Raw genomic sequence first — 53,525 nt, forward strand, 5'->3', positions numbered from 1 at the left:
CCTGCATGCCACGCATTGGGCGAGGGATAGAGGGTTCTGATGAGCACGACGTATTTCAACGAGATGTATGACGGCAGCGAACTCCGGCTGCCCTACGCCAATCTCGAATCCTGGCAGCGGGACATGCCGCAGGAACTGCGCAACCTCAAGCAGGCCGAGGCCGAGGCGCTGTTCCGAAGGATCGGGATCACCTTCGCCGTCTATGGCGAAGGGGGCGACCCGGACCGGCTGATCCCCTTCGACATGTTCCCGCGGGTCTTCACGCATCGCGAATGGGCCCGCCTTGAGCGGGGGATCAAGCAGCGCGCCCGTGCGCTCAACGCCTTCCTCTGCGATGTCTACAACCGCGGCGAGATCGTCCGCGCGGGCAAGATCCCGGCGCGTCTGGTCTACCAGAACGAGGCCTTCGAGAAGGCCGTCTGCGGCATCAAGCCGTCGAAGAACGTCTACAGCCACATCGTCGGCATCGATCTGGTGCGCACCGGTCCGGACGAGTTCTACGTGCTCGAGGACAACTGCCGCACGCCGTCGGGGGTCTCCTACATGCTGGAGAACCGCGAGATCATGATGCGGATGTTCCCGGATCTCTTCCGCGGCAACCGCATCGCCCCGGTGGAGCGCTATCCCGACCTCCTGCGCAAGACGCTGGCCTCGGTGGCGCCGCCGAAATGCGACAGCGACCCGACGGTGGTGATCCTGACGCCGGGCCATTTCAACTCCGCCTATTACGAGCACAGCTTCCTTGCCGACCTGATGGGCGTGGAGCTGGTCGAGGGCGCCGACCTCTATGTCGAGGGCGACTTCTGCTGGATGCGCACGACGCAGGGGCCGAAGAAGGTCGACGTGATCTACCGCCGCATCGACGACAGCTTCCTCGACCCGCTGTGCTTCCGGCCCGACTCGATGCTGGGCATCCCGGGGCTGATGAATGTCTACCGCTCGGGCGGGGTGCAGATCTGCTCGGCGCCGGGCGCGGGCGTGGCCGACGACAAGGCGATCTACACATTCGTGCCCGAAATGGTGCGCTTCTATCTCGGCGAAGAGCCGATCCTGCAGAACGTGCCGACCTGGCAATGCGCGATCCCCGAGGACTACGCCTATGTCATGGCCAATCTCGAGGATCTGGTGGTCAAGGAAGTCCACGGCTCGGGGGGGTACGGCATGCTGATCGGCCCGCGCGCCTCCAAGGGCGAGATCGAGGCCTTCGCCCACAAGATCCGGGAACGTCCCGACAACTACATCGCCCAGCCGACCCTGTCGCTGTCGACCTGCCCGACCTTCGTCAAGGACGGGGTGGCGCCGCGCCATGTCGACCTGCGCCCCTACTGCCTGGTGGGCGACACGATCGAGCTGGTGCCGGGCGGGCTGACCCGCGTGGCGCTGACCGAGGGCTCGCTGGTGGTGAACTCGTCGCAGGGCGGCGGGGTCAAGGACACCTGGGTCCTGGCGGAGTGAGGAAAGACCAATGCTGAGCCGGACGGCAGAGAACCTTTACTGGATGGCGCGCTACCTGGAGCGCGCCGATACGATGGCGCGCCTGGTGGAGCTGGGCACGCGGATGCGGCTGATGCCGGATGCGGTGGACGGATTCCGCAACGAGTGGGACTCGATCCTGCAGGCCTCGGGCACCGCCGACGGCTTCGAGCGCAAGTACAAGGACACGGTGGAGCGCAACCTCGTCTCCTACCTGTTCTTCGACCAGGAGAACCCCTCCTCGGTCTTCTCCTGCCTGTGGCAGGCGCGGGAGAATGCGCGGATCGTGCGCACCGCGCTGACCGCGCCGGTCTGGGACGCGCTGAACATGGCCTACCAGGAGATGAAGGAATACCAGCGCCGCCCGCGCAGCGAGATGGACATCTCGGAAATGAGCGAGTGGACCACGCGGCAGACCGCGCTGGTGCAGGGGGCGATGAATGCCACCATGCTGAGGAATGACGGCTACGACTTCCTCAACCTGGGCTACTACATCGAGCGCGCCGACAACACCGCGCGGCTTCTCGACGTCAAGTACTACGTGCTGCTGCCCGATGCGGGCTATGTCGGCACCGGGCTCGACAACTACCAGTGGACGGTGATCCTGCGCGCGATGCAGATGCACCGGGCCTTCCACTGGGCCTATGGCGGCGAGGCGACCGCGGCGAAGATCCTCGACATGCTGATCCTCAACCCGCAATGCCCGCGCTCCATCCTGGCCGCGGTGCAGGGGGTCAACGACCATCTCGACCGGCTGGCCCGCGGCTACCGCAAGTCGACCGAGGCCCAGACCAAGGCGCGCAACCTTCTGGCGGAACTGCTGGAAACCCGCGTCTCGGCGATTTTCGAGGAAGGGCTGCACGAATTCCTCGAGCGCTACATGCGCGAGATGGCGGCCTTGGGCAACGCCGTGCACAGCTGCTATCTGCGCGGCTCGGTGATGTGAGCGGAGAAAGGGACATCATATGAAACTGACCGTTTCGCACCGGATCGTCACCCGGTTCGACCCGCCGCGCCGCCGTCTCCTGCAGAGCATGCGCGTCTATCCCACCGACTGCGCCAGCCAGAAGGTGCTGAACTGGGAGATCACCGTGGCCGATGCCTGCGCCGGCGCGGTCTTCACCGACGGGGTGGGGGACCAGACGGTCACCTTCTCGCTGCCGGGCGAGGTCTCCGAGGTGGTGACCGAGATCAAGGGCGAGGTGCAGACCTTCGACACGCTCGGCGTGCTGCGCGACGCGCGCGAGAAGGTCTCGCCGGTCGCCTACCTGACCAATACCCGCCTGACCCGGCCCGATGCCGCGATCACCGCCATGGCCGCCGAGGCCGTGGCGGGGCTCGACGAGGCGAAAGGGCTCGACCGGGCGCATCACCTGGCGAAGGCGGTGACCGCCGCCATGACCCGCGAGCGCGATCCCGGCAAGGAGCCGCTGACCGGCGCCGAGGCGCTCGACGCGGGCAAGGGCGGTCCGGCGGACTACGCGCATCTGCTGATCGCGGCCTGCCATTCGCTGTCGATCCCGGCGCGCTTCGTCTACGGCTACTTCATGCGCTCCAGCGCCGATTTCGAGCTGGAGGTGGAGGCCGAGGCGCAGGTCGGCGCCACCGTGTCCTCGCACTGGCCGGCCCATTCCTGGGCCGAGATCTGGGTCGAGGGCATGGGCTGGGTGGGCTTCGACCCGCTCGAGGAATGCTGCCCGGACGAGGCCTATATCCGGCTCTGCTCGGGGCGCGACGCGCTCGACGCGATGCCGGTGCGGGCCGTGGCCCTGGGCATGGGCGGAGAAGCCCATGCCGTGGCACTGGACGTGGCGGGAAGCGAACAGTAGAAGGCCCCTGATCGAAGGATCTGATCGGCGACCTCCCGGGGGTGACATGACTTATTGCGTGGGCTTGCTTCTGAAGGCTGGCATTGTCCTTCTGAGCGACACGAGAACGAATGCGGGCCTGGACAACATCGCCTGCTATCGCAAGAGCTTCACCTTCGAGGTGCCCGGCGAGCGCGTGATCGCGATCCTCACGGCGGGCAGCCTTTCGGTGACCCAGACGACCATCGCGCGGCTGCGCGAGATGGCGGACGATCCGGATGCGGACGAGAAGACCTCGATCCTCAAGGCGCACACGATGCTCGACGTGGCCGAGATGGTCGGCCAGGTCCTGTCGGACGTGCGCGCCGACATCACCGCCAAGCTAGAGCGGATGAGCCAGGCGACCGCCTCGGCCTCGATGATCGTCGCGGGGCAGCGCAAGGGCGGCGAGATGCGGCTGTTCCTGGTCTATCCCGAAGGCAACTTCATCGAGGCGACCGAGGACACGCCCTTCCTGCAGATCGGCGAGCACAAGTACGGCAAGCCGATCCTCGACCGGGTGGTGACGACGGACACGCCGCTGGCCGATGCCAAGAAGGCCGTGCTCCTGAGCATGGATTCCACCCTGCGCTCGAACCTGTCGGTGGGCATGCCGCTCGACCTGATGGTGATCGAGGCGGATGCCTGCAAGGTGACCGAGTACCGCCGCATCGAGGCGGACGATCCGACCTTCCGGGAGATGAGCAACGCCTGGTCGAACGCGCTGCGCGACGCCTTCACCGAGGTCGTGATCTGACCGGGTGCCGGGCCGCGCCCGGTGCCTCCGCTGCGGCAGAAGGGAGGACCGGGTGTCGCGGCGCAACCGCAGGAACGCGAGGAGGCTTGCCTTTCTTCCCGTCCAGCGTGCAGAACAGGGCAGTCAAACGGGAGGGGTTCCGACGTGCTAGAGATCAGGACGGCTGAGCCTGCCGACCATACCGAAATCAGCGTGCTGCTCGTCTCGACCTTCGGACAGAACAACGAGCACCGGCTGATCGAGAGCCTGCGCAAGTCCGGCCAGATCGCGCTGGAGCTGGTGGCCGTGCTCGACGGCCGCATCGTCGGCCATGTCTGCTTCTCGAAATTCGACGTGCCCGCGGACTGGTGGGCGCTGGCCCCGGTTTCGGTGACCACGTCGCAGCAGAGCCGCGGCATCGGCAGCGAGCTGGTGCGCTTCGGCCTCGACCGTGCGCGGCAGATGGGCTGCCGGGCCGTGGTGGTGGTGGGCAACCCGGTCTACTACCGGCGCTTCGGCTTCGTCTTCGACGGGCCCGCGCAGCTTTCCAGCCCCTATCCCGAGCAGTATACCGGCCTCTATCCGATCGATCCTTCGACAGCCTCGGCCTCGGTGGCGCTGCGCTATCCGCAGGCCTTCGAGGAGGTCTGACATCCGGCGGGCCGGGCCCGCCGGATCGCGACTCAGCCCTGCGGCGGCAGGATGCGGTTCACATGGCCCATCTTGCGGCCCGGACGCGCCTCGGCCTTGCCGTAGAGATGCAGCGCGCTGGCGCCGTCCGCGGCGATCTCGAGCGCCTTCTCCACGTCGTCGCCGATCAGGTTCAGCATCTCGACATCCGAATGCCGCTCCGCCCGGCCCAGCGGCCAGCCCGCGACGGCGCGGATATGCTGCTCGAACTGGCAGATGGCGCAGCCGGTCTGGGTCCAGTGGCCGGAATTGTGCACCCGGGGCGCGATCTCGTTGACGATCAGGCCGACGGGGGTGACGAAGAGCTCGACCCCCATCACGCCGACATAGTCGAGCGCCGAGAGGATGCGGCCCGCCAGCAGCACTGCGTCGGTGCGCAGCCGCGGCGGGATCTTCGCGGGCACGGTGGTGGTGTGCAGGATGCCGTCGCGATGGACGTTCTCGCCGGGATCGAAGCAGGCGACCGCGCCGTCGGTGCCGCGCGCGCCGATCACCGAGATCTCGCAGGAGAAGTCGACGAAGCCCTCGAGGATCGCGGGCGCGCCCTTGAGCGAGGCCAGCGCCCCGGCGGCCTCCGAGGCGTCCCTGATCCGCGCCTGGCCCTTGCCGTCATAGCCGAAGCGGCGGGTCTTCAGGATCGCGGGCGTGCCGAGCTCTGCCAGGGCGGCCTCGAGCGCGGGCAGGTCGGGGATGTCGGCGAAGGGCGCGGTGGCGAGGCCGAGATCCGCCAGGAAGGTCTTCTCGGTCAGCCGGTCCTGCGACACTTCGAGGGCGCGGCGGCCGGGGCGGATCGGGGCGAGCCCGCCCAGCAGGTCGAGCGCCGCGGTGGGGATGTTCTCGAACTCGTAGGTGATGACATCGACCGAGCGGCCGAAGGCCTCGAGCGCGGCGGCATCGTCATAGCCCGCGGCCGTGTGGCGGTCGGCCACCTGCGCGGCGGGGCACTCGGCTGCGGGCTCGTAGACATGGCATTTCAGCCCGAGACGGGCCGCGGCCAGCGCCAGCATGCGGCCGAGCTGGCCGCCGCCGAGGATGCCGATGGTGGCGTTCGGGGCGAGGGGGGCGTCAGTCATCGGAGGGCACCTCCGGGATCGAGGCGGAGAGCGCCTCGCGCCAGGCGGTCAGCCGTCCGGCGATGGCCGGATCGGAAGTGGCGAGGATGCCCGCGGCCATCAGGCCCGCATTGGCGCCGCCCGCCGCGCCGATCGCCATGGTCGCGACCGGGAAGCCCTTGGGCATCTGCACGATGGAATAGAGGCTGTCGACGCCCGAGAGCGCCCGGGTCTGGATCGGCACGCCGACGACCGGCACCCAGGTCTTCGAGGCCATCATGCCGGGCAGGTGCGCCGCGCCGCCTGCGCCCGCGATGATCACTTTCAGGCCGCGCCCGGCGGCCTCCTTGCCATAGGCCCAGAGCCGGTCGGGGGTGCGGTGGGCGGAGACGATGCGCGCCTCGTAGGCGATGCCGAGCTCGTCCAGGATATCCGCTGCCAGCTTCATGGTCGGCCAGTCCGACTGGCTGCCCATGATGATTCCGACCTCTACCTTCTGCGTCACCGTTCCACCTCGCATCGCCTGGTCCAGGAAGCCCGGGATATAGCGGCTTCGCGGAGGGCTGCAAACAGGGAACTGCAGCGCCCGCGCGCCAGGCGGGCAGGCGTGGCATGGCTGCCCGGGGGAGGCCCCGGGTCAGGCCCGGGGCGGGACGGCGCCCGGCCGCCCGCAGGCGCGGCGCTCAGGCGATGATGTCGGGGTAGAGCCGGTCCTCGATCCGCTGGATCTCGTCCTTGAGGGCCAGCTTCTCCTTCTTCAGCCGCCGCAGGGCAAGCTGGTCGGCGCGGCCGGTCTCCTCCATCGCGCCGATGGCGAGGTCCAGATCGCGGTGCCTGCGGCGCAGCACTTCGATCTTGACCTTCAGGACTTCCTCTTCGGTCATTTCAATGTGCGCGTTCATGGCGTGTCCGAAATCGTGTTACCGGTAAAGGCGACTATAGCCGGCCGGGCGCGCGCTGCAAAGCGCCACGTGGCGGAGGGGCTGGCGGGCGCTTGCATGCGGACCGCCGCTCCCCATATCATGGAGAGGGGCCGCCGGAAGGGACCCTGCATCCGTCGCTTTATCCAAGGACGAGACATGACCAAGACGACATTGGGAACGCATCCGTTCCTCTTGGGCTTCGAGCAGCTGGAAAGGCTCGTGGAACGCACTGCCAAGAGCGGCAACGAAGGTTACCCGCCCTATAACATCGAACAGACCTCGGACCGCTCCTACCGCATCACCCTGGCCGTGGCCGGGTTCAGCGAGGACGACCTGTCGATCACCGTCGAGGACCGCCAGCTGGTGGTCCGCGGCCGGATGTCCGACGATCTCGGCGAGCGGGTCTTCCTGCATCGCGGCATCGCCGGACGGCAGTTCCAGCGCAGCTTCGTGCTGGCCGACGGGGTGGAAGTCCGCAGCGCGTCGATGGAGCACGGGCTCCTGCATATCGACCTGTCGCGGCCGGAGCTGGAGAACGTGATCCAGCGCATCGAAATCAGCAAGGGGTGAGCATCATGGCCCAGGCAAGCGAAATCCGCGGACCGAAGACGGTCTATGTGCGGGCGGTCGACAAGGCGACCCTGCCCGATGAGCTGAAGGACGCGACGGCGGACATCCCGGCGCCCTATTCCGTCCATGCGCCGAATGGCGACCGGCTGGCGATCGTGCGCGACCGGCAGCTGGCCTTCATCCTGGCGCGGCAGAACGACCTGACACCGGTCTACGTGCACTGAGACCGTCGCGCCGGAGCGGGGCCGACCGCCCCGCCTCCGGTCCGGACATGAAAAGGCCGCCGCGCCCCTGACGGGCGCCGGCGGCCTTTTCGCATCCAGGGGGAGGGGGCGGCAGGCGCCCCCGGCCGGATCAGGCCTCCTGCTCGGCGAGGAAGCGCTCTGCCTCGAGCGCGGCCATGCAGCCCATGCCCGCCGAGGTCACCGCCTGGCGGAAGACGTCGTCGGTCAGGTCGCCCGCGGCGAAGACGCCGGGCACCGAGGTGGCGGTGCTGTCGGGCTTGGTCGTCACGTAGCCGCCGGAATGGGTCTCGAGCTGGTCGATCACCAGTTCCGAGGCCGGCGCATGGCCGATGGCGACGAAGAAGCCCGCGCAGGGGATCTCGGTGATCTCGCCGGTCTCGACATGCTTCGCGCGCACCGCCTCGACGCCCAGCGGGTTCTCGGCGCCGGTGACTTCCTCGACCGTGTGGTTCCACAGGAGTTCGACCTTGGGGTTCTTGAACAGCCGCTCCTGCAGGATCTTCTCGGCGCGCAGGCTGTCGCGGCGGTGGATCAGCGTCACCTTGGAGGCGAAATTGGTCAGGAACAGCGCCTCTTCGACGGCAGTGTTGCCGCCGCCGATCACCACGACCTCCTTGCCGCGGTAGAAGAAGCCGTCGCAGGTCGCGCAGGCGGAGACGCCGAAGCCCTTGAACTTCTCTTCAGAGGGCAGGCCGAGCCAGCGCGCCTGGGCGCCGGTCGCGAGGATCAGCGCATCGGCGCTATAGACCGTGCCGCTGTCGGACTGCGCCGTGAAGGGGCGCTTGGAGAGGTCGACCGAGGTGATGTAGTCCGAGACGATCTCGGTCCCCATCTCGCGGGCATGGGCCTCCATCTTGACCATCAGGTCGGGACCCATGATCGAGGCCTCGCCCGGCCAGTTCTCCACATCGGTGGTGATCGTCAGCTGTCCGCCCGGCTGCAGGCCCTGCACCAGAACGGGCTTGAGCATCGCGCGCGCAGAATATACGGCTGCCGTGTAGCCGGCCGGTCCCGAGCCGATGATCAGTACTTTGCTGTGTTTCGTATCGCCCATGGTCGGTCCACCCCGTTCTTCTAGCTGCGGCTGGCGATATAGGCGCGATGGCGCGCCGATGAAAGCCCCGCCATCGCAGCTCTGTCACCTTCGCGTGCCAAGAAAAGGTGAGGCAGAGATATTGGAATTTATCAATAGAATCTGCGCCTGCGGAGAAATAATATTGCGCAAGCTCCGGGTTTTCCCTAGGTTGGCAGCGCATAGGAGAGAGACCAGATGGCCGGATCCAAGCTTGACCCGATCGACCGGAAGATTCTTGCTGAACTTCAGTCCGACGGACGCATGACCAATGTGGAACTCGCGAAGCGGGTGGGCATCTCCGCGCCGCCCTGCCTGCGCCGGATGCGGACCCTGGAGGAGAGCGGCTATATCCGCGGCTACCATGCCCAGGTGGACAGCCGCGAGCTGGGCTTCGAGGTGCAGGTCTTCGCCATGGTCGGGCTCGAGTCGCAGGCCGAGGCCGATCTCTCCGCCTTCGAGAGGAAGTGCCGCGACTGGCCGCTGGTGCGCGAATGCCACATGCTCAACGGCGAGGTCGATTTCGTCCTGAAATGCGTCGCCCCGGATCTGGCGACCTTCCACAGCTTCCTGATGAGCGACCTGACCGCGGCGGAGAACGTTGCCAGCGTGAAGACCTCGCTGGTCATCCGCTCGGCCAAGGAAGAACCCGGCGTTCCGTTCGAAGTGCTCGAAGAGAGGCTCAGCAAGAGCGCCTGAGGGCGCCGCTGCGGGGCCGCGGGGCCCCCGGAACGTGAAAGGCCGGCACCTTTCGGTACCGGCCTGGAACTCGTGACCACGTACTCGTCACCAACCACATCGTTAATATGAGACGAAAATCATAGGCCATCAAGCGAAAATTTCTGCGTTGCAGAATGAATGTCCCAGACCGGCAGGAATCCGCGTGTCTACAGTCGGATAGCGGCTGCGAGACGGCCGTAGTCGGGTTCCTTGCGATGTGTGCTTCGGCGGTAGGAGAAGAATCGATCCGGATCGGAATAGGTGCAATGGCGCAACCATTCCGCCTGGCTGATTCCCGCCTCGCGCAGCCTCCAGGCCGCGAAGGCGGGCAGATCGAACTGGTATTTTTCCGGAGCCGCGCCATTGGCGAAAAACCGCTGATGTTCGGGATCCTCGTCGAGGAAGCGCTCCAGGAATTCCTGGCCGACCTCGTAGGCGGCCTGGCTGATCGTCGGGCCGATCACCGCGCAGGTCGATCCGCGGCGGGCGCCGAGCGACTCCATCGCGTCGAGCGTCGCCTCGAGCACCCCGTCGAAGGCGCCGCGCCAGCCGGCATGGGCCGCGCCGACCACCCCGGCCTCGGCATCGGCGAAGAGCACCGGGGCGCAGTCGGCGGTCAGGATCATCAGCACCACGCCCGGCGTCGCGGTGGCGATGCCGTCGGCCTCGGGCAGGGGCTTCTGCGTCGGCGCGTCGACGGTGACGGCGCGGGCGGAATGGACCTGGTTCACTCCGGCCAGCTGCTCTGCCTCGGCCCCGAGCGCGGCGGCCGCGCGGCTGCGGTTGATCTTCACCACTTCGGACTGGTCGCGCGAGCCGTAGCCGCAATTGAGCCCGGCATAGATGCCGGAGGAGGCTCCGCCCTTGCGGGTGAAGAAGCCGTGGCGGAGCGGGGAGAGAGAGTCGGAAGTGATGATTTCTAGGGCCATGGATACAGTCCGGGAACCGGCGGGCTTCCTTCGGAAGCGATGCCGAGCGTCTTGAACACCGTTCCCATTTCGTCCGGATGGGTCAAGCGCCGATGTGCGGCCACATGCGCCTCGAGCGCCGGGCCGGACAGCCGCGACGCCAGCGCGCGGGCGCGTTCGGTGATGCCCAGCCGCTCGAGGAAGACGCCCTGGGGCACCATCGGCGTCACCTGGCAGCCTTCCGCGGCGGCGGCGATCGCCTCGAAATCGACATGGGCGGTCAGGTCGGCCTGGCCGGGGCTGTCGAGCACCGGCACCATCTCGTGGCGCCGCACCGCCTGCAGCGTGTCGCCCAGCGAGTGCCAGCCGCCATAGTCGATGACCAGCGCGGCGCCGCCATGGCTGCGGATCCGCCGCGCGATCTCGCCGGTGACGGCGGGCAGGGCGGGGCAGATCTCGACGATGCCGCCCGGCGCCGTGTCCTCAAGCCGGTGGCCAAGCTGCGCGAAGGGCGCCGCCGGGCCGAGCCCGAGGGCCAACCGTCCGTCCTCCAGGCCGATCTGGCGCTCGCGCCAGCCGCCCGGGTCGCGCTGGAACTGGCGGACGGGCAGGGCGTCGAAGAATTCGTTGGCCACGAGGAAAAGCGGCAGCTCCGGCAGCTCCCCGGCACTGCCGCACCAGGCGGGGGCGGCCCCGCCGAGTGTCTCGGCCTGGCGCGCGCGCAGCTTCGGCGAGGCCTCGACCAGCGTCACCCGTGCCGCCTCGCGGAAGCCCGGCACGGCACGGGTCACGCGCCAGATATCGGCCATCAGCGTGCCGCGGCCGGGGCCGAGCTCGGCCAGGCAGAAGGGCGCGGGCCGTCCCCGGTCGATCCAGGCCTGGGCAAGGCAGAGCCCGATCATCTCGCCGAAGAGCTGGCTGATCTCGGGGGCGGTGGTGAAATCGCCCTCCGCGCCGAAGGGCGCCCGCGTGGTGTAGTAGCCGTGCTCTGGATGCAGCAGGCACTCGGCCATGTACTCGGCCACGCTCAGGGGACCGGTGGCGGCGATGCGCTGGAGGAGCAGATCCTCCAGCGGGGTCATGTCTTCGGGCGGCGCAGCGTCACCGCGAGGATCGCGAGGCCGAGGACCAGCATCGGCAGGGACAGGGTCTGGCCCTGGGTCAGCCCCCAGTCGCCGATGCGGATCACGTGGCCCCAGGGATTGCCGGGGGTGATGAACTGCGGATCGGCCTGGCGGAAATTCTCGACGAAGACCCGCGCCAGGCCGTAGCCGGTGAAGAACACGCCTGCCACGCGCCCGGGCGAGCGCAGCCAGCGCAGCCGCACCGCGACGACCCAGATGACCGCGCCGAGGACCAGCCCCTCCAGCCCGGCCTCGTAGAGCTGCGAGGGATGGCGCGCGCAGGCCTCGGTGGCGGTGGCGCAGGCCTGGGCCTCGTAGCCGGGGAAGATCACCCCCCAGGGCAGATCCGTGGGCCGGCCCCATAGCTCGGCATTGATGAAATTGGCGATCCGCCCCAGGAACAGCCCCGGCGTCACGGCCAGCGCCATGCAGTCGGCGACCGAGGCGACCGGCACCTTGTAGCGGCGGCAGAACAGCAGCCCGGCAATGGCGACGCCCAGAAGCCCGCCATGGAAGGACATGCCGCCCTGCCAGAGCTTCAGGATCTCGGCCGGGTTCGCCAGGTAGTAGGACGGCTGGTAGAACAGCACGAAGCCCAGCCGGCCGCCCAGGATCACGCCGAGGATCACCCAGGTCAGCATCGCCTCGGCCAGGTCGGGGCCCATCGGCGGGCGTCCCTCGGGCCAGAGCGGCGGGCGGCTGACCGCGCGGCGGATGAGGAAGAGGCCGGCCAGCAGGCCGACGACATAGGCGAGGGCGTACCAGCGGAGCGCAAAGGCAAAGCCGCCGATCTCGAAGGAGAAGATCTCGGGGGAGAGACCTGGGAAGGGAATCGCGAGCAGCATGGCCGTCTGATGGAAGCCCGGAGGGGCCAAGTCAACGCGGTTCCTCGCGCGATTGGGCGCGGGAGCGGCGCGACGCCTTTTCCCCGCGGGGCGACTCCCCTACATGTGATGGGGAGTGTTCGTGCAAATCACCGAGACCAGAGGTTCCCATGCAGACCCGCAATCGCATTTTCGACGACCTGTCCCAGCTGATGACCAACGCGATGGGCGTGGCCCAGGGCGCCAAGGACGAGGCCGAGACCGCCATGAAGAGCATGCTCGACCGCTGGCTGGCGGATCGCGACTTCGTCACCCGCGAGGAATTCGACGCCGTGCGCGCCATGGCGCAGAAGGCCCGCGAGGAGAACGAGGCGCTGAAGGCCCGGCTCGACGCGCTGGAAGCCAAGGGCTGAGCCGTCCGGGCCCGTCCGTCCGGCGGCCCGCAACTCCCGGGCTGCAGCGGTGCCTCCGCTGCCGCCGCCACCCGGCCTGCGCGCCGCGGCAATAGGGCGGATGCTTCCGGTCTGTAGCCGCCATCCCGCATCGGGCAGGCCGCCGGAGCTTTCCGGGGCATCCTCGCAGCGGACTCCGGCCGCAATTCGGCCACGACGACTTCGGGAAGCGGCTCCATCCAGGCCAGCCCCGGGGAATTTCCCGGCCATTGCGCCGGAGGCACCGGCCGGACAGTTTTTCGGCTGCCTGCCCGCTGTCAGGGCGCCGGCGTCTCCATCGGCTGCTACGGACGGTCTATCTGTCTGTTCGCCGAACCCTCCTCCCGACGCTGCACCTGCCACGGCGCCGCGGCTGCTGCGGCGCCAGCGGGATTGGAGCGTTCCGCCTTACTCCCCGTCCTTCCCGCCTGTCCCGTTGAAGCGCCCCGGTCCCACGCCATTGCGGTGCGGCCTGTCTCCAGCTCAAGCCGCCGCGTTCACGCAGTGAGACTGTCCCGTCGCCACTCCCGGTCCCTCCTGCCGACAATCTTGTGGCGTCGCGAATACGCGGCGGTCCGGTAGGGCCTGGACCCGGCTATTGCCGCCGTGTTCGCGCGGCGAGACCATCCCGTCGCCAGCCCCGGTCCTTCCTGCCCGCAATCTTGTGGGGTCGCGATCACGCGGCGGTCCGGTACGGCTTGGCCCCGGCTAGGGCCGCCGCGCTCGCGAAGCAGGACCATCCCGTTGCCAGTCGCGGTCCTTCCCGCCTGCAATGCTGTGACGTCATGATCGCGCGTCGGTCCGGTACGGCCTGGACCCGGCGATGGCCGCCGCCTTCGCGCAGCGAGACCGTCTCGTTGCCAGTCCCGGTCCTTCCCGTCTGCAATATTGTGGCGTCACGACCGCGGGTCGCTCTGGCACGGCCTGTCCCCGGCTCCAGGCGCCGCGCTCGCGAAGCGGGACCGTCCGGCTGCCAGTCTCGGTTCTTCCCGTCTGCAATCTTGTGGCGTCGCGATCACGCGGCGGTCCGGCTGGGCAGGTCCGCGGCTCTAGCTTCGGCCCTCGCAGAGCGGGACTGCCCCGCCGCCAGTCGCGGTCCTTCCCGTCTGCAATATTGTGGCGTCACGACCGCGGGTCGCTCTGGCACGGCCTGTCCCCGGCTCCAGGCGCCGCGCTCGCGAAGCGGGACCGTCCGGCTGCCAGTCTCGGTTCTTCCCGTCTGCAATGTCGTGGCGTCACTACTGCGCGCTGGTCCGGCGTGGCCTGTCCCCGGCACTGGCGTCGACGGTCGGGGCGGTTCCGCGATCGCGGCGGCGAGGGGCGGTCCCGTTCCCGGTCTCCGTGCTTCCCGACCCGTCCCGTCGCCGCTTTGCGGTTCCATGCCGTTCCTGCGGGGTAGGTCCGCGGGGCTAGCCGCGCGGCGCGGCGGCGCGGGCGAGGCGGTCGTTGATGGCGAGGCCGAGCCCTTCCTCCGGGACCGGCGCGACCGCGATGGCGCCGACGCCCGCCGCGTCCATCTCGTGAAGCCGGGTGAAGAGGTTCGCCGCCGCCTCCGCCAGATCGCCGCTCTCCGACAGCGTCCAGTCCGCCTTGACCGGCCCGAAGCCCAGGAGCGTCTCGCCGGGCCGCGCCTCGGTCGCGTTCAGCCGCACCCCGGCCTTCGGCGCGTAATGGCTCAGGAGCATCCCGGGGGCGACCGGCGCCTCGCTGACCTCGTGCTCGGCGCGCAGGAGCGGCTGGCCCATCGCCTCTTCCAGCGCCTCGGCCGGAACCCCGCCCGCGCGCAAGAGGCGCGGTGCGCCGGTGAGGTCGAGGATCGTCGATTCCACCCCGACCGGACAGGGCCCGCCATCGAGCACCGCGGCGATGCGCCCGTCGAGCCCCTCCATCACGTGATCGGCGGTGGTCGGGCTGATCCGCCCCGAGGGATTGGCCGAGGGCGCCGCCAGCGGCAGCCCGGCCTCCTTGAGCAGCGCGCGGGCCAGCGGATGGGCGGGCAGGCGCAGCGCGATGCTGTCATGGCCTGCGGTGACGCGCGGCGCGATCCCGGCACCGGCGCGCAGCGGCATGACCAGCGTCAGCGGTCCGGGCCAGAAGGGGGCCAGCCGCTCGGCCGCGGCGGGAACCTCGGCATAGCGCGCCGCGTCTGCGGCCTCGGCCAGATGCACGATCAGCGGGTTGAAGCTGGGCCGTCCCTTGGCCGCGTAGATGCCCGCGACCGCGCTGTCGTCGAGCGCATTCGCCCCCAGCCCGTAGACCGTTTCGGTCGGGAAGGCGACGCAGTCGCCCGCGCGCAGGAAGGCTGCGGCGGCGGCAAGGCCGGGACCATCGGGAAGGAGCCGTTGCGTCATGAGCGGGATCCGTAACGCTGCGTTCAAGTTGCGCGGCCGGGGCGCAGCCGCAAAGGTGAGCTCATGCGGCCCTAGCGCCGGACGGCCTGCATGGCAAGCCAGAGGAGGATTCCATGCCCTATCGCGCCCCCGTTTCCGAGCATCTGTTCCTGCTGGAGCATGTCCTGGGATACGACCGGGTCGCGGCGACCGAGCGGTTTGCCGAAGCCGGGGCCGCGACCGCCGCGGCGATCCTGGAAGAGGCAGGCAAGCTCTGCGAAGGGGTGATGGCGCCGCTGCAGCGGGCCGGGGACCTGTCGCCCGCGCGGCTGGAGGCGGGCCGGGTCGTCACCCCGCCGGGCTTCGCCGAGGGCTACCGCGCGATCGCCGAAGGCGGTTGGGTCGGCATCTCGGCCGCGCCGGAGCATGGCGGCATGGGCCTGCCGGTCACGCTGTCGATGGCGGTGACGGAGATGATGTCGGGCGCCTGCCTGTCGCTGCAGCTCTGCCCGCTGCTCAGCCAGGGCCAGATCGAGGCGCTGGAGCATCATGCCCCGGATGCGCTCAAGGCGCTCTACCTGCCGAAGCTGGTCTCGGGGGAGTGGACCGGCACGATGTGCCTGACCGAGCCGCAGGCCGGCTCCGATGTCGGCGCGCTTGCGACCCGGGCGGAGCCCGCGGGGGAGGGGCGCTACCACATCAGCGGCCAGAAGATCTTCATCAGCTGGGGCGATCACGACGCGGCGGAGAATATCTGCCATCTGGTGCTGGCACGGCTGCCCGGCGCCCCGGCGGGGACGAAGGGGATCAGCCTCTTCCTGGTGCCGAAATACCTGCCCGATGCCGACGGGCGGCCGGGGGCGGCGAACGGCGTGCGCACCGCCAGCCTCGAGCACAAGCTGGGGCTGCATGGCTCGCCCACCGCGATGCTGCAGTTCGAAGCGGCGGAGGGCTGGCTTGTCGGCGGCGAGAACAAGGGCATGGCGGCGATGTTCACGATGATGAACAACGCCCGGCTCGGGGTCGCGATGCAGGGGGTGGGCGTGGCCGAGGCGGCGTTCCAAGCGGCGGCGGCCTATGCGTCCGAGCGTCGCCAGGGGGCGACTGCCGAGCCGGGCCAGGCGGCGATCATCGGCCATGCGGATGTGCGGCGGATGCTGCTGGAGATGAAATCCTCGGTCTTCGCGGCGCGGGCCATCGCGCTCGACTGCGCCATCGCGATCGACATGGCGGCGGCGACCGGCGATCCGGCCTGGGCGGCGCGGGCGGCGCTCCTGACGCCGGTGGCCAAGGCCCATTGCACCGAGACCGGGCTGCGCGCGGCCGAGACCGGGGTGCAGATCCATGGCGGCATGGGCGTGATCGAGGAGACCGGCGCCGGGCAATTCGCCCGCGACGTGCGGGTGACGGCGATCTACGAGGGCACGAACGGCATCCAGGCGATGGATCTGGCCGGGCGCAAGCTGGCCGATGGCGGTGCCGCGGTCTTCGCGCTGGTCGACGAGATGCAGGACGGGGTGCAGCGGCTGCGCGGCGATCACGGCGCGCTGGCCCAGCCGGTCTGGGAGGCGGCCGAGGCGCTGCGCGAGGCGACCGAGCGGATGCTGGCCGCCTCCGCCCCGGCCGACCGCTTCGCCGTGGCCGCGCCCTATCTGGAGGGCTTCGCGCTGGTGCTGGGCGGCTGGCACCATCTGCGGGCGGCGGCCGCAACGGGCGGCAACGACCCGCGCGCCGCGCTGGCGCAGTTCTACATCCGCCGCGTCCTGCCGCGGCATGCGCCGCTGCTGGCGCAGGCGGGACTGGGCGCGGCGGATCTCTATGCAATCCCGGCGGAGGCGCTGCTGGCCTGAGCAGAGCGCCGGCGTCCCGGAGGGTTTCCGGGCGCCCGGCGTTGAAACTCGCGCCGATCCGGGGCAGGAGGCGGACCGACCCGGAGGCTTTGCGCGATGAGTGCACCCGATACGATCCCGGCGCCGATGCGCCACCCCTTTCCCGAACCGCCCGCCGAGGGCGCGGCGGTCGAAGTGGCCGAGGGCATCCTCTGGATGCGCCTGCCGCTGCCGATCGTGCTCGATCACGTCAATTGCTATGCGCTGGACGAGGGCGACAGCTGGACGCTGGTCGATACCGGCATGGACACCGCGCGAGGCCGCGCGGTCTGGCAGCGGCTGCTGGAGGGCCCGCTTGGGGGCAAGCCGGTGCGGCGGGTGGTGGTGACGCATCACCATCCCGACCATGTCGGGCTGGCGGGCTGGTTCCAGGCCGAACACGGCGCCGAGATCCTGATGACCCGGACGGCCTGGCTGCTGGCGCGGATGCTGCGCCTCGACGAGCAGGACGTGCCCCCGGCCGAGACGCTGGATTTCTGGCGGCGCGCGGGGATGGATGCGGCGCTGATCGAGGCGCGGCGGAGCGAGCGGCCGCTGAACTACTGCGATGCGGTGGCCTGGATGCCGCTGGGCTTCCGCCAGATCGGCGAGGGCGACCGGCTCCGCCTCGGCGGACGGAGCTGGCGGGTGCGGCTGGGCGGCGGCCATGCGCCGGACCAGGCGACGCTGTGGTGCGAGGACGTGCCCCTGGTGGTCGCGGGCGACCAGATCCTCGGCACGATCTCTCCCAATATCGGCGTCTACGCGACCGAGCCCGAGGCCAATCCGCTGGCCGACTGGATCGAGAGCTGCACCCGGCTGCTGTCGCACGCCGCGCCGGAGCAGCTGGTCCTGCCGGGGCACAAGCTGCCCTTCACCGGCCTGCCCGCGCGGCTGCGGGCGATGATCGCCAGCCACGAGGCGGCGCTGGCGCGGCTGCGGGCGCATCTGGCGCGGCCGCGGTCCGCCGCGGAATGCTTCCCCGCGCTCTACCGCCGCGACATCTCCGCCGGGGAATACGGGCTCGCCCTTGTGGAAGCCATCGCGCATGTGAACTATCTGAACGCAGCCGGAGAGATCTCCGGCGCAGTGCGTGACGATGGCGCCATTGCCTGGCAGATGCGGGATAGACGAAATGACTAACCAGCCCTCCCGCCGCGTGACTTCCGCGGCAAATTCGCGTAGCTCTTGGCGGAAGCCAGAGGAGGAGGAGACTGATGGCGGCGTACAAGCACGGCACCATGGATATCAGCGATCACGAGAAGACCTTCGCGGGATTCGTGAAATTCACGACGCGGACGGTGATCGGCATCTTCGTCCTCTTGATCTTCCTGGCTCTGGTCGGGGCCTGAGGCTCAGCCGCCGGGCCTTCGGCGCGGGGCTCGCCTCGTCGCTGCTGGCCGCCTGCGCGGAGCCGGTGCGCGATCCGCCCGAAGCGGTGGCCCGCGCGCATTTCCGCAGCGGCAATCCCCCGGCGCTGACCCTCTACACCAATGTCCGGATCCAGACCGGCAAGGGCGCGCATACCTCGCTGGTCATCGACGGGCCCGAGCGCGTCGTCTTCAACCCCGCGGGCACCTGGCACCATCCCAAGGCGCCGCGGATCGACGACGTGCATTTCGGCTTCACCCAGCCGATGGAGGCCTGGTTCATCGACTACCATGCGCGGGAAACCTACTACGTGCGCCAGCAGAAGGTCGAAGTGCCGATGGAGACCGCGGCACAGGCGCTGAAGCTGGCGGAGGCGACCGGGCCGGTCATGGCGTCCTTCTGCACGCTGCGGACGACGAAGATCCTGGTGCAGCTGCCGGGCTTCCAGGATTTCCCGGTGACCTTCTTCCCCGATGTCGCCAGCGAGGCTTTCGCCACCCATCCGGGCGTCGTCACCCAGACCTTCTACGATGACAGCCCCGACGACCGCAGCGATATCGGCGGGATCGGCGGCTACGGCTATATCGGCCAGGGCACGCGGGTCGTGCCGGGGGCCGGGGGCTAACCCCCCAGCGGGCTCAGCCGAAAAGCGCGAGCCCGCCATAGAGCGCCACCGCCCCGGCGAGGATCGACCACAGCACCGAGCGCGTCCAGATGCCGGTCCCGACGGCGGCGGCGGCTGCCAGCAGCCGCGCCGGATCGGGTTCGCCGCCGGTCGCCGCGGGCCAGAGCACCAGCGGCGCCACCAGCCCCGGCAGCACGGCCACCGAGGTGTAGCGCAGCATTCTCAGCGCCCATTCCGGGAAGCTCCGCTGGCCGAAGAGCCCCATGAAGGAGAAGCGGAACAGGAAGGTGCCCACCGCCAGCCCGGCGATCACCAGCCAGATGGAACTGCTCGTCGCGGTCATTTGCGTCGCTCCAGCCAGAGTTCGGTCTGCGCCCCGGCGCTCATCGCGATCAGCGCGGCGACGATCAGCCCGAGGCTGTAGGGGATCCAGGACAGCGCCAGCGCCAGCACCACCGAGGTGCCCGCGGCGACCACATGGGGCAGGCTGCGCAGCCCCGGCGCGACCAGCGCCAGGAAGGTGATCGGCACCGCGAAATCCAGCGCGAAGCTGTCGGGCACCGCCGCGCCCAGCCGCGCGCCGAAGAAGGTCGACAGGTACCATAGCGGCGCCATGAAGATCATGGTCGAGAAGAAATAGGCCAGCTTGAACCGCACCGGCGCGGCGCGCTCGCGCTCGAAGGCGGGATGGGCCAGGGCATAGCTCTGGTCGATCATCAGATAGGCGGCGCAGGCCTTCTGCCAGAGCTTCGCCTCGCCCAGATGCGGCGCCAGGGCCGCCGAATACATCGCCATGCGCAGGTTCACCGCAAGCGAGGTCAGCAGCACGATGACGATCGGCGCATTGTCCTGCAGCAGCTGCAGCGCGGTGAACTGCGCCGCGCCGGCGATCACCAGGAAGCTGAAGCCCATTGTCTGGGCGATCGGCAGGCCCGCTTCGGTCGCGGCCACGCCGAAAAGCATGCCGAATGGCACGACAACGAGCAGAAAGGGAAGACTGTCCAGCAGGCCACGCCGCATCGCAGCATTCATACTGGTAAACATCGGCTAAACATCCTATTTACGCGTGGCCAGCGGTACGCCACACTCGCGGCCATTGCAAATGCGCAAAGCCAGTTCCCAGGGGGGGAAGCGAGCCATTGCGCAGGAAACGGATCGGAGGCGCTAGCCATGACCTCGCCTCTGGGCGTAATCCTCGCGGGCGGGCTCGCGACGCGGATGGGCGGAGGCGACAAGGGGGCGCTGATGCTCGGCGGGCGCTGCCTCTTCGACCGGGCCGCCGACCGGCTCGGCCTCCAGGTTGCAGGGCTGGCGATCAATGCCAATGGCGCGCCCGGGCGCCTTGTCGAATTCGGCCTGCCGATCCTTGCCGACAGCGTGCCCGGCTATCCCGGCCCGCTGGCCGGGGTTCTCGCGGGGCTGGACTGGGCGGCGGCGCGCGGCGCCGGCAGCATCGTGACCGTGGCGGTCGACACGCCGTTCTTTCCCTTCGACCTGGCCGAGCGGCTGCAGCGCGGCGCCCAGCGGGCGGGCACGCAGATCGCCATTGCCGCCACCGAGGAGGAGGGCCGCCTGCGGCGCCAGCCGGTCTTCGCGCTCTGGCCGGTCGCGCTCCGCGGCGATCTGCGCAGCGCGCTGGAGCAGGGCGTGCGCAAAGTGTCCTACTGGGCGGATTCGCATGGCGCGGCCAGCGTGCTCTTCGCCTCCGAGGGGTTCTTCAACATCAACACGCCCGAGGATCTGGCGCAGGCCGAGGCGATGCTGCCCGAGGCCGAGCGCTAGGCGTCAGTCGAAGATCCCGACGCTGCGCCCGAGCAGCATGAAGGCGCGCGCGGTGCGGGTCTCCGCCAGGCGGATCAGCGCGGCATCGTCCAGGCTCTCGGCGCGGGCGGTCAGCATCAGGTCGAAATGGCGCAGGAAATGGTGCACCGCATCGCGGAAGACCGGATCCTCTCGCAGCGCGGCCGCGCAATTGGCCAGCGCCGCGGCATCGCGCACCCCGCCGAGCGCGACCAGCGCGCCGCCGCGCTCGCCTGCGGCGAAGCGGCGCCAGAGCTCGGGGCGCGGATGGTCGGGCACCAGGTCGTCCATGTAGAGCCCGTTCTGCGACATCAGCGTCAGCACGTCCTGCGCGGCGCGCACCAGGGGCGCGGCCTGCGGCGATTTCAGCGCCAGGCGCAGCGCGCGGAACCCGTCGGTATCGTCCGGATCCTGCGGGAAGTTCAGCGCCAGCAGGAAATCCCCGACGGTCAGCGGCGGCGGCGCGGGGGCCGGTTCGAAATCGAGGCTCGCCTGCTGGCCCTGGGCCGCGGCGGGCTGCACCGCGTCGCGGCGCGAGGCGAAGGCGGGCGATGCGGCGGCGGCGGCAGGGGCGGCCGCCGTTTCCTGCATGCGCGCGGCCGCGCTCGAGCTGCGCACGCCGAAGATGGTGGTGGCGGGCTCTTCCGCGGGCGCCGCGTCCGGCGCGGGGGCGGGGCGGGGCTTGGCCGCGGCGCGGGGCTCGGGCCGGGCGGCGGGCGGCGCGGCGGCGGCCTGCGGGCCCTGGGCCATCGCGGCCAGCGTCCTGCGCAGCTCGTCCGCCTCGTCGCGCAGCCGCCTGAGCGCGCGCGCCTGGCGCCAGATCAGCGCGAAGAGCACGACCGGGACGGCCACGCCGGGCAGCCCGACCTGGCCGGGCATGTACAAGAGCGCCGCGCCGCCGAGCACCAGCCAGAGAAGGCCGAAGGAGGCGGCCAGCTTCTCGGACGAGCCGGGCCGGGAGGGGGATGAATGCGGGTGCAGGGGATCCGTCTTCTTCACGGGGCCTTCCTGTGGCGGGCCTAGCCCGGGGGATAATAGAAACCGGGGCGGCCCGTTCCGGCCGCCCCGCATGCTCTGGATCCTAGCCCGGCGCTGCCGCCCCGTCAAACTGCCCGGCACGGATGCGGCGGAGGATCGCCGCCCGCGGCCCGGGACAGGGCGTCACTCGTAGCGGATGGCGAGGATCTCGTAGGACTTGCCGCCGCCCGGCGTGTGGACTTCGACGCTGTCGCCGACATCCTTGCCGATCAGGGCGCGGGCCAGGGGCGATTTCATGTTCAGCTTGCCGCGCTCGATATCCGCTTCGGCCTCGCCGACGATCTGGTAGGTCTTCTCCTCGTCGGTATCCTCGTCGACCAGCTCGATCGTGGCGCCGAACTTGATCGTGCCGGAGAGCTTCTTGGGGTCGATGATGTCCGACCGGCCGAGGATGGACTCGACTTCCTTGATGCGGCCCTCGATGAAGCTCTGCTTCTCGCGAGCGGAATGGTACTCGGCGTTCTCGGACAGATCCCCGTGTTCGCGCGCCTCGGCGATGGCCTTGATGATTGCGGGCCGTTCCACCGATTTCAGCTGCTTGAGCTCGTTGTCTAGCCGGGCGTAGCCGGCTGGGGTCATTGGTATCTTTTCCATAGGTCTCTACGGTCGAGTTGTGCGGCCCAGAGGCCGGAGCGCGTCTGCGCGGTGTCGAGCGACTTTGGCATTAGCAGAGGTTGAGGTGCAAGCCGCTCCTTTGCAATGATTCCCGCCCGGCGGCGGGAACCGGCGCAAACATACTTCGCCGCCGTCGCTATTGGCCCTTGCGGCCCGCGCGGGGCCGGGTCAGGGTGCCGCCGGGCGCGGGTGCGGGACTTGTTGCCACAGGGTACGAATGTTGCGCATTCCGGCAGTTCGCCGCAATGAGATTGCGCGATCTTGACGTGCTGCGCTGCAGAGCGCTATGCACGGCCCGGGACGCCCGCGCGCGGGCGGAAACGGAAACCCACCAGCGGTCAAGACAGGGGTCAGGGTAGGCAAATGAGCGATGTGACGCGCGAAAGCATGGAATACGATGTCGTCATCGTCGGCGCGGGGCCTGCGGGCCTTTCGGCGGCGATCCGGCTGAAGCAGCTCGATGCCGACCTGCAGGTCGTCGTGCTGGAGAAGGGCTCCGAAGTCGGCGCGCACATCCTGTCGGGCGCGGTTCTCGATCCCTGCGGCCTCGACAAGCTCATCCCCGACTGGAAGGAGAAGGGCGCGCCGCTCAACGTGCCGGTGAAGAAGGACAATTTCTACGTCCTGGGCGAGGCGGGCAAGATCCGCATGCCGAATTTCGCCATGCCACCGCTGATGAACAACCACGGCAACTACATCGTCTCGATGGGCAATGTCTGCCGCTGGATGGCCGAGCAGGCCGAAGAGCTGGGCGTCGAGATCTTCCCCGGCATGGCCTGCTCCGAGCTGGTCTATGGCGAGGACGGCCGCGTCGCGGGCGTGGTTGCGGGCGAGTTCGGCAAGGATGCCGACGGCAAGCCCGGCCCGGCCTACGAGCCCGGCATGGAGCTGCTGGGCAAGTACGTCTTCCTCTCCGAGGGGGTGCGCGGCTCGCTCTCGAAGGAAGTCATCGCGAAATTCGACCTCCAGAAAGGCAAGTGCCCGCAGAAATACGGCATCGGCATGAAGGAGATCTGGGAGATCGACCCCGAGAAGCATTCCGAGGGCACGGTCACCCACACGATGGGCTGGCCCCTGGGCTCGAATGCGGGCGGCGGGTCGTTCATCTACCACCTGGACAACAACCAGGTCTATGTCGGCTTCGTGGTCCATCTGAACTACGCCAACCCGCATCTCTTCCCCTACATGGAATTCCAGCGCTTCAAGCACCATCCGATGGTCGCGGAGCTGTTGAAGGGCGGCAAGCGCGTGGCCTATGGCGCGCGGGCGATCACCGAGGGCGGCTGGCAGTCGCTGCCGAAGCTGACCTTCCCGGGCGGCGCGCTGCTCGGCTGCTCGGCGGGCATGGTCAACGTGCCGCGCATCAAGGGCAACCACAACGCGATGCTCTCGGGCATGGCGGCGGCCGAGGCCGCGCATGAGGCGATCAAGGCGGGCCGCGAGGGCGACGAGCTGACCGGCTACGAGGCCGAAGTGCGCGAGGGCCCGATCGGCAAGGACCTGAAGCCGGTGCGCAACGTCAAGCCGCTCTGGTCGAAATACGGGCTGGCGACCTCGCTGACGGTCGGCGGGCTCGACATGTGGACCAACACCTTCGGCTTCTCGCTGCTCGGCACGCTGCGCCACGGCAAGACCGATGCCGAGGCGACCGGACGGGCGCGGCTCTACAAGGAGATCGAGTATCCCAAGCCCGACGGGGTGCTCAGCTTCGACCGGCTGACCAATGTGAGCTTCTCCTTCACCAATCACGAGGAGAGCCAGCCGGCGCATCTGAAGCTGGCCGACCCGAACATCCCGGTGGAGGTCAACCTGCGCGACTATGCCGGCCCCTCGGCGCGCTACTGCCCGGCCGGGGTCTACGAGTTCGTCGGCGAAGGCAAGGACGTGAAGTTCCAGATCAACTTCCAGAACTGCGTCCACTGCAAGACCTGCGACATCAAGGATCCGAGCCAGAACATCACCTGGACCACGCCCCAGGGCGGCGACGGGCCCAACTACCCCAATATGTGAACATGTGACGGATTTCCGCCGATGAGGCGGGTTTCCGTGGCGGCAACAGTTGTTGCGAAAATGAGGAGGTGGTTCCCTGCCGGGGACCGCCTCTTTCATTTTCAGGACCTTGCCCATGCTTCCCGGCACCAATGTAACGCTCGAGATCTTTTCCCCGAACCTCTCCAACCCGATCGCCAGCACCGGCGTGGCGGAGATTTCCTCGCTTGCCGTCGAATTCAACGACACCGAATACTACGACCTGAACGGCGATCCCTACTACGTCGTCCCGGCCATCCTCGACATCCGCGGCAGCTTCATCGACTACCGCGTGAAGACCTCCGGCACTTTCGCCAATGTCCCCGATGACGGGTTCAACGGCTACAAGCTGAGCTTCGACGGGCTGGGCGGCGACAGCGGCGTCACCATCCGCGGCGTCCGCCTGCTTGGCGACTTCAACTCGCTCGACGTCCCCGAAGAGAATCTCAGCTTCACCGCGACCTCGGCCATGCTCAATGTCGACGGTCTCGGCTACGCGACGGGCGAGGGCGTCTCGGCCGTGGTCGATTTCAAGATCGAAGGCACCGACGGCTGGGATGTCCGCTCGGGCGGGGAGGGCAATGACAAGCTGCTCGGCCGCCAGGGGCGGGACATCCTGACCGGCGGCGAAGGCGACGACACGCTGGTCGGCGGCATGGGGATGGACACGCTCGACGGCGGTCCGGGCAACGACCGGCTAATCGGCGGCTATGGCCCGGACACCTTCGTGATGAGCGCGGGCAGCGGCCGCAGCCAGGTGATGGACTTCACCGAAGGCGACCGCATCCTGGTGCAGACCGGCGCCGAGGAGCTGGCCGATCTGGAGATCTCGGCCCGCAACGGCAAGGTCGTGATCGAGGATGGCGACGATGTCTTCATCCTCGAGGGCACCGCCCTGTCCGACATCGACGAGAGCGACTTCGTCTTCTCCTTCTGACCGCGGGGCGGCGCGCCCGGCGCGGCGAAGTGCGGCGGAACCCCGGAGGGTGCCTTGCGTTCCGGAACCTGAGGGGCCAGCTTCGGCCCCGAAACGGAAGTCCGAACCGGCGAGAGCCGAGGAGTGCAAGGTGAAGCTCTACCAGTACGATCACTGTCCCTTTTGCGTGCGTGCCGACATGGTGGCCGGGTTCCGGCAGGTCCCGCACGAGAAGGTCTACCTGCTCAATGACGACGAGCAGGCGCATTTCGACCTGATCGGCGCCAAGATGGTGCCGATCCTGCAATTCGACGACGGACGGGCGATGGGCGAGAGCCTCGACATCGTCGCCGCGCTCGACGCGATCGAGACGCCCGCGCCGCATCTCGACCCATGGGCCGAGGCGTCGCCGCAGCTTGCCGCGCTCGACAGCGAAGGCCGGGCGGTGAACTGCCTGCTCTTCCCGCGCAACGTGCGGATCGGCCTGCCGGAATTCGCGACCGAGGGGGCCATCGCCTATTTCACCGAGCGCAAGGAGGCGATGATCGGCATCTCCTTCGGCCAGGCAATGGAGGAGACGGCACAGCACAAGGCGGCGGCCGAGGCGATGCTGGCGGCGATGCCGGAGCTGGCGCCGCCCGCCGATGGCCGCCTGCGCATGGGCGACGTGCTGGTCTATCCGCATCTGCGCAACCTGACCATGGTGCGCGACCTGGCGATGCCGGGCTGGATGCGCGGCTACCTTGAGACGGTGACCGCGCTCTGCGGCACCCATCTCTATGACGATCGCGCGATCTGAGCCCCAGCCGGCCTGCGGGCGCCGTGCGCGGATGGACACGCGCGGCGCCCGGCTCTAGGGTCGTCAAAACACTCCCAGACGGAGAAAACCGAAGGTGTTCCGAAACAGATCCCGCCTCTTCGCAGCCGCCCTCTGCCTCGGGATGGCGCCTGCCGCCGTTCTGGGCGGAAATGCCGGGACCTACCTGGCGGGGCGTGTCGCGGGGATGGAGGCCGACCATGCCCGCGCGGCCGAGTACTTCACCCGTGCGCTGGCGCTCGATGCGCGCAATCCCGGGCTGATGGAGCTCGCCCTGACCGCGCAGGTCAATCTCGGCGATTTCGACGGCGCGGCGGCGATCATGCGGCGCATGCAGGTGCTGGGGCTCGATGCCAACCTGATGGACATCGTCGAGCTCGTCGACTGGATGGACAGCGAGGATTATGCCGCGCTGCGCGAGGCGCTCGGCGGCGGCGACTTCCATCTCGGCGACCTGCTCGACGGGTTCCTCGACCAGCTGGTGACCGGCTGGGCCGAGCTTGGCGCGGGCGATGGCGAGGCGGCGATCGCCACCTTCGACGAGGCCGCGGCCGAGCCGATGCTGCGCGGCGTGGTGCTCTACCACAAGGCGCTGGCGCTGGCGGTGTCGGGCGACTACGAAGGCGCCGAGGCGCTTCTGTCCGGCGCGAGCGAGGGGCCCCTGCCGCTCTTGGGCCGCGGGCTCAGGCTGCGCGCCGAAGTGCAGAGCCAGCTCGGCCATTACGACCAGGCGCTGCAGCTTCTCGACGAGGCCTATGACGGCGCGGTGGCGCCGCAGATGTCGGATATCGTCGCCCGGCTGCAGGCCGGCGAGCCGGTGCCGCTGAGCATCGCCAATGCCCGCCAGGGGATCGCCGAGGCCTTCTACACCATGGCGCAGGTGCTCTACGGCCAGGCCGGGAACAGCCTGTCGCTTGTCTATGCCCAGGTCGCGCGCGAGCTCAATCCCGACCATGTCGACGCGCTCCTGATGGTGGCGAGCATCTTCGACGAGCAGGCGAATTACGACCTTGCCGGCGATCTCTACGACAAGGTGCCCCGCGATCATCCCGCCTATCTGCAGGCGGAGTTCGGCCGCGCCAACGCGCTGCGCTATGCCGGGCGCAAGGACGCCGCGATCGAGGTGCTGAACCAGCTCTCGAAGACCTATCCGGACCTGATGGACGTGCAGGTGTCGCTGGGCGACGCGCTGTCCTCGGACGAGCGCTGGGAGGCGGCGCGCGCCGCCTATGACCGCGCCGTCGCGCTGATCGAGGAACCGATCCAGGCCGACTGGCAGCTCTTCTATGCCCGCGGCATCACGCTGGAGCGGCTGAAGCTCTGGCCCGAGGCCGAGGCCGATCTGCGCCATGCGCTGGAGCTGTCGCCGGACGAGCCGCGGGTGCTAAACTACCTGGGCTATTCGCTGGTCGAACGGCGCGAGAGCCTCGACGAGGCGCTCGACATGATCCGCAAGGCTTCTGAGCAGCGCCCGGAGGACGGCTATATCTCCGACAGCCTCGGCTGGGTCTATTTCCGGCTGGGCCGCTACGAGGAGGCCGTCGCGCCGATGGAGAGCGCCGCCGAGATCATGGCGATCGACCCGGTCATCAACGACCATCTGGGCGATGTCTACTGGGCGGTGGGACGCAAGCTCGAGGCGCAGTTCATGTGGCGCCGGGCGCTGAGCTTCACCGATTACGGCAGCTCCAACGAAGAGGTCGATCCCGCGCGGATCCGGCGCAAGCTGGAGGTCGGGCTGGACAAAGTGCTGGCCGAGGAAGGGGCGGAGCCGCTTGGAACCAACAGCGAAGGCAACTGAGGCCGCCCCGGCCAAGGTCAACCTGACGCTGCACGTGACCGGCCGCCGGGCGGACGGGTACCACCTGCTCGACAGCCTCGTGGCCTTTGTCGGCATCAGCGACAAGGTGACGGTGGCACCGGCCGACCGGATGGCGCTTGCCGTCAGCGGGCCGCGCGCGGCGGGGGTGCCCGCCGATGCGCGCAACCTCGTCTGGAAGGCGGCGGAGCTGCTGGGCACGCCGCCCGTGGCAATCGCGCTGGAGAAGACCCTCCCGGCCGCGGCCGGGATCGGCGGCGGATCCTCGGATGCGGCCGCGGTGGTGCGCGCGCTGTCGCGGCTCTGGGACCGGCCCTTGCCCGAGGCGAGGACGCTCCTGCCGCTGGGCGCCGACGTGCCGGTCTGCCTGGCGCCGCAGAGCGTGCGGATGCAGGGCGTGGGGGAGGAGATCTCGCCGGTGGGCGGCCTGCCGCCCTTCTGGATCCTGCTGGCCAATCCCGGCGTCGAGGTGCCGACCCCCGCGGTCTTCAAGGCCCTGGTCTCGCGGGACAATCCGCCGATGGACGGGCTGCCGCCGAAAGAGGCTGCGGCCTGTCTCGCCTGGCTGCGGGCGCAGCGCAACGACCTGGAACCCGCGGCGCTGTCGGTCGAGCCCGCGATCGCGCCGGTGCTGGCCGCGCTGGCGGGGCAGCCGGGCTGCGGCCTGACGCGGATGTCGGGATCGGGGGCGACCTGCTTCGGCCTGTTCGAGAGCGAAGTGGCCGCTGCGGCCGCGCGCGCCTCGATTGCCCGGGCAGAGCCCGGCTGGTGGCTGGCCGCGGGGCCGCTTCTCTAGGCTCCAACAGTCCTCCAGAAACGCAAAACGCGCCCCAGGGGGCGCGTTCGGGGCCATGGAAGAGGCGGGCGGTCAGACCACCCGTTCGACCACGTAATCCGCCAGATCGTGCAGCACGTCGCGCAGCTCGGAGGCGGGCAGGGCGAGGATCGCGTCCTTGGCCGTCGCGGCCCAGTCGATCGCCGTCTCGCGCGTCGTCTCCAGCGTGCGGTGCTTGGCCATCAGCGCCAGCGCATGCTCCAGATCGCCCTCTTCCTGGCGGCCGCGCTCGATCGTGCGCTTCCAGAAATCGCGCTCTTCCGCATCGGCGGCGGCGATTGCGCGAATCACCGGCAGGGTCAGCTTGCGCTCGCGGAAATCGTCCCCGGTATTCTTGCCGATCGACGCCGTCGCCCCACCGTAATCCAGAAGATCGTCGACGATCTGGAAGCAGATCCCGAGCGCGTCGCCATAGTCGAAGAGCGCCCGCACCTCTGTCTCGGAGGCCCCGGCGATCACGCCCCCGACCTCGCAGGCCGCAGAGAAAAGCGCCGCGGTCTTGCCGCGGATGACGTTGAGATAGACCTCTTCGGTGGTGGCGAGGTTCGAGGCCGCGGTGAGCTGTAGCACCTCGCCCTCGGCGATCACCGCGGAGGCGTCCGAGAGGATTTCCAGCACCCGCAGGTTGCCCGGCTCGACCATCAGCCGGAAGGAGCGGGCGAAGAGGTAGTCGCCGACCAGCACCGAGGACTTGTTGTCCCACAGAAGGTTGGCCGTCGGCCGTCCGCGCCGCTGCGCGCTTTCGTCGACCACGTCGTCATGCAGGAGCGTCGCGGTGTGGATGAACTCCACCGTCGCGGCCAGCTTGACGTGGTCCGTGCCCTCGTAGCCGCAGAGCCGCGCCGCGGCGAGCGTCAGCATCGGGCGCAGGCGCTTGCCTCCGGCCTCGACCAGATGCGCCGTGACCTCGGGGATGCGCGGCGCATGCTCCGAGGCCATCCGCTGCCGGATCAGGGCGCCCACGGCGTCCATGTCCCCGGCCAGCATCTGGGCGAGTTTCTCATGTGGTTTTGCTGCCGCCGTGTCTAATCCCATCACGCTTCCGTCAATACTCTCGACATCTTTGCCGGGTAATTTTTAACTGCCTGACATGAGAGAGCTTTTGCGTACGACTGATCCGACAATCATCGCCTTCGCCTCGGCCCTGCTCGATGGAGAGGGTATAGACTGCTTCCAGATGGACGTCCACATGAGCGTGCTGGAAGGGTCGATCGGGGTCCTGCCAAGACGCCTCATGGTGCGCGACGGGGATTTCGCGCAGGCCGCTGCGGTAATGCGCGACAACGGGATTGTTCCGGACGAATGAGAGATATGGACGACAGCGAGCTGACACATGACGCGTTTCTCGGCGGGCAGGTCTATGCCTGGCAGCCGAAGGCCGGATTCCGCACCGGCGTGGATGCCGTCCTGTTGGCGGCCTCGGTGCCCGCCCGTCCGGGGCAGTTCGTGCTGGAGCTGGGCTGCGGCGCGGCGGTGGCTTCGCTCTGCCTGCACCGCCGGGTGAAGGAGCTGTGGCTCTGCGGCGTGGAGGTGCAGCCGGGCTATGCGGAGCTTGCCCGGCGCAATGCCTCCGAAGCCGCGACCGAGCTGGTGGTGGTGCAGGCCGACCTGATGAGCCTGCCCGAAGAGGTGCGCAATCTCGATTTCGACCATGTCATGATGAACCCGCCCTATTTCAGCCGCGAGGAGGGCAGCCGGTCCGACAATGCGGGCCGCGACATCGCGCGTGCGGGCGAGACCCGGCTGGCCGACTGGGTGGAGGTCGCCACGCGCCGCCTGCGCCCGGGCGGGGTGCTGACGCTGATCCAGCGGATCGAGCGGCTGCCCGAAGTGCTCGGTGCGATGGACGGCCGACTCGGCGCGATCCAGGTGCTGCCGATCAATCCGCGCGGCGGCCAGTCCGCAGGATTGTTTCTCCTGAGGGCTGTCAAGGGACGGAAAACGCCATTTCAGCTGCGTCCGGCGATCGTAATGCATAAAGGCATGCGGCATGGTGACGCGGGGGACGGCTACACGCCCGCCATCGAAGCGGTGCTCCGCCATGGCCAGGCGCTTGCGGGCTTTGCAGATTAAAGCTTTCGTAACAACTCGGCGGCAGCCTGCCCAGCTGGAGGCCCGGTGACGGCGAGGGGTGACAGGAATCGCGACCTGTGATGGGCTGTCCAAGTGTAGTCAAGAGAGGAGACGACATATGAGCCTGACGATGCATATCGAGGAACTTCAGAAGAAGCACCGAACTCTCTCGGCCAAGGTGGAGGAGGCGCAGCGCAGCCCCGGCGTCAACGATCACGAGATCGTCCGGATGAAGAAGCAGAAGCTGCACCTCAAGGAGGAAATCGAGCGTCTCAGCCGCGCGTGACCGCCTAGCCCGGCATGGATCCCCGCCCATGCCGGTGACGACAGAACGTCCGGGGTCCCGTGCCGCGCCTCCGTCCGGCAGAGCATGGGTCCCCACCGGTCCGGAGCCCCGGACCCCGCCTTTCCAGACATCCCTTTCCCGAAAATCGCATTCCTGCTCCGGAGCCGCCGCGCGGCCGCCGGAAAAGCGCCGTGCAGCCTGTCCGCCAGGACATTCGGGAGGGGCGCAAAGCAACGGGGTCCGCCTGGAAAGACGGACCCCACCCACCTGGCCGTGTTCGACCTTACTCGCTACTCGCCAAGCTCCCTTGGCTAGAGGACCTTAGCCATCCAGTCTTGCGCGAGGGTTAAGCCACCCTCCCGAAACGCCGAGATATGTAGAGGGTTTCTAAGGGGTTCCGTAACCAGAGCGCGCTGAGCCGGGCTCACTTGCGCCGCAGGTGCTCGTCGAGCCGCGGCAGGATCTCGACGAAATTGCAGGGCATGTGGCGGTAGTCCAGCTGGCGCTTCAGGATCTCGTCCCAGGCATCGCGGCAGGCGCCGGTCGAGCCGGGCAGGGCGAAGAGATAGGTGCCGTTGGCGACCCCGCCGGTGGCGCGGCTCTGCACCGCCGAGGTGCCGATCTTCTGCATCGAGACCAGGGTGAAGACCGTGCCGAAGGCGTCGATCTCCTTCTCGTAGACATCGCGATGCGCCTCGACCGTCACGTCGCGCCCGGTCAGTCCGGTGCCGCCGGTCGAGATCACCACGTCGATCTCCGGATCGCTGCACCAGGCGCGGAGCTGCGCGGCGATCTCGTGGCGCTCGTCGCGCAGGATGGTCCGCGCCGAAAGCACGTGCCCGGCCGTCGCGATCCGCTCGGCCAGCAGGTCGCCCGACCGGTCCTCGGCCAGCGAGCGGGTGTCGCTGACGGTCAGCAGCGCGATGCGCACCGGGATGAAGCTGCGCTCTGCCATCTCACACCTCGAACCAAGTCACGCCGGGGCCCAGATTGTGCACCTTCGAGCCGCCGATCTCGCCGCTTTCGCCCCAGCATCCATGGATATGGCCGCAGAAGACCAGCGCGGGACGGATCCGCTCGATCGCGGCGCGCAGCGCGGTGGAGCCGATGCGCCGCCCGTCATCCAGCCGGTCGGCGATGCCGTAGGGCGGCGAATGGCAGACCAGCACGTCGGCACTGCCGATCGGGGCCAGCATCGCCTCGGCCTCCTCCTCGGTCAGGTCGTAGGACTGCCAGGGCAGGGGCGGTAGCGGCGGGATGGCGGCGCCGATCCCGGCAAAGGTCACGCCGCCGATCTCCTTGACCTCGCCATGCAGCACCGGCGCCCGCGTCGCGGCGCGTAGCGCCTCGGGCGTCTCGTTGTTGCCCGGCACGTAGAGCGCCTTCCCCTCGAAGGCGCGGATCGATTCCATCGTCCGGTCGAGCCCGCGATGGGCCGAGGCGAAATCGCCCGCGCCGACGACCAGATCGGCTTCGGCAGAGGCCTCCACCAGGCGCGCGGCCGCGGCGCGGTCGCAATGCAGGTCGGAAAAGGCGAGCAGCTTCATCGCGGCACCTCCAGATGAGCCTTCAGCTCCAGCAGGTCGGCCCAGGCCTCGCGCTTGGCATGGGGGTTGCGCAGCAGGTAGGCGGGGTGGAACATCGGCAGGACCGGCAGGCCGAAGCCCTGGGTCCAGCTGCCGCGCAGCCGGGTGATGCCGCGGGTCTGCAGCACCGTCTGGCAGGCGGCATTGCCCATCAGCACCAGCACCTCCGGCCTGGCCAGCGCGACATGGCGCTCGAGGAAGGGCAGCAGCATGGCGATCTCGTCGGGTTTCGGATCGCGGTTCTGCGGCGGGCGCCAGGGCAGCACATTGGTGATATAGACCGCCTCTTCGGTGCCCGGCGCCTCGCGCGACAGGCCGATCGCGGCGAGCATCCGGTCGAGCAGCTGGCCCGCGCGGCCGACGAAGGGGCGGCCCATGCGGTCCTCGTCGCGGCCGGGCGCCTCGCCGATGATCATCACCCGCGCGCCGGGGCGGCCGTCGCAGAAAACCAGGTTCCGCGCGCCCCGCTTCAGCTCGCAATGCTCGTAGCCGGCCATCGCCTCCTTCAGCGCGGCCAGGTCCGGCGCGGACTGCGCGGCGGCGCGGGCGGCCTCGACCGGGCCGGGCCCCTCGTCCACTGCGGGCGCTGCGGCGGCGGCCTGCACCGGAGCCGCAGCGGCGGGCGCGGCCGGACGGGGCGCCTGGGCGGCCAGCTCGTAGCGGTCGATCGGGGTTTCCGAGATCGCCTCGTCGATGCCGAGCTCGACCTGCCATTCCAGGCAGAGGCGCAGCTCCTGATGGGTGAGAGTCTCGATCATGGGCCTAGAGCTAGGCGAGGCGGCGGCCGGGGTAAATCCCCCGCGCGGCCGCAGGCAGGGTCCGGACAGCAAAAAAGGCCAGCCCGGAGGCTGGCCCGATCGTTGCGCTGCAGGCGTGCTCAGACGAAGAACTGCGCGCCGTTCGCGGAGATGGTCGAGCCGTTGATGAAGCCCGCATCGTCGGAGGCCAGGAAGGTCACGCAGCGCGCGATTTCCTCGGGCTTGCCGAGGCGGCCGACCGGGATGCCCGCGATGATCTTCTCGCGGATCTTCTCGTCGATCGCCATGACCATGTCGGTGCCGATATAGCCCGGGCAGATCGCGTTGGCGGTGATGCCCTTCGCGGCGCCTTCCTGGGCGAGCGACTTGACGATGCCCAGGTCGCCGGCCTTGGTCGCTGCGTAGTTCACCTGACCGAACTGGCCCTTCTGGCCGTTGATCGAGGAGATCACGATGACCCGGCCGAAGCCGCGCTCGCGCATGCCCGGCCAGACCGGATGCACGGTATTGAAGACGCCGGTCAGGTTGGTGTCGACCACCTGGTTCCACTGCTCGGGGGTCATCTTGTGGAAGGGCGCGTCCTTGGTGATGCCGGCATTGGCGACGACCACGTCGATCGGGCCCAGCTCGGATTCGACCTGCTCGATCCCGGTCTTGGAATCCTCGTAGTCGCGCACGTTCCACTTGTAGACCGCGATGCCGGTCTCTTCCTTGAATTCCTTGGCCGCGGCGTCATTGCCAGCATATGTTGCGGCCACGGTGTATCCTTCGGCCGTCAGTGCCTTGCAGATTGCCGCGCCGATGCCGCGCACGCCGCCAGTGACCAGTGCTACACGTCCCATGAAAGTCCCTCTCCTTCGGATGTCTCTTGCCAGGCTCCGCCTTGTCCCAACCGGCGGGCTCGAGGCGCGGCCGGGCCGCGCCCGCCATCACAATGGCGGATGCGGCCCGGCCGCGCCAATGATGCAGATCAGGGGCGCTCGACGCAGAGCGCGACGCCCATGCCGCCGCCGATGCAGAGCGTGGCGAGGCCCTTCTTGGCGCCCTGGCGCTTCATTTCGAAGAGCAGCGTGTTCAGGACGCGGCAGCCCGAGGCGCCGATCGGGTGGCCGATGGCGATGGCGCCGCCATTGACGTTCACCTTGGCCGGATCCCAGCCCATGTCCTTGTTCACGGCGCAGGCCTGGGCGGCGAAGGCCTCGTTGGCCTCGATCAGGTCGAGGTCGTCGACCTTCCAGCCGGCCTTGTCCAGCGCCTTGCGCGACGCGTAGATCGGGCCGACGCCCATGATCGACGGGTCGAGCCCGGCGGTGGCGTAGGACTTGATATGGGCGAGGGGCTCGATGCCGCGCTTCTCGGCTTCGGCGGCGGTCATCAGCAGCACGGCGGCGGCGCCGTCATTGATGCCCGAGGCGTTGCCCGCGGTGACCGAGCCGTCCTTGGCGAAGGCCGGGCGCAGCTTCTGCATCGCTTCGAGCGTGGCGCCCTTGCGGATGTACTCGTCGGCATCGACGGTGATCTCGCCCTTGCGGGTCTTGATCAGGAACGGGATGATCTCGTCGGCGAACTTGCCGGCGGCCTGGGCGGCCTCGGCCTTGTTCTGCGAGGCGACCGCGAACTCGTCCTGCATGTCGCGGCTGATCTGCCACTTCTCGGCGACGTTCTCGGCGGTCTGGCCCATGTGGTAGTTGTTGAACGCGTCCCACAGGCCGTCATGGATCATCGTGTCGATGTACTTCATGTCGCCCATCTTCTGGCCCTGGCGCAGCGCGGCGGCATGGGGGCTCAGCGACATATTCTCCTGGCCGCCGGCGACGACGATCGAGGCATCGCCGAGCATGATGTGCTGGGCGCCGAGCGCGACGGCGCGCAGGCCCGAGCCGCAGACCTGGTTGATGCCCCAGGCGGCGGATTCGGCCGGAAGGCCCGCCTTGATATGGGCCTGGCGGGCGGGGTTCTGGCCCTGCGCGGCGGTGAGGACCTGGCCGAGGATGGTCTCGGACACGTCGGCCTTGTCGATGCCGGCGCGGGCGACGACGGCCTCGATGACGGCGGCGCCAAGGTCACTGGCCGGGGTGTTGGCGAACGCCCCCAGAAAGCTGCCGACCGCGGTACGGCCAGCCGATGCGATTACGATACCGGTCATGAGTAGGTCTCCCCCTTCTCCGTTGGAGCCCGGGCCATGCCCGGACCGATACGATCTGATTAGGAAGAGCAGCGGGTGCGGGCAACGGACAGATGGTCTCAGATCCCGTCACAATGGCTTGCGCATGGCGGATATTCCCGCTCGGCAACGTGGTTAACGCTACCAGCGGGGAGAAATGGCGCAGATGGCGGATGGCGGGCTCAGCCCGCGGCGCTGCGGCCGGGACCGGACCGCCAGGCCGGGCGCAGGGTGGGGGCGCCGAAATGGTAGCCCTGCAGGCAGTCGATTCCGGCGGCGATCAGGAAGGCGGCATCCTCGGCGCTTTCCACCGACTCGCAGACGGTGAACATGTCGAAATGCTGCGCGACCGAGGCCAGCGCCTGCACCACCACCTGGTTTCCGGGATTGCGGGCGATGCCGCGGACGAAGCGGCCGCTGATCTTGGCCATGTCGAAATAGCAGTCGCGCAGGCAGGCGAAGCTGGTGGCGCCCGCGCCGAAATCGTCCAGCGCGAAGGCGATGCCGCGGGCCTGGATCTCGGACATGAAGATGGCGACCAGATCCGGCATCAGCATGGCCGAGCTCTCGGAGATCTCCAGGATCAGCCGTTCGGCGCAGGCGGGATTGGCGGCAAGCCCCTGTTCCAGCGTGTCCATCCAGGGGCGGTAGCCGATCGAGCGGGCCGACATGTTGACCGAGAGCCGCAGCCCGGGCTCGGCGGCGAGCTCCTGCAGGCCCAGATCCAGCGTCATCGCGTCGATCCGGCGGCCCAGCTCCTGGTTGTCGACCACCTCCATGAAATCGCGTGCCGGGATCACCCGCCCGGTCTCGTCGAGGAGGCGGATCAGCCCTTCGTGGAAGGCCGGCATGTCGGGGCGGCGCGCCTGCATCACCGGCTGGAAGGCCAGTAGCGCATGGCGCGCGTCGAGCGCGTGGCGGACCATGTCGAGCGTGCTGCGGTCGCGCCGCTCCGCGGCCATCGCCAGCGGGTCCTGTGCGCCTTCGGGGCCGTTCCGGGGCCCGCGCCTGCCTTTCTGCGCCATGGCGGTCTCCTTCCCGGGCGAGCCTGCGCCCGCCGGTTTTAATTTTGACTTAAGTTCCGGAAATGTTCTATCTGGGCGCGGATGCGGCGGCACAGCGGAGGCCCGGGATGGACGGAAGATGCGGCTGGTGCGGAGAGGATCCGCTCTATGTGGCCTATCACGACACCGAATGGGGCGTGCCCGAGCATGACGGCCGCGCCTTGTGGGAGAAGCTGGTGCTCGACGGCTTCCAGGCCGGGCTGAGCTGGATCACCATCCTGAGGAAGCGCGAGGCCTTCCGCGCCGCCTTCGAAGGGTTCGAGCCGGAGGTGATCGCCCGCTGGGGCGAGCCCGAGGTGGCGCGCCTGCTCGGCGATGCCGGGATCGTGCGGCACCGCGGCAAGATCGAGGCGACGATCGGCAATGCTCGCGCCTATCTGGAGCTCGGCGGCGCGGAGGCCTTCGCCGCCCATTGCTGGAGCTTCACCGGCGGCGGCGTGCTGCAGCCGAACCGTGCCAGCATGGCCGAGGTGCCCGCCGAAACCGCCGAATCGAAGGCGCTGTCGAAGGATCTGAAGCGGCGCGGCTTCCGCTTCTGCGGCCCGACCATCACCTACGCCTGGATGCAGGCCTGCGGGCTGGTGAACGACCATGTGGCCAGCTGCCCGCGCCACCGCGACCTTGGTGGCAGCTGACGCGCTGCGGCGCAGAGTGCGCTTTACTCGGCGGCGCCTTTGCCGCAGATTGTCCCGCGATGGTTCCCGTGCGCCTCAGGCAAGCGGGATGAGAAAGGGAACACGGTCAGGCGTACCCATCAGGGACCGACCCCGTGACTGCCCCCGCAACTGTAGGCGGCGGCCGACCCCATGATGCCACTGGACCCGCACGGGTCCGGGAAGGCGGGGAAGGCAATGGCCGCGAGTCAGGAAACCTGCCATCGACGGGCCTTCGGGCTGCAACTCCAGACAGCCGCACGGCGGGTGCGGAAAAGGACAGCGACATGCATATCGAACCTGGCGTCGTGACCGGCGCGAAACTTGCACTTTCAGTGGCAACTGCGGCAGGCGGCTTCGCCCTGACCGCCAAGATGGCCTGGGCCACGGCGAGAGAGAGCGGCTTCGGCGTGCTCGGGGCGCGCGCCGTCGCGACCACCGCCCTGGTCTTCGCCTTCTTCCAGATCCTGCCGCATTTCCCGGTGGGCGTCTCCGAGGTGCATTTCATCCTCGGCTCCACGCTCTTCCTGCTCTTCGGCGGCGGCGCGGCCTCGATCGGCCTGGCGATGGGCCTGCTGATCCAGGGGCTGTTCTTCGCGCCCTTCGACCTGCCGCAATACGGCATGAACGTCACCACGCTGATCGTGCCGCTCTGGGCCGTGTCGGAACTGGCCAAGCGGATCATCGCGCCGGGCACCGCCTATGTCGACCTGACCTATGTCCAGGCGCTCAAGCTCTCCACCGCCTACCAGGGCGGCGTGGTCGCCTGGGTCGCCTTCTGGGCCTTCTACGGCCAGGGCTTCGGCGCGGCGAACCTGGCCGCCGTGGCCTCCTTCGGCGCCGCCTACATGTCGGTCATCCTGCTCGAGCCGCTGGCCGACCTGGCCGTTCTGGGCATCGCCAAATCGGCGAAGGGCCTGGCCTCGCGCCCGATCTTCGAAAAGCGCCTGCTGGCCTGAGCCGCAGCGCCTGACCGGAACCGGACCGCGCGGGGAGGCCTCCGCGCGGTCTTTTCATGTCCGGGCGAGCTCCTGGCCGGCCATCAGCTCGTCCATGAAATGGCAGAAGAGATCGGCGCGCCCCTCGACCCCGGCCTTGGCGTAGATCGCCGCGGTCTGGGCGCGCACCGTGCCGGGCGCCGTGCCGCGCAGCTCGGCGATGGCGCGGTTGTCGAGCCCCTTGAGCAGGAGCAGCGCGACGTCCCGCTCCGACCGGGTCAGCGACCAGCGGTCGAAATGCGCGGCGATGATCTCGGCCACCTGGCCGCGGGCCATGCGGATGCCGCGGTCGAGCGCGTCGATCTCGGCCAGCAGCCGCCGCAGCTGCCGCCAGAGCATCGCCACCCCGGCCACCATGGCCAGCGAGGCGACGGTCTCCAGCGCCATGTGCAGATGCTCGCGGGTCTCGGGCGTGCCGAAACTGAGATCGAAGATCACGTCGCCGAGGAAATAGGCGGCGCTGAGCGTCTGCAGCGCGATGATCGCCGCCAGCGTGGCCGCGCGCCGGTCGCGGCCGAGCCCGGTGACCAGTCCGGCGATCATTCCGCGCGCACGCCCTTGGGCAGGTACTTGCGGCCGGTCACCATCGCCCGCACCAGCGGAACCTTCGTGCGCCAGCTGTCGAAGGCCACCCCGGCGAGATGCAGGACGACCGAGACCATCAGCCAGTCGAAGAGCAGGTCGTGCATGTCTTCCACCCAGGCCACACCGAAAAACCGGATCGTTCCCATCATGTAGCCCGAGACGCAGAGCAGGAGCAAGGTGAGCCAGATATTGTAGACCATGAGCGCGCCCAGCGGGTTGTGCGACAGATGGGTGTCGCGGCTGCCCGCCATCACGTCGCGCAGGTGCCGGACGGCCCGGCGCGGGCTGGGCGGGAAGGCGGTGAAAAGCGCGGGCCGGGTGCCGATCACGCCCCAGGCCAGCCGCAGCAGGACCAGCGCGCCCGCCGTGTAGCCCAGCCAGGTATGCACGGCGTCGCCGGGCTTGTCGGCGAAGCCGTTCACCAGCACGATCAGCGCCACGCCCCAGTGCACGGTCCTGACCAGCCGGTCCCAGACCCGCACGTCGCGGGCGCCGTTGCGCCCGCTGTGGAGTTCCGATGTGTCCATCGCCCCGGATCACTTCATGCTCAGCCGGGCGACCTGGCCGCTGGCGGGATCGACATAGACCTCGCCCATCGACTTGTCCTTGACGACATAGGCCTCGATCTTGCCGTCCTCGTCCTCGATCTTGCGGACCTCGTAGCCCATCGAGACCAGGCTGGCGCGGACCTCGTCCTCGGTATGGCCAAGCGCGGTGCCCTGGGCCAGGTCGGCGGCGAAGGCGCCGGTGGAGACCAGCGCGGCGGCGAGAAGGGCGGGTGCGAAAAGCTTCATGTTCTGCTCCGGTGTTCGGGATGCGGGCCGCGGCGGGGATCGCTGCGGCTGCATCGCCATCTGCCGGGGCAGGGCGGGGTTTCCCATTGGCGCGGGGCTTAAGCGGGGGCTTATAAGCGCGCGCTTACGGCCTTTCTGCAGGGCTTAGGGCCGCGGTCTCAGCTTTCGCCGTCCGCGATCAGCGCGGCGATGATGGCGCGCGCGCTCTCGCTGTCCCATTCCGCATCGCCCTGCAGCCGGGCGATCTCGTTGCCGTCGCGGTCGATCAGTACGCTGACCGGCAGGCCGAGCACCGCCATCTCGCGCGCCAGCGCCTGCTTCGGATCGCGGTGGAGCGGCAGGGCGGTGACGCCCTCCTCCTCGAAGAAGCGGCGCATCGCGGCGGCGGGCTGGCGGCCGGTGGCGACGGTGACCACCTGGAAGTCCTCGCCGCCCAGATCGGTCTCCAGCGCGTCGAGCGCGGGCATCTCCTTGCGGCAGGGCGCGCACCAGGTTGCCCAGAAGTTCAGCAGCACGACCTTGCCGCGGTAGTCCGCCAGGCTCAGCGGCGCGCCCTCGAAGCTCTCGAATCCGGCCTCCGCGACCGGCTTCGGCTCGGAATGCACGACCAGCTTCTTCAGGCTGCCGTCGCGCAGCTCCTCGATCGCGGGACCGGCAACGCCCGGATTTGCGCAAAGCCCAAGCGCGGTGTAGAGGGCGACGGACCAGACGAGCTTCATGCAGCATTTCTCCCAGGGGACGGACCCGATGACTGACAAGACCCAGAACGCCATGTGGGGCGGACGCTTCGCCGCCGGACCGGATGCGATCATGGAGGCGATCAACGCCTCGATCGGTTTCGACCAGCGGCTGGCGTCCCAGGACATCGAAGGGTCGCGCGCCCATGCCGCCATGCTGGCAGCCACGGGCATCGTGGACCCTAAAGAAGCCGAGGCGATGCGGGAAGGGCTGCTCACCGTCTTGTCAGAGATCGAAGCCGGGAAACTGGTCTTCTCGACCGCGCTGGAAGACATCCACATGAACGTGGAGAGCCGCCTGACCGAGATCGTCGGCCCCGCGGCCGGCCGGCTGCACACGGCGCGCAGCCGCAACGACCAGGTGGCGACGGATTTCCGGCTCTGGGTGCGCGACCAGTGCGACGCGGCCGAAATCGGGCTCCTGGCGCTGATGAAGGCGCTGGTCGCCCAGGCCGGGGCCGGGGCCGACTGGGTGATGCCTGGCTTCACCCATCTGCAGACCGCCCAGCCGGTGACCTGGGGCCATCACATGATGGCCTATGTCGAGATGTTCGCCCGCGACCTGTCGCGCTTCCGCGACGCCCGCAAGCGGATGAACGAATGCCCGCTGGGCGCCGCCGCGCTGGCCGGGACCTCCTTCCCGATCGACCGCCACATGACCGCCGAGGCGCTGCGCTTCGACGCGCCGATGGCCAATTCGCTCGACGCCGTGTCGGACCGCGATTTCGCGCTGGAATTCCTGGCGGCCTCCTCGATCTGCGCCACCCATCTGTCGCGCTTCGCCGAAGAGCTGGTGATCTGGTCCTCGGCGCAGTTCCGCTTCGTCAAGCTCTCGGACCGGTTCTCCACCGGCTCCTCGATCATGCCGCAGAAGCGCAACCCGGACGCGGCCGAGCTGATCCGCGCCAAGGTCGCGCGCATCACCGGCGCGCTGGTCGCGCTGCTGACCGTGATGAAGGGCCTGCCGCTCGCGTATTCGAAGGACATGCAGGAGGACAAGGAGCAGGTCTTCGACGCGGCCGACACGCTGATGCTGGCGCTGGCCGCGATGGAGGGCATGGTCCGCGACATGACCGCGAACACCCCCGCGCTGGAGAAGGCCGCCTCGGCCGGCTTCTCGACCGCGACCGACCTGGCCGACTGGCTGGTGCGCGAGCTGGGCCTGCCCTTCCGCGAGGCGCATCACGTCACCGGCTCGCTGGTCGCGCTGGCGGAGACCGCGGGCATCGACCTGCCGGAGCTGAGCCTGGAGCAGATGCAGTCGGTCCATGCCGGGATCACCGACGCGGTCTTCGGCGTGCTGGGCGTGCACAACTCGGTCGCCAGCCGCCAGAGCTATGGCGGCACCGCGCCCGACCAGGTGCGCAAGCAGATCGCCCGCTGGACGGAGGTCCTGGGATGAGCGGCGCAGGGCGGATCCCGGCCTGGGGGCTTCTGGCGCTGGCGCTGCTGGCGGGCTGCGGTGCCGACGGGCCGCCGCAGCGGCCGCAGCCCGAGGAGGAGGAGACCGCGCAGCGCAGCCCCGGCGTGACCATCAGCGGCAGCGCCTCGATGGGCGTGACCGGCGGCAGCCGCAGCGGTTTCTGAGGCTGTGTCCCCCGCGGTGACGCGGGGGAAAATCCGACTGGCCGGACTCGCGGGGCAATGGCAGGCTGGCAAGCGCGGCCTGCCGTTCCGGCGGGGCCGCGAGGGAGGAGACAGCCATGACATTCATCGAATGGGCGCAGCGGCGCCTGATCGCCCACGGTTTCGATCCCGGAACGCCGGACGGGCTGTGGGGACGCAACACCCGAAATGCGGTGGTGGCCTTCCAGGCGGCGCGGGCGCTGCCGGCCACCGGCAAGCTGGCGGAGGCGACCGTGGCGATGCTGCGCGCGGCGCCGGGGAATGTGGGCGAGCCCGCCGAAGAGGCGCCGGGCCAGGATCTGCTCGACCGCTTCCCCTGGATGGAGCTGGCGCTGCGCAAGCGCGGGCTGCACGAGCAGGCCGACAATGCCGAGCTGCGCAAGTTCCTGAAATCCGATGGAAAGACCCTGGGCGACCCGGCACAGCTGCCCTGGTGCGGCGATTTCGTCGAGACCTGCATCGCCGTCACCCTGCCCATGTCCGGCCTGCCGGCGAACCCGTATCTGGCGCGCAACTGGCTGAAATTCGGCCAGGATGTCGATCCCTGCTTCGGCGCGGTGCTGGTCTTCTGGCGGGGCTCGCGCAGCGGCACGTCGGGCCATGTCGGCTTCTACTATTCCGAGGATGCCGACAGCTATCACGTGCTCGGCGGCAACCAGTCGAACAAGGTCGGCATCTCGTCGATCCGCAAGGACCGGCTGCTGGGCGCGCGGCTGCCGCGCGAGGAGGGGCCCTATCCGCGCAAGACCGTGCTTTCGGCGAAGGATTTCAAGCTGACCGTCAACGAGGCCTGAAACCCGCGGCCCGGGGGCGGCTCCGGGCCGGCGGCGATTGCATCCGGCCGTTTCCCTGCTATCAAGCGCGCGCAATCCAGACGAGGGCGCGGCAATGGACCATTTTCTCTATCGCGACGGCAGGCTTCACGCCGAGGATGTGCCGCTGGCCGGGATCGCGGCCGAGGTGGGCACGCCCTTCTACTGCTATTCCGCAGCGACGCTGCTGCGCCACTACCGGCTGTTCGACGAGGCGCTCGGCGGCATGCCGCATCTGGTCTGCTTCGCGGTGAAGTCGAATTCCAACCAGGCGATCCTCAGCCTGCTGGGCCAGGCGGGCGCCGGGATGGACGTGGTCTCGGGCGGCGAATACGCCCGCGCGAAGGCGGCCGGCGTGCCGGGCGAGCGGATCGTCTTCTCGGGCGTCGGCAAGACCCGCGCCGAGATGCGCATGGCGCTGGAGGGCGGCATCCGCCAGTTCAATGTCGAGAGCGAGCCCGAGATGCTGGCGCTGTCCGAGGTCGCCGTGTCGCTGGGCGTCACCGCGCCGATCGCGGTCCGGGTGAACCCGGATGTCGACGCGAAGACCCATGCCAAGATCGCCACCGGCAAGTCGGAGAACAAGTTCGGCATCCCGATCAGCCGCGCGAAGGAGGTCTATGCCCTGGCCGCCTCGCTGCCGGGGCTGGAGGTGGTCGGCATCGACGTCCATATCGGCAGCCAGCTCACCGAGCTGGAGCCCTTCCGCCTGGCCTACCGCAAGGTCGCGGCTCTGACGGAGACGCTGCGGGCCGAGGGCCATGACATCCGGCGGCTCGATCTCGGCGGCGGGCTGGGCATCCCCTATGCGCGCTCGAACGAGGCGCCGCCGCTGCCGTCGGATTACGGCGCGATGGTGCAGGAAGAGGTCGGCCATCTGGGCTGCGAGGTGGAGATCGAGCCGGGCCGGCTGATCTCCGGCAATGCCGGGATCCTCGTCAGCGAGGTCGTCTACGTCAAGGAAGGCGAGGACCGCCGCTTCCTGATCCTCGACGCGGCGATGAACGACCTGGTGCGGCCGTCGATGTACGACGCCCATCACGACATCGTCCCGCTGGTCGAGCCCGAGGTCGCGGCCGAGCCCGCGGTCTACGACGTCGTTGGCCCGGTCTGCGAGACCGGCGACACCTTCGCCCGCGGCCGCGCCCTGCCGGTCTGCGCCCCGGGCGACCTGGTCGCCTTCCGCTCGGCGGGGGCCTATGGCGCAGTGATGGCCTCGGAATACAACACCCGCCCGCTGATTCCCGAAGTTCTGGTGCAGGGCGGAGACTGGGCCGTGATCCGCGCACGCCCGAGCTACGAGGAGATCATCGCGCGCGACGCGGTGCCCGCCTGGCTCTCCGCCGGGGATGCCTGATAACGCGGCAACGGGCGGATCACTGCCCGTTCACGAGCCTGTCAGAGGCGGCGGGCAAGCCGCCTCTTTGACGGCGAACAAATCCGCGTTATCGTTTTTCGCATCCGTCGCCTGATATACCGCGGGCAGGAGACACCCGGAGCGAGCCTTTGCCCGACAGACCCGAGTCCGAGCCGATCCAAGAGCGCCTGCGCCTGACGCTTGCGCTGACCCGTGCGGGCCTTCTGGCCGAGCGGATCCTGCGCTGCTTCTGGCCGTTCTGGACTGTCAGCCTGGTCGCCTGCGCGGTGGTGATGCTGGGGCTGCACGATATCGCCGCGATCGAGCTGGTCTGGGTCGGGCTGATCCTGACCCCGCTGGCCGCCATCGCCGCGCTGGTCGCGGGGGCGCGCAAGTTCCGCCTGCCGACGCGCGAGGATGCGCGGGCGCGGCTCGACGCGACGCTGCCCGGCCGGCCGCTGGCCGCGCTGGAGGACACCCAGGCAATCGGCGCGGAGGATGCCGCCTCGCGCGCTGTCTGGGAGGCGCACCGCGCCCGCATGGCGGCGCGGCTCGACGGTGCGAAACCCGTCCGCCCCGATACCAGCCTGACCCGCTTCGACCCCTACGGCCTGCGCTATGTCGCGCTGATGCTGTTCTGCACCGGGCTTCTCTTCGGCTCGGTCTGGAAGGCCGACAGCATCGCGGGCATGGCGCCCGGACAGTCCGCCGGGCTGGCCGCCGGCCCCGCCTGGGAGGGCTGGATCGAGCCGCCGCGCCATACCGGCCAGCCGGGGCTCTATCTCGCCGACCTGCCCGAAGAGGGCGTGGCGGTGCCGCAGGGCTCCAAGGTGATGATCCGCCTCTATGGCGAGGTCGGCGCGCTGACCCTGTCGGAGACCGTCTCGGGGCGCACCGACGATATCGGCAGCGTCTCCGACCCGGTGCAGGATTTCGAGGTGGCGCAGTCGGGCGACATCGCCATCGACGGGCCGGGCGGGCGCAGCTGGTCGCTGGAGGTGGTGCCGGACGCGCCGCCCCAGGTGGAGATGCGCGGCGCGCTCGGGGCTGATGCGGCGGGCGAGCTGTCGCTGCCCTTCGCCGCCTCCGACGATTTCGGCGTGACCCGCGGCCGCGCGGTGGTGACGCTCGATCTCGACGCGGTCGACCGCCGCTATGGCCGCGCCGTGGCGCCCGAGCCGCGCGAGCCGCTGGTCATCGACCTGCCGATGCCGATCGCCGGGGACCGCAGCGCCTTCGAGGAGATCCTCGGCGGCAACCTGTCGGAGCATCCCTGGGCCAACCTGCCGGTGAAAGTGCGGCTGGAGGTCGAGGACGCGGTCGCGCAGGAGGGCCTGTCCGAGCCGCTGGCCGCCCCGCTGCCCGGCCGCCGCTTCTTCGTGCCGCTCGCGAAGGCGATCATCGAAGAGCGCCAGGCGCTGTTGTGGAGCCGCGAGAATGCCGCCGAGGTGGCGATGGTGCTGCGCGCGATCTCGCACCGGCCCGACGGGCTTTTCCGCGCCGAGACCGACTACCTGCGGCTGCGCTTCGCCGTGCGCGGGCTCGAGGCCTCGCTGCGCCACGGGCCGGGCCTGTCGGAGGAGACCCGCGACGAGATCGCCGCCGCGCTGTGGGATCTGGCGCTGAGGATCGAGGATGGCGACCTGTCGAACGCGATGGAGCGGCTGCGCCGCGCGCAGGAGCGGCTGTCCGAGGCGATGCGCAACGGCGCCTCCGAGGACGAGATTGCCGAGCTGATGCAGGAGCTGCGCGAGGCGATGCAGGACTACATGCGCCAGCTCGCCGAGCAGCAGCAGGAGCAGGGCCAGCAGCAGGCGCAGAACCAGCCCTCGATGGAGATCACCGGCGACCAGCTGCAGGACATGCTGGAACGGCTGCAGGAGCTGATGGAAGAGGGCCGCATGGCCGAGGCGCAGCAGCTCTTGGACATGCTGAGCCGGATGATGGAGAACATGCAGATCGCCCAGGGCCAGGGGCAGGGCCAGCAGAGCCCGGGCCAGCAGGCGATGAACGACCTGCAGGAGATGCTGCGCGACCAGCAGGACCTCTCGGACGAGAGCTTCCGCGAGCTGCAGGACCAGTTCAACCAGGACGGCCAGCAGGGCCAGCAGGGCGAGCAGCAGGGCCAGGAAGGCGAAGGCCAGCAGGGCGAGGGCCGCCAGGGCCAGGGCCAGCCCGGCGAGGGCCAGGGCACGGGCGAGGGCGGCAGCCAGGGGCTGGCCGACCGCCAGCAGGCGCTGCGCGACGAGCTGGGCCGCCAGCAGCAGAACATGCCGGGCAGCGGCGAGGCGGGCGAGGCGCTCGACCGCGCGGGCCGCGCGATGGAGGGCGCCGAGGAGTCGCTGCGCGACAACGACATGGCCGGCGCGCTCGACCGCCAGGCCGAGGCGATGGACGCGCTGCGCGACGGCATGCAGGCGATGCAGGAGGAAATGGCCCAGAACCAGATGAACGGCGAGGGCCAGCCGGGCGGGCAGCAGGGCCAGACCGCCGAGGGCACCGGCCGCGACCCGCTGGGCCGGCTGACCGGCGAGGACGGCAATCCGCAGACCTCGCGCGGGCTCCTGCCCGAGGAGACGCCCGAGGGCCGCGCGCGCGACCTGCAGGACGAGATCCGCCGCCGCTCCACAGAACAGGAGCGTCCCGAAAGCGAGCGGGACTACCTGAACCGGCTCCTCGACCGGTTCTAGGCCGGGGCGGGGCGGGGCAAGGCTTGACACCGGGGCGCAGGCGGGATTGAACGCCGCGAACCCGTTTCTCAGCCCCCCGAGGATGCCATGCACGCCTATCGCAGCCATACTTGCGCCCAACTGACCTCGGCCGAGGTCGGCCAGACTGTCCGCCTTGCCGGCTGGGTGCACCGCGTGCGCGACCATGGCGGCATCCTCTTCATCGACCTGCGCGACCATTACGGCATGACCCAGGTGCTGGCGGACCCCGACAGCCCGGCCTTCAAGGACGTGGAGAAGGTGCGCTCGGAATGGTGCATCCGCATCGACGGGACGGTAAAGGCGCGCGACCCCGAGCTGGTGAACCCCAAGATCCCGACCGGCGAGATCGAGGTCTTCGTCCGCGATCTCGAAGTGCTGGGCGCCGCCGAGGAACTGCCGCTGATGGTCTTCGGCGAGCAGGAATACCCCGAAGAGACGCGGCTGAAATACCGCTATCTCGACCTGCGCCGCGAGAAGATGCAGGAAAACATGAAGATGCGCTCGGACGTGGTCGCCTCGATCCGCCGCCGCATGTGGGACAAGGAATTCCGCGAGCACCAGACGCCGATCATCACCGCGTCGAGCCCCGAGGGCGCGCGCGACTTCCTGGTGCCGTCGCGGCTGCATCCGGGCAAGTTCTACGCGCTGCCGCAGGCGCCGCAGCAGTTCAAGCAGCTGCTGATGGTCTCGGGCTTCGACAAGTACTTCCAGATCGCCCCCTGCTTCCGCGACGAGGATCCGCGCGCCGACCGCTCGCCCACCGATTTCTACCAGCTCGACATGGAGATGAGCTTTGCCACCCAGCAGGACGTGTTCGACACGATCCAGCCGGTGATCCAGGGCATCTTCGAGGAGTTCGGCGGCGGCCGTGCGGTCGATGCCGACTGGCCGCAGATCGCCTATCGCGACGCGCTGAAATGGTACGGCACCGACAAGCCGGACCTGCGCTGCCCGATCAAGATGCAGGACGTGTCCGAGCATTTCCGCGGCTCGGGCTTCGCGATCTTCGCCAAGCTGCTGGAGCAGGACGGCACCGAGATCCGCGCGATCCCGGCCCCGAAGGGCGGCAGCCGCAAGTTCTGCGACCGGATGAACGCCTTCGCCCAGAAAGAGGGCCTGCCGGGGATGGGCTACATCTTCTGGCGCGAGGCCAATGGCGAGATGGAGGCCGCGGGCCCGCTCGCCAAGAACATCGGCCCGGAGCGCACCGAGGCGATCCGCCAGCAGCTGGGCCTCGGCATCGGCGACGCGGCCTTCTTCCTCGGCGGCAAGCCGGAGAGCTTCGTCAAGGTCGCGGGCAAGGCGCGCACCGTGATCGGCGAGGAACTGGGCCTGACGGATGCCGGCCGCTTCGCCTTCGCCTGGATCGTCGACTTCCCGCTCTACGAGAAGGACGAGGAAACCGGCAAGGTCGACTTCGAGCACAACCCCTTCTCCATGCCGCAGGGCGGGATGGACGCGCTCAACGGCGATCCGCTCGAGGTGCTGGGCTTCCAGTACGACCTGGCCTGCAACGGCTACGAGCTGGTCTCGGGCGCGATCCGGAACCACAAGCCGGAGATCATGTTCAAGGCCTTCGAGATCGCGGGCTATGACGAGGCGGAGGTGCGCAAGCGCTTCGGCGGCATGGTCAACGCCTTCCGCTTCGGCGCCCCGCCCCACGGCGGCTGCGCGGCGGGGATCGACCGGATCGTCATGCTGCTGGCGGACGAGCAGAACATCCGCGAGGTGATGCTCTTCCCGATGAACCAGCGCGCCGAGGACCTGATGATGGGCGCTCCGAACGACCCGACCAACGAGCAGCTGCGCGAGCTGAACATCCGGATCGTTCCGCAGGAGTGAGCGGCGCGCCGCAAGGTCATGGACAGTCGCCGCGCGTATCCTGCGCGGCGGCCCAGGCTCCGGCTTCGACCGAGTTCGACCCGAAGTTCCCCCAGGGGGGAGGCTGCTCCAGCGGCCAGGGCGTCCCGGTCTTCTGCGGCTTCGCACCGTCGGGGCATATGACACCTCTGCGGAGGGACGTGCCGTCTACGCTGTAGCGGCGAAGGGCCTGGAGCAGATTTATCCAGCCCGGCGGCTCCTGCTGCCAGCAGGTGCACACATAGCTGCCGGGATCGTCGGGCAGCAGCGTCGTCGCGTCGCCCGTGAGCAGCGACAGGGAGTCCTGCTGCAGATTCGTCCCGCCGCGCAGATCCGCGCCATGTGCGATCGTGGCTTCCATGTGGACAGCGGTCCAGTTGGCAGACCGCAGCTGCGCCCAGCCGATGATCGCCCCGGAGAGTTCCGTCAGGAACAGGTTTGCCCGCTCCAGCTCGGTGCCGCTGAGGATAGCGCCCTGCAGCTTGGCGCTGGTCAGGATCGCGCCCTGCAGCTGGCCCCCGCGCAGATAGGCGCCGCGCATCAGTGCGCCCGTCAGGACTGCGCCTTGCAGCTGGGCCGACGCGAGATCCGCCATCTGCATCTGCGCGTTCCGCAGGGTGGCCGCCTGCAGCGAGGCGTAGCGCAAGGAGGCCCCCTGAAGCTCGGCATTTGCCAGATCCGCGCCTTGCAGCTGCGCCCCGTCGAGCGTTGCCCCCTGCAGTGACGCGGCGTGCAGCCGTGCTCCCTGCATCTGGGCGCCGCTGAGGTCGGCCCCCTGCATGTGCACCGTATCCAGCGAGGCTCCCTGCATCTGCGCCCTGGCCAGCACCGCACCCTGCAATTGCGCGCCGTCGAGGATGGCGCCGCGCATCTGGGCGTTGCTGAGTACCGCGTTCTGCATCCGGGCGTCCCTGAGCACCGCCCCCGGCAGCTGGGCGCCCTCCAGCCGCGCCCCCTGCAGATCCGCGCCCGAGAGCACGGCGCCCTGCATTTCCGCCCCGGTCAGGTCGGCGCCGCTCAAATGCGCGTATGTCAGCCATATCCCCGTCAGTGATGCGTTCGTCAGATCAGCGCGGCGCAAATCCCGGCCCCGCAGATCGGGCTTGGGCAGCGCTTCCTCGTTGGCCTTCCGCAGCCTGCTCCATTCGCGGCGGAATTCCGCGTCGAGCTCCTGGAAGTAGATCGGGCACTCGGCCTCGGGCAGCCCATGGGCCAGGCACCAATCCGTCCGTGCAGCTGCCTGCCCCGGAGGCGGCGCGGCGGTTGCGGATGGCGCGCGGCCGCAGACATCGCCATCGAGACCGGTGCGGACGCACCATTCCGATCGGAACCGGTGCCGTGCGCCCATCGGGTCGGCCTGCTCGGGCGGAAAGGCGGAGAACTGGACCTCGGACAGCTGCGCAGGCACCAGCAGCCCGTCACTGCGCAGCCATCCAGGCAGCGGCAGCGCGGCCAGTGCGTCCAGCTCCTTTGCGACGCGCGGCGCGGCCGCCCAGGCTGGACGTGCCGCACGGTCGACCAGACGGTCGAGCCCGCCTTCGGTGAGAAGAACGGTGAGCACCAGATGGGCTGCGAGGAGGAACACGGTGGCGGCCAGCACGCTGAAGCTCTTCAGCCCTTGCCAGGACTGGGGCCGTGCCAGATCTCCACGCATCTTCACCCAGCTGGAGACGCTCGCGTAGAGGGCGAAGAAGGTGCAGAGCGAGATCAGCGCGGAGAGCCCTTCGTCATGCGCCGGGAGCGACTGGCCCCAAGTATAGACCAGCATGAGGGGCGTGGCGCACCAGATCAGAACGAAGGCGACAATGCCTGCCAGCCAGTCCATGGGCCGCCGCCGGATCGCTTCGTCGCGGTCGCGGCGTGCTCGGAGTACAAGATCGTTCAGAAGCCAGGGCAGGATGGCCCTTTCAACCGGTGCGCCCTTGTATGTCGCGGGGACGCTTGCCAATTCTTCGCTGCATTTTCGCAGGATCAGGTGCAGGTAGACATGCAGTGCCGACCCCAGGACCGGAGCGAAAACGAAGAAGCTGAAAGTGGGAATGGACACTCCGATCAACGGGAGCTCGGTTTGACGGCTGTCCAGGAAGAAATCCGCATCTTCCACGTTCAGCACGGTCACCATGACAAATGTCAGATAGGCCAGTAGTCCGAACCAGTTGCTCCGTCCGGCATGCGTCAGGTCATTGATGCGGGCAATGCAGCGCTCTGTTCCGGTTTCGTCCAGAGGCTCGGGGGGAGGGCGGACGCGGCGCAGGTTGAGCTTTCGGGATGTGGCAATCAGCTTCGGATGTCGGGTCATGGTCAAAGGGCGTTAACAAAAGAATAACGCTAGAATGACGTGACGGCAGATTGGGTCAAGTCCGGACAGTCAGGCCACGAGGTCGAGCGGCAGGTCGGAGATGTCCTTCAGGCGCTTGCCCTCGACCATCATGTCGAGCGTGTCCAGATAGCCCTCGTCGCCGGTATCCTCCAGCGTGGCGCGCAGTTCGGGCAGGGCGAAATGGTAGACGCAGTCGATGTCGCCGGTGCCGAGCGCCAGCGAGGCGATGCGCGAGGGCAGGGGCTCTCCGGTCACCACCGCGATATGCGGCAGCCGCCCCTTGCGGTTGCGGACCAGGTTCAGCCCCTCGGAGCGGGCATTCTGCGCCCGGTCCGAGCGCAGGGTCCATTTGCAGCTGATCGAGGCGTGGAGCAGGTCCAGGGGCTGCGCCCAGCCGCGGATCGAGGCGTAGCGCGCCACGCTCTGGTCCAGCAGATCCTGGCCGTTATTGATCGCCGAATCCGGTTCCGGGCGGCGGCCGATGACGATGTCGGGCTTGATCAGGTAGTCGGAGCCGAGCGCGGTGGCGATGTCGCGATTGGCGCGGGCGATCGCCTCCAGCTCGTCGAGATGGGCGTATTGCTCGAAGCGGGCGATGGCGCCGCCCTTGGCGATCTCGAACCGGCCCGGGCGCAGATGCGACAGGCGCGGCAGGAAATCCTCCAGGAAGGCGGCGCAGAGCGTCTCGAAATTGGCGCCGGCCGTCTGGCCGGGCAGCTTCGTGGCAGTGCGCGAGGGGCCGAGCTTGCCCAGGATGCCCTTGGCGATGCGCTTGCTCGGCGCCGAGGAGCTGTCGGCATTCGAGGGAATGCCGCGCTCCGACACGGTCAGCGGCCCGGCAAGAAGCGCCGCGTGGAACGCGGTGCGGGCCTCGGCCAGAAGGGACATGTCAGGCCATCAGGATGCTGCCCGGGACCAGCGCCCGGGCGATGCGCCGTCCGACCGCGGCCGAAACCGGCGGCGGGAAGGCATTGCCGACCTGGCGGTAGGCGGGGGTCTTGCGGCCGACGAAGGTCCAGTCATCCGGGAATCCCTGGATCCGCGCCACCATCGGCACGGTCAGCCGCGGCATGCCGTTGAAGCCGGGCGCGGGCGGGGCATCCGCCAGGCTGCGCCCGTCGACCCCGAGCTTGGCCCAGGCATTGCGGGCGCGGGTCGGGCCGAGATCGGGACCGCCATGCTTCATCGAGCCGCCGACGATCGTCGGGGCGATCTGGTTTGCGCGCTCGGCCCAGGCCTCTGCGCCCTCCCAGCCGCCTTCCGCCATCTGGTCGCGCAGCAATTCGCCGACGGTCGGCGGGGTCTCTTCCTGCGGTTCCGGCCAGTCGAATTCCGCGCCGCCGGACACGCCGACGATCACCACCCGCGGACGCAGCTGGCTGACGCCGAAATCGGCGGCCGAGAACAGCCGCCAGCCGACCTTGTAGCCGAATTTCTCCAGCGCCGCGCGGAACTCGTTGCGGAATTCCTCGAAGGTCGGATCGAGGAAGCCGCGGACGTTTTCGACCATGATCGCGCGGGGACGGCATTCGTCGACCACGCGCAGGAAGTCGGGGAAGAGGTTGCGCTCGTCCTCGGCGCCGAGCTGCTTGCCGGCCTTGGAGAAGGGCGGGCAGGGCAGCCCGCCGGCAAGGAGGTCGATGCCGCGATAGGGGCGGGCGTCGAAGGTCTTCAGATTCGACTGGTCGCCGGAGAGCACGCGCCATTCCGGCCGGTTGAAGCGGAGCGTCTTGCGGCAGACCGCCTCCACTTCGACCAGGGCCTCATGGGCGAATCCTGCACGTTCCAGTCCCAGCGCCTGGCCGCCTGCGCCAGCGCAGACTTCGACAGAGGCGATTTCGCAATGCATCGGGGGGCTGCCATCCATTTCCGTCACTCCGCCGCGATCGCCGAATTATGGGCATAGGTTTTCCAGTCCGGCTTGTAGTCTGCATCGGCCTGGTTGCCCCAGACCGTCCAGCCATTCCGGACCCCGCGGCCGAAGAGCTCCAGATACGGCCCCCAGGAGCAGGATTCAATCAGATCGTACTGCTCGTCCGGCTTGCGCGAATGTTCGCGCTTGCGCGTCTGCAGCATGTTCACCTGGCTGCGTGCCGGCGGCAGGGTGCGGGCACCGGCGCCGCGGGTGCCGAAAAGCAGCAATTCCGTCACGTTGCGGAAATAGAAGCCGACGCCGCGCCCGTCCGAGCCGCCATCCTTGCGGATCTTGTGCCAGATGATGTTGGACTTGTATTCGAAGCCCCAGGCGGCCAGCACCTGCAGCCCCTCGGGCAGCAGCGCGTTCGGCACCCACATGTAGCAATGCGCCTTCTCCGCCAGATGCGACGCGACGGGCAGATCGCAGATCTCCTGCAGCTCCATCGTCGGGTAGCGGGTCAGCCGCCGGTGTTCCGGCGCGACCTTCCCGGTGCGGTTGGCGAAGCGCCAGGGGGGATCTGCAAGAACCGTGCCGAAGCGGTCAGTC

Annotated in this window: 57 protein-coding genes and 1 riboswitch (1 of these 58 running past the window's edge); of the genes, 30 read left to right on the forward strand and 27 right to left on the reverse strand. The window is 69.1% G+C overall.

Annotated elements, in window-relative coordinates; genetic code table 11:
• Positions 1–39: 39 nt before the first annotated feature.
• The 5 genes from FGX59_RS14290 to FGX59_RS14310 all read left to right on the forward strand — a co-directional run bounded on the left by FGX59_RS14290 (position 40) and on the right by FGX59_RS14310 (position 4,707).
• Positions 40–1,455: a circularly permuted type 2 ATP-grasp protein gene (locus FGX59_RS14290; RefSeq protein WP_138467420.1), complete on the forward strand. Its 1,416-nt coding sequence runs from the start codon at positions 40–42 to the stop codon at positions 1,453–1,455.
• Positions 1,456–1,465: 10 nt separating this feature from the next.
• The gene (locus tag FGX59_RS14295; protein ID WP_138467422.1) at positions 1,466–2,419 is read left to right on the forward strand and encodes an alpha-E domain-containing protein; all 954 of its coding nucleotides are present in this window, start codon (positions 1,466–1,468) and stop codon (positions 2,417–2,419) included.
• A gap of 19 nt (positions 2,420–2,438) precedes the next feature.
• Positions 2,439–3,302: a transglutaminase family protein gene (locus FGX59_RS14300; protein WP_138467425.1), complete on the forward strand. Its 864-nt coding sequence runs from the start codon at positions 2,439–2,441 to the stop codon at positions 3,300–3,302.
• Between the two features lie 46 nt (positions 3,303–3,348).
• On the forward strand, positions 3,349–4,077 hold the full coding sequence (locus FGX59_RS14305; protein ID WP_138467427.1) for a proteasome-type protease: 729 nt from the start codon (positions 3,349–3,351) through the stop codon (positions 4,075–4,077).
• Positions 4,078–4,221: 144 nt separating this feature from the next.
• On the forward strand, positions 4,222–4,707 hold the full coding sequence (locus tag FGX59_RS14310; protein WP_138467429.1) for a GNAT family N-acetyltransferase: 486 nt from the start codon (positions 4,222–4,224) through the stop codon (positions 4,705–4,707).
• A 32-nt stretch (positions 4,708–4,739) separates the two neighbouring features.
• On the opposite strand, the gene FGX59_RS14315 is transcribed toward FGX59_RS14310, so the two are convergent.
• From FGX59_RS14315 to FGX59_RS14325, 3 genes are all read right to left on the reverse strand, one after another.
• The gene (locus tag FGX59_RS14315; protein ID WP_138467431.1) at positions 4,740–5,819 is read right to left on the reverse strand and encodes a 5-(carboxyamino)imidazole ribonucleotide synthase; all 1,080 of its coding nucleotides are present in this window, start codon (positions 5,817–5,819) and stop codon (positions 4,740–4,742) included.
• Positions 5,812–6,303 (reverse strand): 5-(carboxyamino)imidazole ribonucleotide mutase, encoded by a 492-nt coding sequence (gene purE, locus FGX59_RS14320; protein WP_255471572.1) that lies wholly within the window; start codon positions 6,301–6,303, stop codon positions 5,812–5,814. The genes FGX59_RS14315 and purE overlap by 8 nt, the downstream gene beginning before the upstream one ends.
• A gap of 178 nt (positions 6,304–6,481) precedes the next feature.
• The gene (locus FGX59_RS14325) at positions 6,482–6,700 is read right to left on the reverse strand and encodes a YdcH family protein (protein WP_138467435.1); all 219 of its coding nucleotides are present in this window, start codon (positions 6,698–6,700) and stop codon (positions 6,482–6,484) included.
• 177 nt (positions 6,701–6,877) lie between these two features.
• Between FGX59_RS14325 and FGX59_RS14330 the strand changes: the two genes are divergently transcribed.
• Positions 6,878–7,291, forward strand: coding sequence for an Hsp20 family protein (locus tag FGX59_RS14330; protein WP_138467437.1), 414 nt, complete (start codon positions 6,878–6,880; stop codon positions 7,289–7,291).
• Positions 7,292–7,296: 5 nt separating this feature from the next.
• The gene (locus FGX59_RS14335; RefSeq protein WP_138467438.1) at positions 7,297–7,515 is read left to right on the forward strand and encodes a DUF1150 family protein; all 219 of its coding nucleotides are present in this window, start codon (positions 7,297–7,299) and stop codon (positions 7,513–7,515) included.
• 130 nt (positions 7,516–7,645) lie between these two features.
• Here the strand turns inward: FGX59_RS14335 and trxB are convergent, their stop codons facing one another.
• The gene (gene trxB, locus FGX59_RS14340) at positions 7,646–8,590 is read right to left on the reverse strand and encodes a thioredoxin-disulfide reductase (protein ID WP_138467440.1); all 945 of its coding nucleotides are present in this window, start codon (positions 8,588–8,590) and stop codon (positions 7,646–7,648) included.
• Positions 8,591–8,806: 216 nt separating this feature from the next.
• On the opposite strand from trxB, the gene FGX59_RS14345 reads away from it, so the two are divergent.
• Positions 8,807–9,307 carry an Lrp/AsnC family transcriptional regulator gene (locus FGX59_RS14345; protein WP_138467442.1) on the forward strand — a complete coding sequence of 167 codons (501 nt, stop codon included), beginning with the start codon at positions 8,807–8,809 and terminating at the stop codon, positions 9,305–9,307.
• A gap of 188 nt (positions 9,308–9,495) precedes the next feature.
• Here the strand turns inward: FGX59_RS14345 and pgeF are convergent, their stop codons facing one another.
• Genes pgeF through lgt form a run of 3 tightly spaced genes read right to left on the reverse strand, consistent with a single transcriptional unit; the run spans position 9,496 to position 12,205 of the window.
• Positions 9,496–10,257, reverse strand: a complete 762-nt coding sequence (pgeF, locus tag FGX59_RS14350; RefSeq protein ID WP_138467444.1) for a peptidoglycan editing factor PgeF — start codon at positions 10,255–10,257, stop codon at positions 9,496–9,498.
• Entirely contained in the window at positions 10,248–11,318 is a 1,071-nt protein-coding gene (locus tag FGX59_RS14355) for a class I SAM-dependent methyltransferase (RefSeq protein WP_138467446.1), read from the reverse strand. Before FGX59_RS14355 ends, pgeF begins: the two co-directional genes overlap by 10 nt.
• Positions 11,315–12,205, reverse strand: a complete 891-nt coding sequence (gene lgt / locus FGX59_RS14360) for a prolipoprotein diacylglyceryl transferase (RefSeq protein WP_138467447.1) — start codon at positions 12,203–12,205, stop codon at positions 11,315–11,317. The genes FGX59_RS14355 and lgt overlap by 4 nt, the downstream gene beginning before the upstream one ends.
• A gap of 149 nt (positions 12,206–12,354) precedes the next feature.
• On the opposite strand from lgt, the gene FGX59_RS14365 reads away from it, so the two are divergent.
• Positions 12,355–12,597 carry an accessory factor UbiK family protein gene (locus FGX59_RS14365; protein WP_138467449.1) on the forward strand — a complete coding sequence of 81 codons (243 nt, stop codon included), beginning with the start codon at positions 12,355–12,357 and terminating at the stop codon, positions 12,595–12,597.
• 1,427 nt (positions 12,598–14,024) lie between these two features.
• Here FGX59_RS14365 and FGX59_RS14370 read toward each other — a convergent pair.
• Positions 14,025–14,966 carry an L-threonylcarbamoyladenylate synthase gene (locus tag FGX59_RS14370; RefSeq protein ID WP_138467451.1) on the reverse strand — a complete coding sequence of 314 codons (942 nt, stop codon included), beginning with the start codon at positions 14,964–14,966 and terminating at the stop codon, positions 14,025–14,027.
• A 113-nt stretch (positions 14,967–15,079) separates the two neighbouring features.
• On the opposite strand from FGX59_RS14370, the gene FGX59_RS14375 reads away from it, so the two are divergent.
• From FGX59_RS14375 to FGX59_RS14390, 4 genes are all read left to right on the forward strand, one after another.
• A complete protein-coding gene (locus FGX59_RS14375) occupies positions 15,080–16,795 on the forward strand; it encodes an acyl-CoA dehydrogenase (protein ID WP_138467453.1) in 1,716 nt (571 codons plus the stop codon).
• 96 nt (positions 16,796–16,891) lie between these two features.
• Positions 16,892–17,956, forward strand: a complete 1,065-nt coding sequence (locus FGX59_RS14380; protein ID WP_240722451.1) for an MBL fold metallo-hydrolase — start codon at positions 16,892–16,894, stop codon at positions 17,954–17,956.
• A gap of 74 nt (positions 17,957–18,030) precedes the next feature.
• Positions 18,031–18,165: an aa3-type cytochrome c oxidase subunit IV gene (locus FGX59_RS14385; RefSeq protein ID WP_138467455.1), complete on the forward strand. Its 135-nt coding sequence runs from the start codon at positions 18,031–18,033 to the stop codon at positions 18,163–18,165.
• Between the two features lie 65 nt (positions 18,166–18,230).
• Positions 18,231–18,809, forward strand: a complete 579-nt coding sequence (locus tag FGX59_RS14390; protein WP_138467457.1) for a hypothetical protein — start codon at positions 18,231–18,233, stop codon at positions 18,807–18,809.
• A gap of 13 nt (positions 18,810–18,822) precedes the next feature.
• Here the strand turns inward: FGX59_RS14390 and FGX59_RS14395 are convergent, their stop codons facing one another.
• Positions 18,823–19,152: an AzlD domain-containing protein gene (locus FGX59_RS14395; RefSeq protein ID WP_138467458.1), complete on the reverse strand. Its 330-nt coding sequence runs from the start codon at positions 19,150–19,152 to the stop codon at positions 18,823–18,825.
• A complete protein-coding gene (locus tag FGX59_RS14400; RefSeq protein WP_138467460.1) occupies positions 19,149–19,853 on the reverse strand; it encodes an AzlC family ABC transporter permease in 705 nt (234 codons plus the stop codon). The genes FGX59_RS14395 and FGX59_RS14400 overlap by 4 nt, the downstream gene beginning before the upstream one ends.
• Before the next feature lie 126 nt (positions 19,854–19,979).
• Between FGX59_RS14400 and mobA the strand changes: the two genes are divergently transcribed.
• Positions 19,980–20,591, forward strand: coding sequence for a molybdenum cofactor guanylyltransferase MobA (mobA, locus tag FGX59_RS14405; RefSeq protein WP_138467462.1), 612 nt, complete (start codon positions 19,980–19,982; stop codon positions 20,589–20,591).
• A 3-nt stretch (positions 20,592–20,594) separates the two neighbouring features.
• Here mobA and FGX59_RS14410 read toward each other — a convergent pair whose 3' ends face one another.
• On the reverse strand, positions 20,595–21,608 hold the full coding sequence (locus FGX59_RS14410) for a hypothetical protein (protein ID WP_138467464.1): 1,014 nt from the start codon (positions 21,606–21,608) through the stop codon (positions 20,595–20,597).
• A 162-nt stretch (positions 21,609–21,770) separates the two neighbouring features.
• On the reverse strand, positions 21,771–22,241 hold the full coding sequence (gene greA, locus FGX59_RS14415; RefSeq protein WP_138467466.1) for a transcription elongation factor GreA: 471 nt from the start codon (positions 22,239–22,241) through the stop codon (positions 21,771–21,773).
• 384 nt (positions 22,242–22,625) lie between these two features.
• Between greA and FGX59_RS14420 the strand changes: the two genes are divergently transcribed.
• The 5 genes from FGX59_RS14420 to FGX59_RS14440 all read left to right on the forward strand — a co-directional run bounded on the left by FGX59_RS14420 (position 22,626) and on the right by FGX59_RS14440 (position 28,638).
• The gene (locus FGX59_RS14420) at positions 22,626–24,272 is read left to right on the forward strand and encodes an electron transfer flavoprotein-ubiquinone oxidoreductase (protein ID WP_138467468.1); all 1,647 of its coding nucleotides are present in this window, start codon (positions 22,626–22,628) and stop codon (positions 24,270–24,272) included.
• Between the two features lie 115 nt (positions 24,273–24,387).
• Positions 24,388–25,227, forward strand: a complete 840-nt coding sequence (locus FGX59_RS39460; RefSeq protein ID WP_138467470.1) for a calcium-binding protein — start codon at positions 24,388–24,390, stop codon at positions 25,225–25,227.
• Between the two features lie 130 nt (positions 25,228–25,357).
• Complete coding sequence (gene grxB, locus FGX59_RS14430; protein ID WP_138467472.1) at positions 25,358–26,005, forward strand: glutaredoxin 2; 648 nt, start codon at positions 25,358–25,360, stop codon at positions 26,003–26,005.
• 94 nt (positions 26,006–26,099) lie between these two features.
• Complete coding sequence (locus tag FGX59_RS14435) at positions 26,100–27,824, forward strand: tetratricopeptide repeat protein (RefSeq protein WP_240722453.1); 1,725 nt, start codon at positions 26,100–26,102, stop codon at positions 27,822–27,824.
• On the forward strand, positions 27,799–28,638 hold the full coding sequence (locus tag FGX59_RS14440) for a 4-(cytidine 5'-diphospho)-2-C-methyl-D-erythritol kinase (protein WP_138467474.1): 840 nt from the start codon (positions 27,799–27,801) through the stop codon (positions 28,636–28,638). The genes FGX59_RS14435 and FGX59_RS14440 overlap by 26 nt, the downstream gene beginning before the upstream one ends.
• Before the next feature lie 72 nt (positions 28,639–28,710).
• Here FGX59_RS14440 and FGX59_RS14445 read toward each other — a convergent pair whose 3' ends face one another.
• Positions 28,711–29,712 (reverse strand): polyprenyl synthetase family protein, encoded by a 1,002-nt coding sequence (locus tag FGX59_RS14445; RefSeq protein WP_138467476.1) that lies wholly within the window; start codon positions 29,710–29,712, stop codon positions 28,711–28,713.
• A 55-nt stretch (positions 29,713–29,767) separates the two neighbouring features.
• Between FGX59_RS14445 and FGX59_RS14450 the strand changes: the two genes are divergently transcribed.
• From FGX59_RS14450 to FGX59_RS14460, 3 genes are all read left to right on the forward strand, one after another.
• The gene (locus FGX59_RS14450) at positions 29,768–29,983 is read left to right on the forward strand and encodes a DUF2007 domain-containing protein (RefSeq protein ID WP_138467478.1); all 216 of its coding nucleotides are present in this window, start codon (positions 29,768–29,770) and stop codon (positions 29,981–29,983) included.
• A complete protein-coding gene (locus tag FGX59_RS14455) occupies positions 29,980–30,750 on the forward strand; it encodes a tRNA1(Val) (adenine(37)-N6)-methyltransferase (protein WP_370296018.1) in 771 nt (256 codons plus the stop codon). Before FGX59_RS14450 ends, FGX59_RS14455 begins: the two co-directional genes overlap by 4 nt.
• Positions 30,751–30,868: 118 nt before the next feature.
• Positions 30,869–31,036 (forward strand): YdcH family protein, encoded by a 168-nt coding sequence (locus FGX59_RS14460; protein WP_138467480.1) that lies wholly within the window; start codon positions 30,869–30,871, stop codon positions 31,034–31,036.
• Positions 31,037–31,460: 424 nt separating this feature from the next.
• On the opposite strand, the gene moaB is transcribed toward FGX59_RS14460, so the two are convergent.
• The 6 genes from moaB to FGX59_RS14490 all read right to left on the reverse strand — a co-directional run bounded on the left by moaB (position 31,461) and on the right by FGX59_RS14490 (position 36,569).
• Positions 31,461–31,991: a molybdenum cofactor biosynthesis protein B gene (gene moaB / locus FGX59_RS14465; RefSeq protein ID WP_138467482.1), complete on the reverse strand. Its 531-nt coding sequence runs from the start codon at positions 31,989–31,991 to the stop codon at positions 31,461–31,463.
• 1 nt (position 31,992) lies between these two features.
• Positions 31,993–32,583 (reverse strand): metallophosphoesterase family protein, encoded by a 591-nt coding sequence (locus FGX59_RS14470; RefSeq protein WP_138467484.1) that lies wholly within the window; start codon positions 32,581–32,583, stop codon positions 31,993–31,995.
• On the reverse strand, positions 32,580–33,380 hold the full coding sequence (locus FGX59_RS14475) for a uracil-DNA glycosylase family protein (protein WP_138467485.1): 801 nt from the start codon (positions 33,378–33,380) through the stop codon (positions 32,580–32,582). The genes FGX59_RS14470 and FGX59_RS14475 overlap by 4 nt, the downstream gene beginning before the upstream one ends.
• A gap of 119 nt (positions 33,381–33,499) precedes the next feature.
• Complete coding sequence (phbB, locus tag FGX59_RS14480) at positions 33,500–34,222, reverse strand: acetoacetyl-CoA reductase (protein WP_138467487.1); 723 nt, start codon at positions 34,220–34,222, stop codon at positions 33,500–33,502.
• Positions 34,223–34,350: 128 nt separating this feature from the next.
• A complete protein-coding gene (locus FGX59_RS14485; RefSeq protein WP_138467489.1) occupies positions 34,351–35,526 on the reverse strand; it encodes an acetyl-CoA C-acetyltransferase in 1,176 nt (391 codons plus the stop codon).
• A 200-nt stretch (positions 35,527–35,726) separates the two neighbouring features.
• Positions 35,727–36,569: an EAL domain-containing protein gene (locus FGX59_RS14490; RefSeq protein ID WP_138467491.1), complete on the reverse strand. Its 843-nt coding sequence runs from the start codon at positions 36,567–36,569 to the stop codon at positions 35,727–35,729.
• 107 nt (positions 36,570–36,676) lie between these two features.
• Here FGX59_RS14490 and FGX59_RS14495 point away from each other — a divergent pair, with 107 nt between their 5' ends.
• Together FGX59_RS14495 and FGX59_RS14500 are read left to right on the forward strand one after the other, a co-directional pair.
• Complete coding sequence (locus FGX59_RS14495) at positions 36,677–37,243, forward strand: DNA-3-methyladenine glycosylase I (RefSeq protein ID WP_138467493.1); 567 nt, start codon at positions 36,677–36,679, stop codon at positions 37,241–37,243.
• Positions 37,244–37,286: 43 nt separating this feature from the next.
• Positions 37,287–37,502: riboswitch (cobalamin riboswitch) on the forward strand.
• Positions 37,503–37,548: 46 nt separating this feature from the next.
• Complete coding sequence (locus tag FGX59_RS14500; protein ID WP_138467495.1) at positions 37,549–38,220, forward strand: energy-coupling factor ABC transporter permease; 672 nt, start codon at positions 37,549–37,551, stop codon at positions 38,218–38,220.
• A gap of 54 nt (positions 38,221–38,274) precedes the next feature.
• On the opposite strand, the gene FGX59_RS14505 is transcribed toward FGX59_RS14500, so the two are convergent.
• From FGX59_RS14505 to FGX59_RS14520, 4 genes are all read right to left on the reverse strand, one after another.
• Positions 38,275–38,802 carry a LuxR family transcriptional regulator gene (locus tag FGX59_RS14505; RefSeq protein ID WP_138467497.1) on the reverse strand — a complete coding sequence of 176 codons (528 nt, stop codon included), beginning with the start codon at positions 38,800–38,802 and terminating at the stop codon, positions 38,275–38,277.
• Positions 38,799–39,371, reverse strand: coding sequence for a cytochrome b/b6 domain-containing protein (locus FGX59_RS14510; protein WP_138467499.1), 573 nt, complete (start codon positions 39,369–39,371; stop codon positions 38,799–38,801). The genes FGX59_RS14505 and FGX59_RS14510 overlap by 4 nt, the downstream gene beginning before the upstream one ends.
• A 9-nt stretch (positions 39,372–39,380) precedes the next feature.
• Positions 39,381–39,638: a PepSY domain-containing protein gene (locus FGX59_RS14515; protein WP_171060648.1), complete on the reverse strand. Its 258-nt coding sequence runs from the start codon at positions 39,636–39,638 to the stop codon at positions 39,381–39,383.
• Between the two features lie 158 nt (positions 39,639–39,796).
• Positions 39,797–40,357, reverse strand: coding sequence for a TlpA disulfide reductase family protein (locus FGX59_RS14520; RefSeq protein WP_138467502.1), 561 nt, complete (start codon positions 40,355–40,357; stop codon positions 39,797–39,799).
• 28 nt (positions 40,358–40,385) lie between these two features.
• Here FGX59_RS14520 and argH point away from each other — a divergent pair, with 28 nt between their 5' ends.
• From argH to aspS, 6 genes are all read left to right on the forward strand, one after another.
• Complete coding sequence (argH, locus tag FGX59_RS14525; RefSeq protein ID WP_138467504.1) at positions 40,386–41,777, forward strand: argininosuccinate lyase; 1,392 nt, start codon at positions 40,386–40,388, stop codon at positions 41,775–41,777.
• Positions 41,774–41,962, forward strand: coding sequence for a hypothetical protein (locus FGX59_RS14530; RefSeq protein WP_138467506.1), 189 nt, complete (start codon positions 41,774–41,776; stop codon positions 41,960–41,962). Before argH ends, FGX59_RS14530 begins: the two co-directional genes overlap by 4 nt.
• Positions 41,963–42,078: 116 nt before the next feature.
• Positions 42,079–42,795 (forward strand): peptidoglycan-binding protein, encoded by a 717-nt coding sequence (locus FGX59_RS38690; protein ID WP_138467507.1) that lies wholly within the window; start codon positions 42,079–42,081, stop codon positions 42,793–42,795.
• A gap of 94 nt (positions 42,796–42,889) precedes the next feature.
• Complete coding sequence (lysA, locus tag FGX59_RS14540; RefSeq protein WP_138467509.1) at positions 42,890–44,170, forward strand: diaminopimelate decarboxylase; 1,281 nt, start codon at positions 42,890–42,892, stop codon at positions 44,168–44,170.
• A 149-nt stretch (positions 44,171–44,319) separates the two neighbouring features.
• Positions 44,320–46,860 carry a TIGR02302 family protein gene (locus FGX59_RS14545; RefSeq protein WP_138467511.1) on the forward strand — a complete coding sequence of 847 codons (2,541 nt, stop codon included), beginning with the start codon at positions 44,320–44,322 and terminating at the stop codon, positions 46,858–46,860.
• An 87-nt stretch (positions 46,861–46,947) separates the two neighbouring features.
• Positions 46,948–48,723 (forward strand): aspartate--tRNA ligase, encoded by a 1,776-nt coding sequence (gene aspS, locus FGX59_RS14550; RefSeq protein ID WP_138467513.1) that lies wholly within the window; start codon positions 46,948–46,950, stop codon positions 48,721–48,723.
• Positions 48,724–48,739: 16 nt separating this feature from the next.
• Here aspS and FGX59_RS14555 read toward each other — a convergent pair whose 3' ends face one another.
• The 4 genes from FGX59_RS14555 to FGX59_RS14570 all read right to left on the reverse strand — a co-directional run.
• The gene (locus tag FGX59_RS14555) at positions 48,740–51,040 is read right to left on the reverse strand and encodes a pentapeptide repeat-containing protein (protein WP_138467516.1); all 2,301 of its coding nucleotides are present in this window, start codon (positions 51,038–51,040) and stop codon (positions 48,740–48,742) included.
• A gap of 69 nt (positions 51,041–51,109) precedes the next feature.
• Positions 51,110–51,949 carry an NgoMIV family type II restriction endonuclease gene (locus FGX59_RS14560; RefSeq protein ID WP_138467519.1) on the reverse strand — a complete coding sequence of 280 codons (840 nt, stop codon included), beginning with the start codon at positions 51,947–51,949 and terminating at the stop codon, positions 51,110–51,112.
• 1 nt (position 51,950) lies between these two features.
• Entirely contained in the window at positions 51,951–52,928 is a 978-nt protein-coding gene (locus FGX59_RS14565) for a DNA cytosine methyltransferase (RefSeq protein ID WP_240722455.1), read from the reverse strand.
• A 5-nt stretch (positions 52,929–52,933) separates the two neighbouring features.
• Positions 52,934–53,525: the 3' portion of an MT-A70 family methyltransferase gene (locus FGX59_RS14570; protein WP_138467521.1), read on the reverse strand. The gene runs 41 nt beyond the window's last position; the window shows 592 of its 633 coding nt (coding positions 42–633); the start codon falls outside the window, past its right edge; it ends in the stop codon at positions 52,934–52,936.

The organism is Poseidonocella sp. HB161398 (assembly GCF_005870025.1).
Lineage (GTDB): Bacteria > Pseudomonadota > Alphaproteobacteria > Rhodobacterales > Rhodobacteraceae > Mangrovicoccus.

Coding starts and splice junctions, on each gene's coding strand:
- trxB (WP_138467440.1), bottom strand. CDS start 8,590: ATGGGCGATACGAAACACAGCAAAGTACTGATCATCGGCTCGGGACCG.
- FGX59_RS14345 (WP_138467442.1), top strand. CDS start 8,807: ATGGCCGGATCCAAGCTTGACCCGATCGACCGGAAGATTCTTGCTGAA.
- FGX59_RS14400 (WP_138467460.1), bottom strand. CDS start 19,853: ATGTTTACCAGTATGAATGCTGCGATGCGGCGTGGCCTGCTGGACAGT.
- FGX59_RS14520 (WP_138467502.1), bottom strand. CDS start 40,357: ATGAAGCTCGTCTGGTCCGTCGCCCTCTACACCGCGCTTGGGCTTTGC.
- greA (WP_138467466.1), bottom strand. CDS start 22,241: ATGGAAAAGATACCAATGACCCCAGCCGGCTACGCCCGGCTAGACAAC.
- FGX59_RS14375 (WP_138467453.1), top strand. CDS start 15,080: ATGCCCTATCGCGCCCCCGTTTCCGAGCATCTGTTCCTGCTGGAGCAT.
- moaB (WP_138467482.1), bottom strand. CDS start 31,991: ATGGCAGAGCGCAGCTTCATCCCGGTGCGCATCGCGCTGCTGACCGTC.
- FGX59_RS14370 (WP_138467451.1), bottom strand. CDS start 14,966: ATGACGCAACGGCTCCTTCCCGATGGTCCCGGCCTTGCCGCCGCCGCA.
- FGX59_RS14450 (WP_138467478.1), top strand. CDS start 29,768: ATGAGAGAGCTTTTGCGTACGACTGATCCGACAATCATCGCCTTCGCC.
- phbB (WP_138467487.1), bottom strand. CDS start 34,222: ATGGGACGTGTAGCACTGGTCACTGGCGGCGTGCGCGGCATCGGCGCG.
- FGX59_RS14335 (WP_138467438.1), top strand. CDS start 7,297: ATGGCCCAGGCAAGCGAAATCCGCGGACCGAAGACGGTCTATGTGCGG.
- FGX59_RS14365 (WP_138467449.1), top strand. CDS start 12,355: ATGCAGACCCGCAATCGCATTTTCGACGACCTGTCCCAGCTGATGACC.
- FGX59_RS14455 (WP_370296018.1), top strand. CDS start 29,980: ATGAGAGATATGGACGACAGCGAGCTGACACATGACGCGTTTCTCGGC.
- pgeF (WP_138467444.1), bottom strand. CDS start 10,257: ATGGCCCTAGAAATCATCACTTCCGACTCTCTCTCCCCGCTCCGCCAC.
- FGX59_RS14385 (WP_138467455.1), top strand. CDS start 18,031: ATGGCGGCGTACAAGCACGGCACCATGGATATCAGCGATCACGAGAAG.
- FGX59_RS14530 (WP_138467506.1), top strand. CDS start 41,774: ATGAGCGGCGCAGGGCGGATCCCGGCCTGGGGGCTTCTGGCGCTGGCG.
- FGX59_RS39460 (WP_138467470.1), top strand. CDS start 24,388: ATGCTTCCCGGCACCAATGTAACGCTCGAGATCTTTTCCCCGAACCTC.
- FGX59_RS14475 (WP_138467485.1), bottom strand. CDS start 33,380: ATGATCGAGACTCTCACCCATCAGGAGCTGCGCCTCTGCCTGGAATGG.
- FGX59_RS14510 (WP_138467499.1), bottom strand. CDS start 39,371: ATGGACACATCGGAACTCCACAGCGGGCGCAACGGCGCCCGCGACGTG.
- FGX59_RS14470 (WP_138467484.1), bottom strand. CDS start 32,583: ATGAAGCTGCTCGCCTTTTCCGACCTGCATTGCGACCGCGCCGCGGCC.
- FGX59_RS14555 (WP_138467516.1), bottom strand. CDS start 51,040: ATGACCCGACATCCGAAGCTGATTGCCACATCCCGAAAGCTCAACCTG.
- FGX59_RS14380 (WP_240722451.1), top strand. CDS start 16,892: ATGAGTGCACCCGATACGATCCCGGCGCCGATGCGCCACCCCTTTCCC.
- FGX59_RS14500 (WP_138467495.1), top strand. CDS start 37,549: ATGCATATCGAACCTGGCGTCGTGACCGGCGCGAAACTTGCACTTTCA.
- FGX59_RS14505 (WP_138467497.1), bottom strand. CDS start 38,802: ATGATCGCCGGACTGGTCACCGGGCTCGGCCGCGACCGGCGCGCGGCC.
- FGX59_RS14300 (WP_138467425.1), top strand. CDS start 2,439: ATGAAACTGACCGTTTCGCACCGGATCGTCACCCGGTTCGACCCGCCG.
- FGX59_RS14460 (WP_138467480.1), top strand. CDS start 30,869: ATGAGCCTGACGATGCATATCGAGGAACTTCAGAAGAAGCACCGAACT.
- lgt (WP_138467447.1), bottom strand. CDS start 12,205: ATGCTGCTCGCGATTCCCTTCCCAGGTCTCTCCCCCGAGATCTTCTCC.
- aspS (WP_138467513.1), top strand. CDS start 46,948: ATGCACGCCTATCGCAGCCATACTTGCGCCCAACTGACCTCGGCCGAG.
- FGX59_RS14295 (WP_138467422.1), top strand. CDS start 1,466: ATGCTGAGCCGGACGGCAGAGAACCTTTACTGGATGGCGCGCTACCTG.
- FGX59_RS14290 (WP_138467420.1), top strand. CDS start 40: ATGAGCACGACGTATTTCAACGAGATGTATGACGGCAGCGAACTCCGG.
- FGX59_RS14355 (WP_138467446.1), bottom strand. CDS start 11,318: ATGACCCCGCTGGAGGATCTGCTCCTCCAGCGCATCGCCGCCACCGGT.
- FGX59_RS38690 (WP_138467507.1), top strand. CDS start 42,079: ATGACATTCATCGAATGGGCGCAGCGGCGCCTGATCGCCCACGGTTTC.
- FGX59_RS14395 (WP_138467458.1), bottom strand. CDS start 19,152: ATGACCGCGACGAGCAGTTCCATCTGGCTGGTGATCGCCGGGCTGGCG.
- FGX59_RS14420 (WP_138467468.1), top strand. CDS start 22,626: ATGAGCGATGTGACGCGCGAAAGCATGGAATACGATGTCGTCATCGTC.
- lysA (WP_138467509.1), top strand. CDS start 42,890: ATGGACCATTTTCTCTATCGCGACGGCAGGCTTCACGCCGAGGATGTG.
- mobA (WP_138467462.1), top strand. CDS start 19,980: ATGACCTCGCCTCTGGGCGTAATCCTCGCGGGCGGGCTCGCGACGCGG.
- FGX59_RS14515 (WP_171060648.1), bottom strand. CDS start 39,638: ATGAAGCTTTTCGCACCCGCCCTTCTCGCCGCCGCGCTGGTCTCCACC.
- FGX59_RS14485 (WP_138467489.1), bottom strand. CDS start 35,526: ATGACCGGTATCGTAATCGCATCGGCTGGCCGTACCGCGGTCGGCAGC.
- FGX59_RS14305 (WP_138467427.1), top strand. CDS start 3,349: ATGACTTATTGCGTGGGCTTGCTTCTGAAGGCTGGCATTGTCCTTCTG.
- FGX59_RS14325 (WP_138467435.1), bottom strand. CDS start 6,700: ATGAACGCGCACATTGAAATGACCGAAGAGGAAGTCCTGAAGGTCAAG.
- FGX59_RS14445 (WP_138467476.1), bottom strand. CDS start 29,712: ATGGGATTAGACACGGCGGCAGCAAAACCACATGAGAAACTCGCCCAG.
- FGX59_RS14490 (WP_138467491.1), bottom strand. CDS start 36,569: ATGGCGCAGAAAGGCAGGCGCGGGCCCCGGAACGGCCCCGAAGGCGCA.
- FGX59_RS14560 (WP_138467519.1), bottom strand. CDS start 51,949: ATGTCCCTTCTGGCCGAGGCCCGCACCGCGTTCCACGCGGCGCTTCTT.
- FGX59_RS14330 (WP_138467437.1), top strand. CDS start 6,878: ATGACCAAGACGACATTGGGAACGCATCCGTTCCTCTTGGGCTTCGAG.
- FGX59_RS14315 (WP_138467431.1), bottom strand. CDS start 5,819: ATGACTGACGCCCCCCTCGCCCCGAACGCCACCATCGGCATCCTCGGC.
- argH (WP_138467504.1), top strand. CDS start 40,386: ATGACTGACAAGACCCAGAACGCCATGTGGGGCGGACGCTTCGCCGCC.
- FGX59_RS14495 (WP_138467493.1), top strand. CDS start 36,677: ATGGACGGAAGATGCGGCTGGTGCGGAGAGGATCCGCTCTATGTGGCC.
- FGX59_RS14565 (WP_240722455.1), bottom strand. CDS start 52,928: ATGGATGGCAGCCCCCCGATGCATTGCGAAATCGCCTCTGTCGAAGTC.